Origin of the sequence: Flavobacterium aureirubrum (assembly GCF_038739835.1) — a bacterium.
Taxonomy (GTDB): domain Bacteria; phylum Bacteroidota; class Bacteroidia; order Flavobacteriales; family Flavobacteriaceae; genus Flavobacterium; species Flavobacterium aureirubrum.
Window position 1 is genome coordinate 57672 of sequence record NZ_JBCGDO010000010.1, and the last position, 53231, is coordinate 110902.

At 32.8% G+C, this 53231-nt stretch carries 46 protein-coding genes and 1 pseudogene; 19 read left to right on the top strand and 28 right to left on the bottom strand.

Annotated features, from left to right (window positions below; genetic code table 11):
- Positions 1-83 precede the first annotated feature (83 nt).
- Entirely contained in the window at positions 84-812 is a 729-nt protein-coding gene (locus WFZ85_RS09030; protein WP_342695966.1) for a biotin--[acetyl-CoA-carboxylase] ligase, read from the bottom strand.
- A gap of 93 nt (positions 813-905) precedes the next feature.
- On the opposite strand from WFZ85_RS09030, the gene rsfS reads away from it, so the two are divergent.
- From rsfS to WFZ85_RS09065, 7 genes are all read left to right on the top strand, one after another.
- Positions 906-1277 carry a ribosome silencing factor gene (gene rsfS, locus WFZ85_RS09035; RefSeq protein WP_342695967.1) on the top strand — a complete coding sequence of 124 codons (372 nt, stop codon included), beginning with the start codon at positions 906-908 and terminating at the stop codon, positions 1275-1277.
- Between the two features lie 14 nt (positions 1278-1291).
- Positions 1292-3211 carry an ATP-dependent zinc metalloprotease FtsH gene (ftsH, locus tag WFZ85_RS09040; RefSeq protein ID WP_342695968.1) on the top strand — a complete coding sequence of 640 codons (1920 nt, stop codon included), beginning with the start codon at positions 1292-1294 and terminating at the stop codon, positions 3209-3211.
- A gap of 113 nt (positions 3212-3324) precedes the next feature.
- Positions 3325-3930: a lactate utilization protein B/C gene (locus WFZ85_RS09045; RefSeq protein WP_342695969.1), complete on the top strand. Its 606-nt coding sequence runs from the start codon at positions 3325-3327 to the stop codon at positions 3928-3930.
- A 1-nt stretch (position 3931) separates the two neighbouring features.
- A complete protein-coding gene (locus WFZ85_RS09050; RefSeq protein WP_342695970.1) occupies positions 3932-4735 on the top strand; it encodes a phosphatidate cytidylyltransferase in 804 nt (267 codons plus the stop codon).
- Entirely contained in the window at positions 4725-5378 is a 654-nt protein-coding gene (locus tag WFZ85_RS09055; protein ID WP_342695971.1) for a phosphatidylserine decarboxylase family protein, read from the top strand. Before WFZ85_RS09050 ends, WFZ85_RS09055 begins: the two co-directional genes overlap by 11 nt.
- Before the next feature lie 11 nt (positions 5379-5389).
- Positions 5390-5665: an acyl-CoA-binding protein gene (locus WFZ85_RS09060; RefSeq protein ID WP_342695972.1), complete on the top strand. Its 276-nt coding sequence runs from the start codon at positions 5390-5392 to the stop codon at positions 5663-5665.
- Between the two features lie 2 nt (positions 5666-5667).
- A complete protein-coding gene (locus WFZ85_RS09065; protein ID WP_342695973.1) occupies positions 5668-6447 on the top strand; it encodes a superoxide dismutase in 780 nt (259 codons plus the stop codon).
- Between the two features lie 65 nt (positions 6448-6512).
- On the opposite strand, the gene WFZ85_RS09070 is transcribed toward WFZ85_RS09065, so the two are convergent.
- The 9 genes from WFZ85_RS09070 to WFZ85_RS09110 all read right to left on the bottom strand — a co-directional run bounded on the left by WFZ85_RS09070 (position 6513) and on the right by WFZ85_RS09110 (position 14755).
- Complete coding sequence (locus WFZ85_RS09070) at positions 6513-8552, bottom strand: M13 family metallopeptidase (RefSeq protein WP_342695974.1); 2040 nt, start codon at positions 8550-8552, stop codon at positions 6513-6515.
- 123 nt (positions 8553-8675) lie between these two features.
- Positions 8676-10274 (bottom strand): hypothetical protein, encoded by a 1599-nt coding sequence (locus WFZ85_RS09075; protein WP_342695975.1) that lies wholly within the window; start codon positions 10272-10274, stop codon positions 8676-8678.
- Between the two features lie 108 nt (positions 10275-10382).
- Positions 10383-10583 carry a hypothetical protein gene (locus WFZ85_RS09080; protein ID WP_342695976.1) on the bottom strand — a complete coding sequence of 67 codons (201 nt, stop codon included), beginning with the start codon at positions 10581-10583 and terminating at the stop codon, positions 10383-10385.
- 208 nt (positions 10584-10791) lie between these two features.
- Complete coding sequence (locus WFZ85_RS09085) at positions 10792-10986, bottom strand: DUF6132 family protein (protein ID WP_342695977.1); 195 nt, start codon at positions 10984-10986, stop codon at positions 10792-10794.
- A gap of 1 nt (position 10987) precedes the next feature.
- Positions 10988-11254 (bottom strand): heavy-metal-associated domain-containing protein, encoded by a 267-nt coding sequence (locus WFZ85_RS09090; protein ID WP_342695978.1) that lies wholly within the window; start codon positions 11252-11254, stop codon positions 10988-10990.
- Between the two features lies 1 nt (position 11255).
- Positions 11256-11558, bottom strand: a complete 303-nt coding sequence (trxA, locus tag WFZ85_RS09095; protein WP_342695979.1) for a thioredoxin — start codon at positions 11556-11558, stop codon at positions 11256-11258.
- Between the two features lie 205 nt (positions 11559-11763).
- Complete coding sequence (locus WFZ85_RS09100; RefSeq protein WP_342695980.1) at positions 11764-13173, bottom strand: MBL fold metallo-hydrolase; 1410 nt, start codon at positions 13171-13173, stop codon at positions 11764-11766.
- Between the two features lie 87 nt (positions 13174-13260).
- A complete protein-coding gene (locus WFZ85_RS09105; protein WP_342695981.1) occupies positions 13261-14061 on the bottom strand; it encodes a sulfite exporter TauE/SafE family protein in 801 nt (266 codons plus the stop codon).
- A 58-nt stretch (positions 14062-14119) separates the two neighbouring features.
- Complete coding sequence (locus WFZ85_RS09110) at positions 14120-14755, bottom strand: Crp/Fnr family transcriptional regulator (protein WP_342695982.1); 636 nt, start codon at positions 14753-14755, stop codon at positions 14120-14122.
- A 227-nt stretch (positions 14756-14982) separates the two neighbouring features.
- Between WFZ85_RS09110 and porX the strand changes: the two genes are divergently transcribed.
- The 4 genes from porX (at position 14983) to WFZ85_RS09130 (ending at position 18856) form a co-directional block, all read left to right on the top strand.
- Positions 14983-16566, top strand: a complete 1584-nt coding sequence (gene porX / locus WFZ85_RS09115) for a T9SS response regulator signal transducer PorX (RefSeq protein ID WP_342695983.1) — start codon at positions 14983-14985, stop codon at positions 16564-16566.
- Positions 16567-16638: 72 nt separating this feature from the next.
- The gene (gene tsaE / locus WFZ85_RS09120) at positions 16639-17046 is read left to right on the top strand and encodes a tRNA (adenosine(37)-N6)-threonylcarbamoyltransferase complex ATPase subunit type 1 TsaE (protein WP_342695984.1); all 408 of its coding nucleotides are present in this window, start codon (positions 16639-16641) and stop codon (positions 17044-17046) included.
- Between the two features lie 173 nt (positions 17047-17219).
- The gene (locus tag WFZ85_RS09125; RefSeq protein ID WP_342695985.1) at positions 17220-18413 is read left to right on the top strand and encodes an alanine dehydrogenase; all 1194 of its coding nucleotides are present in this window, start codon (positions 17220-17222) and stop codon (positions 18411-18413) included.
- A 68-nt stretch (positions 18414-18481) separates the two neighbouring features.
- Positions 18482-18856: a DUF4258 domain-containing protein gene (locus WFZ85_RS09130; RefSeq protein WP_342695986.1), complete on the top strand. Its 375-nt coding sequence runs from the start codon at positions 18482-18484 to the stop codon at positions 18854-18856.
- A 75-nt stretch (positions 18857-18931) separates the two neighbouring features.
- On the opposite strand, the gene secDF is transcribed toward WFZ85_RS09130, so the two are convergent.
- The 8 genes from secDF to WFZ85_RS09170 all read right to left on the bottom strand — a co-directional run bounded on the left by secDF (position 18932) and on the right by WFZ85_RS09170 (position 33819).
- Positions 18932-21901, bottom strand: a complete 2970-nt coding sequence (gene secDF / locus WFZ85_RS09135) for a protein translocase subunit SecDF (protein WP_342695987.1) — start codon at positions 21899-21901, stop codon at positions 18932-18934.
- A 221-nt stretch (positions 21902-22122) separates the two neighbouring features.
- A complete protein-coding gene (mdh, locus tag WFZ85_RS09140) occupies positions 22123-23058 on the bottom strand; it encodes a malate dehydrogenase (protein WP_342695988.1) in 936 nt (311 codons plus the stop codon).
- A gap of 33 nt (positions 23059-23091) precedes the next feature.
- Positions 23092-25032 (bottom strand): DNA topoisomerase (ATP-hydrolyzing) subunit B, encoded by a 1941-nt coding sequence (gyrB, locus tag WFZ85_RS09145; RefSeq protein WP_342695989.1) that lies wholly within the window; start codon positions 25030-25032, stop codon positions 23092-23094.
- 257 nt (positions 25033-25289) lie between these two features.
- Positions 25290-26966 (bottom strand): asparagine synthase B, encoded by a 1677-nt coding sequence (gene asnB, locus WFZ85_RS09150; protein WP_342695990.1) that lies wholly within the window; start codon positions 26964-26966, stop codon positions 25290-25292.
- Between the two features lie 326 nt (positions 26967-27292).
- Entirely contained in the window at positions 27293-28144 is an 852-nt protein-coding gene (locus tag WFZ85_RS09155; protein WP_342695991.1) for a hypothetical protein, read from the bottom strand.
- Positions 28145-28476: 332 nt separating this feature from the next.
- Entirely contained in the window at positions 28477-28926 is a 450-nt protein-coding gene (locus WFZ85_RS09160) for a hypothetical protein (protein ID WP_342695992.1), read from the bottom strand.
- Between the two features lie 95 nt (positions 28927-29021).
- Complete coding sequence (locus tag WFZ85_RS09165) at positions 29022-30749, bottom strand: TonB-dependent receptor (RefSeq protein WP_342695993.1); 1728 nt, start codon at positions 30747-30749, stop codon at positions 29022-29024.
- Between the two features lie 55 nt (positions 30750-30804).
- A complete protein-coding gene (locus WFZ85_RS09170) occupies positions 30805-33819 on the bottom strand; it encodes a tetratricopeptide repeat protein (protein WP_342695994.1) in 3015 nt (1004 codons plus the stop codon).
- A 285-nt stretch (positions 33820-34104) separates the two neighbouring features.
- Here WFZ85_RS09170 and WFZ85_RS09175 point away from each other — a divergent pair, with 285 nt between their 5' ends.
- On the top strand, positions 34105-34788 hold the full coding sequence (locus WFZ85_RS09175) for a cell division ATP-binding protein FtsE (protein ID WP_342695995.1): 684 nt from the start codon (positions 34105-34107) through the stop codon (positions 34786-34788).
- On the opposite strand, the gene WFZ85_RS09180 is transcribed toward WFZ85_RS09175, so the two are convergent.
- Both WFZ85_RS09180 and WFZ85_RS09185 read right to left on the bottom strand, forming a co-directional pair.
- Positions 34757-35866, bottom strand: a complete 1110-nt coding sequence (locus tag WFZ85_RS09180; protein ID WP_342695996.1) for a hypothetical protein — start codon at positions 35864-35866, stop codon at positions 34757-34759. The genes WFZ85_RS09175 and WFZ85_RS09180 overlap by 32 nt on opposite strands.
- Before the next feature lie 153 nt (positions 35867-36019).
- Positions 36020-36838: a 2OG-Fe(II) oxygenase gene (locus WFZ85_RS09185; RefSeq protein ID WP_342695997.1), complete on the bottom strand. Its 819-nt coding sequence runs from the start codon at positions 36836-36838 to the stop codon at positions 36020-36022.
- Between the two features lie 65 nt (positions 36839-36903).
- Here WFZ85_RS09185 and WFZ85_RS09190 point away from each other — a divergent pair, with 65 nt between their 5' ends.
- Both WFZ85_RS09190 and WFZ85_RS09195 read left to right on the top strand, forming a co-directional pair.
- Positions 36904-37800, top strand: a complete 897-nt coding sequence (locus WFZ85_RS09190) for a glycosyltransferase family 2 protein (protein ID WP_342695998.1) — start codon at positions 36904-36906, stop codon at positions 37798-37800.
- Positions 37800-38726, top strand: coding sequence for a glycosyltransferase family 2 protein (locus WFZ85_RS09195; protein ID WP_342695999.1), 927 nt, complete (start codon positions 37800-37802; stop codon positions 38724-38726). The genes WFZ85_RS09190 and WFZ85_RS09195 overlap by 1 nt, the downstream gene beginning before the upstream one ends.
- Here the strand turns inward: WFZ85_RS09195 and WFZ85_RS09200 are convergent.
- Complete coding sequence (locus WFZ85_RS09200; protein WP_342696000.1) at positions 38703-39116, bottom strand: sugar 3,4-ketoisomerase; 414 nt, start codon at positions 39114-39116, stop codon at positions 38703-38705. The two genes, WFZ85_RS09195 and WFZ85_RS09200, sit on opposite strands and share 24 nt — an antisense overlap.
- Positions 39113-40198 carry a glycosyltransferase gene (locus WFZ85_RS09205; protein ID WP_342696001.1) on the bottom strand — a complete coding sequence of 362 codons (1086 nt, stop codon included), beginning with the start codon at positions 40196-40198 and terminating at the stop codon, positions 39113-39115. The genes WFZ85_RS09200 and WFZ85_RS09205 overlap by 4 nt, the downstream gene beginning before the upstream one ends.
- A gap of 33 nt (positions 40199-40231) precedes the next feature.
- Here WFZ85_RS09205 and WFZ85_RS09210 point away from each other — a divergent pair, with 33 nt between their 5' ends.
- Together WFZ85_RS09210 and WFZ85_RS09215 are read left to right on the top strand one after the other, a co-directional pair.
- Positions 40232-41374 (top strand): glycosyltransferase, encoded by a 1143-nt coding sequence (locus tag WFZ85_RS09210; RefSeq protein ID WP_342696002.1) that lies wholly within the window; start codon positions 40232-40234, stop codon positions 41372-41374.
- 452 nt (positions 41375-41826) lie between these two features.
- Positions 41827-42513, top strand: coding sequence for a hypothetical protein (locus WFZ85_RS09215; RefSeq protein ID WP_342696003.1), 687 nt, complete (start codon positions 41827-41829; stop codon positions 42511-42513).
- 66 nt (positions 42514-42579) lie between these two features.
- On the opposite strand, the gene WFZ85_RS09220 is transcribed toward WFZ85_RS09215, so the two are convergent.
- The 6 genes from WFZ85_RS09220 to WFZ85_RS09245 form a co-directional block, all read right to left on the bottom strand.
- The gene (locus tag WFZ85_RS09220) at positions 42580-44559 is read right to left on the bottom strand and encodes a S8 family serine peptidase (RefSeq protein ID WP_342696004.1); all 1980 of its coding nucleotides are present in this window, start codon (positions 44557-44559) and stop codon (positions 42580-42582) included.
- Between the two features lie 2 nt (positions 44560-44561).
- Entirely contained in the window at positions 44562-45803 is a 1242-nt protein-coding gene (locus tag WFZ85_RS09225; protein WP_342696005.1) for a hypothetical protein, read from the bottom strand.
- A 117-nt stretch (positions 45804-45920) separates the two neighbouring features.
- Positions 45921-46652, bottom strand: coding sequence for an acyltransferase (locus WFZ85_RS09230; RefSeq protein ID WP_342696006.1), 732 nt, complete (start codon positions 46650-46652; stop codon positions 45921-45923).
- 2 nt (positions 46653-46654) lie between these two features.
- Positions 46655-48121: an oligosaccharide flippase family protein gene (locus tag WFZ85_RS09235; RefSeq protein WP_342696007.1), complete on the bottom strand. Its 1467-nt coding sequence runs from the start codon at positions 48119-48121 to the stop codon at positions 46655-46657.
- Between the two features lie 4 nt (positions 48122-48125).
- A complete protein-coding gene (locus WFZ85_RS09240) occupies positions 48126-49235 on the bottom strand; it encodes a DegT/DnrJ/EryC1/StrS family aminotransferase (protein ID WP_342696008.1) in 1110 nt (369 codons plus the stop codon).
- On the bottom strand, positions 49232-50209 hold the full coding sequence (locus tag WFZ85_RS09245; protein ID WP_342696009.1) for a GNAT family N-acetyltransferase: 978 nt from the start codon (positions 50207-50209) through the stop codon (positions 49232-49234). Before WFZ85_RS09245 ends, WFZ85_RS09240 begins: the two co-directional genes overlap by 4 nt.
- Before the next feature lie 106 nt (positions 50210-50315).
- Between WFZ85_RS09245 and WFZ85_RS09250 the strand changes: the two genes are divergently transcribed.
- The 3 genes and pseudogenes from WFZ85_RS09250 to WFZ85_RS16545 form a co-directional block, all read left to right on the top strand.
- Complete coding sequence (locus tag WFZ85_RS09250) at positions 50316-52133, top strand: gliding motility-associated C-terminal domain-containing protein (RefSeq protein WP_342696010.1); 1818 nt, start codon at positions 50316-50318, stop codon at positions 52131-52133.
- 36 nt (positions 52134-52169) lie between these two features.
- A complete protein-coding gene (locus tag WFZ85_RS09255; protein ID WP_342696012.1) occupies positions 52170-52958 on the top strand; it encodes a TrmH family RNA methyltransferase in 789 nt (262 codons plus the stop codon).
- A 178-nt stretch (positions 52959-53136) separates the two neighbouring features.
- Positions 53137-53231 (top strand): annotated as a pseudogene (locus tag WFZ85_RS16545) (IS982 family transposase); the annotation flags it as partial.

The following is a 53231-nucleotide window of genomic DNA, read 5'->3' on the forward strand; positions in this document are numbered from 1 at the left end:
CAATTCATGTACAGGTATCTTCCAACTATCAATAAGTACTAATAAAAAAGGAATACGAATAAAACAATGTATGATTGTTTTATTTAAAATAACATTTGAATTTCTTTCAAACTATATTTAGCTACGGTGTCGTTCTCTAGAATGAGCTGTAGTTTTCCATCTCTTGTAATAGATTGAATAATACCCATAAATCTGTTTCCTTTTTGATCTTCAAATGTCGTTGGAATTCCTTTTCTGAATAATTTCTGATGGTAGTTTTGCCAAAAAATAGGTAGCATATCGTCCTTTAATAAATAATAAGCCTGAATATTTAAAGCAATTTTTTCAGAAATTTCAGTTACATTGTAAGTCTTATTGGTTTTGTTTTTAAGAGAAGTTGCCTTCGGTAAATCATTAAAATTTTCTTGATTCACATTAATACCAATACCTATAATAGAATCAAAACTTTCATCTTGTTTAAGACTATTTTCGATTAAAATTCCGCCAACTTTTTTAGAGTCTGCCATAATGTCGTTAGGCCATTTGATTGAAATATTTGGAACATTTGCTTCCTCCAATGCTTTTGCAACGGCTAAAGAAACAATAACATTCCAATCAAAAATACTACTTGATGAATACTTCAAATCAGAAACTAAAATGCTCATTATGATATTTTTACCTGCATCGCTTACCCAAGATGAACCCATTTGTCCTCTACCGTTTGTTTGTTCATTAGCAATAACAGTAGTAAAGTTCTCTAGTTTATTTTTTTTAGACAATTGCTTTAAATAGTCATTAGTTGAGTCTATGGCATCGAGTTTGATTATAGTCAAAATAGTAAAATAAATATTAACGAATTTTAAACTTTTGTTGAGCAAAAATAATGACAAAAAAGAATACCTTTGCATAACATACAAAAATAGTACATGACGAAAAAAACAAGTAATACCGATATACTCTTAGTGAATATAATTAAAGGTATTGAAGAAGTTAAAGGAAATGATATTGACATCCTCGATTTAAGAGCAATAGATACTGCAGTATGCGATTACTTTATTATCTGCAATGGAAATTCGAATACCCAAGTTAACGCAATAGTTAACTCCATTCAAAAACTTGTATCCAAAGAATTAAAAGATAAACCTTGGCATGTTGAAGGAACTGACAATGGGGAATGGGTTTTAATGGACTATGTGAATATTGTTGTTCATGTATTCCAAAAACAAATACGAGAATTTTATAACATCGAAGGACTTTGGGGTGATGCTAAAATCACAACTATTCCAAACAATTACTAAAAGTAAACAATAAAATGGCAGACGAAAAAAAACCAAATAATTTCAAATTTAGTCCTTGGTGGATATACGCTGGATTAATTGTAGTGTTTTTTGCACTCAATTTCCTTGGTGGCTCCAGTTTTCAAGATACTACAAAAATTTCATCATCAAAATTCAATGAAATTCTTGAAAAAGGTCAAATTGAAAAAGTAGTTGTTTATAACAAGACAGAGGGCGAAGCATATCTCACTGCGGTTGCGTTAAAAGATAAAGCACATAGTAAGTTAGCCAAAGATATGCTTGGCAATGCCAATAAAGGACCACACTATTCATTTGATCCAGGAAATGATGAAGTCTTCCAAACTAAGCTTGAAAAAGCGAAACAAGAAGGTAAGATAAAAGACTATGATTTTAAAGCAAAAAGTAATTGGTCTGAAATATTCATAAGCCTTTTGCCCATAATAGTTATAATAGGACTTTGGATACTTATCATGCGCAGAATGTCGGGTGGTGCTGGCGGTGGCGGTGGTCAAATTTTTAATATCGGAAAATCGAGAGCAAAGCTTTTTGATGAAAAAACCGATTTAAAAACAACTTTCAAAGATGTTGCTGGTCTTGAAGGTGCCAAAGAAGAAATTCAAGAAATTGTAGAGTTTCTTCGAAATCCTGAAAAATATACAGCGCTTGGAGGTAAAATCCCAAAAGGAGCACTACTTGTTGGTCCACCAGGAACTGGGAAAACATTACTGGCTAAAGCTGTTGCAGGCGAAGCAAAAGTGCCTTTCTTCTCGCTATCTGGTTCTGATTTTGTAGAAATGTTTGTTGGAGTTGGAGCTTCAAGAGTTCGAGATTTATTCAAGCAAGCTAAAGACAAATCACCTGCAATCATCTTTATAGATGAAATAGATGCTGTAGGTCGTGCTCGTGGAAAAAATAATTTCTCAGGCGGAAATGATGAACGTGAAAATACCTTAAACCAATTACTTACCGAAATGGATGGCTTTGGCACGAATACACATGTTATTGTCTTAGCTGCAACCAACAGAGCAGACGTCTTAGACAAAGCCTTGATGCGTGCTGGAAGATTTGACCGTCAAATCTATGTAGACTTACCAGACATTAGAGAACGTAAAGAAATTTTTGAAGTTCATCTTGCACCTTTGAAAAAAGTGGAAGGACTAGATGTTGAATTTTTAGCCAAACAAACACCAGGATTTTCTGGTGCTGATATTGCAAACGTTTGTAACGAAGCGGCATTAATTGCAGCAAGAAACAACAAATCAGCGGTAGATAAACAAGATTTTCTAGATGCTGTTGACCGTATCGTTGGTGGACTAGAAAAGAAAAATAAAATTGTAACAACTGAGGAGAAACGTGCTATTGCAGTTCATGAAGCTGGCCATGCTACCGTAAGTTGGATGTTAGAACATGCTGCACCATTAATTAAAGTCACCATCGTACCTCGAGGTCAAAGTCTTGGAGCGGCTTGGTATCTTCCAGAAGAAAGATTAATCGTTCGTCCTGATCAAATGTTAGACGAGATGTGTGCTACCATGGGTGGTCGTGCAGCAGAGAAAGTGATGTTTGATAAAATTTCGACTGGCGCATTAAGTGATTTAGAAAAAGTAACCAAACAAGCGCGGGCTATGGTAACCATTTATGGTCTAAGCGACAAATTAGGAAATATAACTTACTATGACTCTTCGGGACAAAGCGAATACAATTTCTCAAAACCCTACTCTGAAGAAACAGCACAAGTAATCGATACTGAAATTTCTACAATCATTGAAAAAGAATACCAACGAGCCATCAAAATTCTTGAAGACAATAAGGACAAACTGGAACAATTAGCCAATATTCTTATTGAAAAAGAAGTTATTTTTAAAGACGATTTAGAAACCATTTTCGGTAAAAGACCATTTGGAATAACTGCCGAGGAAACCGATATAGTCTAGTTAAATCTGTTTTTTAACATTTTTTTAAAATCTTAATTCAAAATCCTGTTTTGAATTAAGATTTTTTTATCTTTGAAAGATTTAAAATTCCTAACTAGATTATAAATTTAAGCATGAGTCTTTTCAGAAAAATTTTTGGCTCGGTTAATGATGCCTCTGACGAAGAAAGTCAAAGCGAATTCAGCAATATTCCATCTAGCTTTTCATTACTTCCAGTAGATGAAAAGTTTACTTATAATTTTAAAAAAAACGGTGGAAAATTTTTATACTGTGAAAATTTAAGTGAAGTAAAAGACCATTTCGAACATATTCTTGAAGAAAATGATTGGTTTGAAAGTGAAGCACTATGCTATGAGCCAAAGCTATATAGTATGCTGGACGAAAATAAAATCAAATATGAAAAACCAGCCAATCCAAAATTTCTTTTTGCTAGTTGTGAAAATTTACTGGCCGATGAAGGTTCTGTACTTTTTTCATCAAACCAAATCAAACAAAATAAACCAAACGATCTACCTACAAACATTGTCATATTAGCTACTACTAGTCAAATTCTTGAGACAAAAAGCGATGGACTAAGAGTTATAAAAAAGAAATATGACAAAGATTATCCTACCAACATTACAACCATAAAATATTTCGAAAAAGCAAAAGATGAGAACTTCCTGCAATATGGAAGTACTGCCAAGAACTTGTATCTATTGCTTTTAGAAGATTTATAGAATGAATACTACCATAACAAGAGCTTTGTCTGGAGCAGTATATGTGCTGCTACTAGTATCAGCCACATTGTACTCTTCTTACAGTTTTTTGTCATTATTTGGTTTGTTACTTATTTTATCAGTAATAGAATTCTGTAAATTAATAAATTTAAAACCTTTATTTCCAGTAGTATTAGCGATTCTTTCATACCTATTATTTAACTTAAATAATACTGTAAAAACTAACGAAATATTACTACTTATTGCGGCGCTATTGGTTTCATTACGATCAATTTTATTTCTTTTTGAAAAAAATAAGAAGCCATTAGATAGCACTTCTAAATATGTTTTTCTTGTAGGATATCTCATTTTGCCAATTATTATTTTCACTAAAATACCTTTTATTGCCAATCATTATTTTCCAAAAGTTATAATCAGTTTTTTATGTATTATTTGGACGAATGATACTTTCGCTTACTTAGTTGGGAAAAGTTTTGGAAAAACGAAATTATTTGAGCGAGTGTCACCAAAAAAAACCATTGAAGGATTTATTGGCGGTGGAATATCGGCTATTTTTGTCGCAGTTTTAGTAGCTAAATTTTACTTAAATGAACCAATTTTTCAATGGATGATTATTGCAATTTTAATTGTCATTTTTGGAACATTGGGTGACTTAATCGAATCGAAATTTAAACGAAATGCTGGCGTAAAAGATAGTGGTGATGTTATGCCTGGACATGGTGGTTTTTTAGACCGACTAGATAGTATTATATTTGCTTCACCATTTATCTATTTATTTTATCAAATTTTATATTATGTTTCATAAAGAAGGCCGAAAAATCATATTAATAGCTACATCTTTAACGGTAATTATTTTTCTCTTATCACATAAATTTGTTTCCGACATTATATGGTTAGAGAAAGGAATACAAATAGTAACATTGGTATTTCTAATTTTGGTTTTACAGTTTTTTAGAAATCCACGCCGAATAACTGCCATCAATGCAAACCACATTATTGCACCAGTTGATGGAAAAATAGTTGTAATTGAGGAAGTTTTTGAAGAAGAATACTTTAAAGATAAACGATTACAAGTATCAATTTTTATGTCTCCATTAAATGTGCATGTTACTCGCTATGCAGCCAGTGGTACCATAAAATTTAGCAAATATCATCCAGGTAAATACTTAGTGGCATGGCATCCAAAAGCGAGTACAGAAAATGAAAGAACAACTGTTGTAATTGAAACAACAGTATTTGGCGAAATTTTATACCGTCAAATTGCTGGAGCTGTTGCTCGCAGAATAGTAAATTATGCCGAAGAAGGCATGCAAGTTGTTCAAGGAGAAGATGCTGGCTTTATTAAGTTTGGTTCACGAGTAGATTTATTTTTACCACTTGGAACAAAAATTAATGTAAATTTGAATGATAAAGCTATCGGTGCAAAAACTATCATAGCTTCAAAATAAAAAAGGTCATAATGTCTGAAAAAGAATTAGAAATTCGTTTTCAAAAAGCTGTTGAAAAAGCGCTAGAAATTCCACAATCGTCTTTACCACAAGATGAGCAACTTCGCTTGTATGCCTATTACAAACAAGCTACATCCGGCACAATTGATTATAACAATTCTTCTAATTTTGATCTGAGAAATGCATTTAAAACAAATGCATGGATGCAGATAAGTCACCTCAGTATTGAAGAAGCTAAGGAGTTGTATATTGAAGCAATCAATGCTATCGTTATAGATAATAAATAAGTATGAAAAAAGTTTTATTGTTGTTTTTCAGTATAACATTTATATTGATTACGCCTTCATGTAAAAGAAAAAAACTAACAGAAGTTGTTGAAGTTCCGCTGCCATCGGCAGAGGAAAAAGTTACGATAGGTCATCCCGACGATGTTAGAGCAGATGAAGGACAATTTTCTTTAGTAGCACTTCCCTACGAATACAATGCACTTTCACCAAGTATTGATGTCTTAACAATGAATGTGCATTATTCTAAACACTATTTAACTTATACCAATAATTTGAATAAAATAATAGCTATCGAACCTACTCTCGTAGATTTAAGTATTGAAGAAATTCTCAAAAAATGTGATGGAACAAATGTCGATTTAAAAAATAATGCTGGCGGATACTACAATCATGGGTTATTTTTTGAAGGAATGGCGCCAAAAGCTGGTGGACAACCCAAAGATACCTTAGCCACAATAATCGATAGAGATTTTGGTGGTTTTGAAGTTTTTAAAAATCAATTTATAGATGCAGCTGAGAAGCAATTTGGTTCAGGCTGGGCTTGGTTAGTTTTAGACAAAACAGGAAAATTAGTAGTAACAAGTACTCCAAATCAAGACAACCCTTTGATGCCAAAACAAACTATTTCAGGAACACCTCTTTTGTGTTTAGATGTTTGGGAACACGCTTACTATTTAGATTATCAATACAAACGAAAAAAATACATCGAAGCTTTCTTTAAAATCATTAATTGGAAAAAAGTTTCTGAACGCTATGAAGAAGCAATAACGATTAAAAAATAAAAAAGTAAAATCCCAAATTCCAAAAAAACAATTTAGAATTTGGGATTTCTTTTACTAGGTTATTATCACCAGATAACTACTCTTTCGTTATCTGACCTTCTCATTTTACTTCCAGGTTGTATGTTGAAAGCTTTAAAAAAATCAGGGTTGTTTGCTAAAGGACCGTTAATTCTATACTTTGCTGGTGCATGAACATCAGTTAATAATTGTTGTGCCAAAGACTCAGGTTTAATATTCACCATCCAAGCATAGCCATAGGCCAAAAAGAATCGTTGTTCAGGACTTAAACCACTAATTTTTTCTCTATTTTTATATTGAGCTGATTTTTTGAATGCTTCAAAACCCATAACTAAACCGCCCAAATCGGCTATGTTTTCTCCCTGAGTGGCATCTCCATTTACAAATTTACCAGGCAATGCTTCATATTTAGAATATTGGTCAACAATTCTTTTTGTTTTTTCTTTGAATTTTTTTAAGTCTTCTGCTGTCCACCAATTGTTTAAGTTTCCTTTTTCATCATATTGACTTCCTTGATCATCGAAACCGTGTGTGATTTCGTGGCCAAAAGTTGAACCACCAATAATACCATACAAAACAGCATCATCGGGCATTCTGCCTTCAAAACCTGGTACTAAAATGTTACAAGCAGGAACACATATTTCATTATTACTCGGATTATAGTAAGCATTGTAGGTTTGTGGATACATAGCCCATTCTGTTCTATCAACAGATTTTCCATATTTAGAAATCATATCAGTGATCGCCCATTTATTAGTAGATTTTACATTCTCTAAAAATGTATTTCTGTTAATAGTAATGCTGCTTAAATCTTTCCATTTATCGGGATAACCTACTTTCATTACAATTTTACTTAACTTAAATAGCGCTTTTTTCTTGGTTTCTTCGCTCATCCAGTCTAATTTTTTTATACGCTCTGCATAAACCGTTCTGATATTATTACCTATTTCGAGCAGCTTTTCTTTTGAACCTTTTGGCAAGTACTCTTTCACATAAACTTGTCCAATTAATTCCCCTAGCGAACCATCTGTTTGTTCTACAATTCTTTTCCACCGTGGTTTTTGCTCTTTTACACCACTCATCACCGTAGAATAAAAATAGAAATTTTGTTTTTCAAAAGCGGCATTCAAATAAGAAGCATACGAATTCACTAAATCCCATTCTAAATACGTTTTCCAATCGTCAATAGAATAACTTGTAACCATTTGATGCAATGCTTTGTAAAATTCGGGTTGACCAACAATTACAGTATCTACTTTTTTAATTCCGATAGTTTCGGTCATTAATTTCCAGTCCACATTTGGTGTGGCTTTATTCAAATCACCAATACTCATTTTATTGTAATTCTTTATCGGATCACGCAAAGCTTCTAATTTACGCGAATTCTTTGCCAATTCAGTTTCCAATTTCATTATAGAAACAGCTTTGCTTTTTGCTACTTCTTTTGAATTTCCCATTAACTCAGATATGGCCTGAAGATGCTTCACATATTCATTTCTTATGTTTACTGTTTCTTTATCGGTATTAAAATAATAATCGCGATTGCCCATTCCTAAACCGCCTTGACTAAGAAAAACAGCGTATTTGGCACTATTTTTATCATCTTGACTAACGTACAGTGAAAAAGCAGGATTAGCACCAATGGTATGCAGATAACCAATAGCAGCCAATAACGACGGAACATCTTTTATTGCTTTGATCTTATCTAAATCTTGTTTTAATGGGGATAAACCTAGTTTTTCAATTGTAATTGTGTCCATGCCAGAAGCATAAAAATCTCCAATTTTTTGTTCGTTACTTCCTTTTACTGCATCGGTTTTTGCCGCCGACTTTTCACATATTTGTTTAATTTGAGAATTGATGGTATCTCCTATCGTTCTGAAAATCCCATTACTTCTTTCACTTGCCGGAATAGGATTTCTTTTGAACCAACCACCATTGGCATACATAAAAAAATCGTCACCTGGATTAATTGTTGTATCTCTGTTGCTCACTAGCGGATCTTCAAATTGAATGTCTTTTTTGTTACAACTGCTAAATAGTATAGCAGTAACTGCAACGATTGAAAGTATAGACTTATATGTCATATTGAGTTTGTTTTTATGAGTTTTAAAAAATTAAAAAATGTTTTCAAATGTAGCTAATCTGAAGAGAATAAAAAAAGCTTCCTAATAAATGAAGCTTTTTACAAAATTAAAAACTTTGAACAACTACTTTACTATCACTTTTTGGGAAACATAGAATTTATTATCAAAAATAAAGGTGATAATCACCGTTTGGTTCGAAATACCTTCTAAATCGAAACTCATTTCATTATCTCCTTGATTAGTATCAGATATTTCACCTTCTGAGATAATTTTACCGTCTAATGAAGAAACAAAATAATCGATATTGGTATTATAACCCATTTTAAAATTGATTTTAACCTTATCATTTTGCGTAGGATTTGGTGAAACAATCATTGAAAATGGATTTTTGCCGTTAATTTCATAAATCCCTAAAGGTTGATTTTTAATGAGTTTTACTTCATAAATAGTTGAGTTTGCTGATGTAGTAGCTGTTTGATTATTCGAAAACGGATTAGGTGTTGTGCTTACTATTCCTCCAACAATGTGGCCGATAACAAACTCTGAAGGCGCTATTTCATCCAGTTTAATTACGTCATTAGAAAATCGCGGCAATGACCTATTCAGAATAAACTCTGCACTTGCACCTTTTAGTGAAGGCATCGTTTCTGGCATTTGGTATTCTTGTAAAGAGCCGTCAGCAAAACGTGTTGTCCTGCTGATTGTATTTACAAAAGGTACATTATTATCTTGAACAAATGTAGAACCATTGTAATAGTACTGGCTAATTCCTCCAAAAAACAAATTATGCATTCTATTGTTTGAAGCATCATACAATGAAGCTTTAGCACTGTGATAATTACTCAAATATTGATTAAAATTTGTTTGCGGAATATATCCTGATGCTTTAATGTCCACAGGATATAGGAAGGGTTGATTTACATTAATTTGAAAAACTCCAGAAGCAATAGTATAACCTAATTCACCGTTTGGAAAAACCTGCGGCAATAAATTGTAATCTCTTCTATGCAAATGAACCGCATCGGTAATAGCTTCATAATTTATAATGCTCAATTGATTTCCAGAATTGTCTATTTGAAATTTTCTAATTTGATTAGTATATGCTTGCGTAAACGTTGGATTATTCATTGGATTATACCTTCCATCAAAACGATGTCCACCTACCAAATAAAAAGTAGTGCCAATTTTTCCTAATTGACCACCAGTTACAGCAAAATTTTCGTTAACCATCTGTTTAAAATTATCTGCAATTGAAGTTCCATTGATAACAGCATTTATTAATCCAGGCACATTAACAGCAGTCATTTTATTAAAAGTAATATGATCGCTTGCAGAAGCTGAAAAAGCATAACCTCCAATTAAATATAAAGTAGCATCATCCTGATAAAAATTCACATTTGTGGCTTGCATTTGCTCACTGATAGCAGTTGGTAATGAATTAATTGATGTTGACCAAAACTGGTTTGCTGCAATATCAACTACATAAATAGTAGTATTATTACTTGCCGCTGGAAATGCATTAAAAGGTTGGCGAGCGTGAATTCCATCTACTCTTCCACCTATAATTAGCCATTTTCCATTGTACTGTGCAAAAGTAAAAGAATGAATTCCGGGAAAATTTGGAACTATTACCGGATTCAATTGTAATTGATAATCAAAAGTAGATTGTGAAAAAATAAGCCAAGAAAAGGACAAAAGGCAAAAGGTGAAAAGTGATTTCATTTCTATAATTTTTATCAAAGCTACTCTTTATTAATCAGCATTTTTGTAACCTATGTTACATAAAAAAAGCGTCCCAAATTGGGACGCTTTAAATTGATAAAATAAAAATTACGCTTTTTTATCTTCCATTTTTTTTGCAGAACAACAACCTGCTTTTTTCTCAGTACTACACTCTTTTTTCTCTTCTGATGCAGTAGCTTTTTCAGTTTTAGCCTTTTTCTTTTTTTGCTTCGGTTCAGTTGTATTAGCGTTTGCATTTAAAGCAAACATTAGTGCTACAGCTGCAAAAGTGGAAACTAATTTTTTCATATTTTATAGATTTATTGGTTAATAATATTTATGCTTATCAAATGTACAGAATTATAATTCTAAAAAACAATTGTTTGTCTTAATTATGACTTAAACTTCATGAGCATTAAACGGCACTCAATTTGCCATGCCAACATGGTATTTCACTTTGCTTAATTAGGCTAACAAGCACAATCAAATTTGGAATAACGTTCGTTCCATACTTGTTTCATGATTTTGACTTTGGCAAAAAAATAGTAAACAGCAAACCGCCCATCAAACTTCCATAAAAAGTGCTATTTAATGGCTTTGAAGTTATAGCACACGTTCCGCGGACACAACCTACAAAATGATAATAAGCATAACCTAAAATTGCGCCTATTAAAACTCCAAGTATTGTAATAATAAATGCTTTTTTGGTCATATTATATTGGTTCACTCATTCTGCCAATGGCGCAATTCAAATATGACATAGCTTTTTTTGTCAACGAATTGTTGCCTTTTTCTGGATAACCTAATTCGTTTAATTTGGCAATAATCGTTTCTTTATCAACATTGCCTGTCACAAAAATAGTGTCAATTTCTTTATCAATTGAAACATCAGCTACATCTGCGATTTTTAATAATGCCGATTTTATGCTGTTCATACAACCTCCACATTTTATATTTTCAACTTCAAATTCCAGTTTCATTTTAATTTGTTTTAGCTAAAATTACATTTACTATTTGCTCTTTAGACAATACTCCTGATTGTCGCCATAGCTGTTTACCATTTTGAAATAACATCATTGTAGGCACACCTCTAACTTGATAACTTGAGGCAATTTCTTGATTTTTATCGACATCTATTTTGATAATAGAAACACGCTCGCCTAAACTATCTTTCACCTCTTTCAGAATAGGTGCCAAAGATTGACATGGTCCACACCACGTGGCGAAAAAATCAACTAAAACGGGCTTATCTGAATTGACTATTTTTTGAAAAGTAGCATTCATATCTAGTTCTTTTTATCATATTTAACAGTACAGCAATTCGATCCACAACCCATATCAAAAATGGACTGAAAAAGAAAGAAAATTCCAAAAATCACAAAAAACCATTCGTGCGTTTGATAGGCATTATAAAACAAAAATAGGGCCAAACTCAACCTCAAAAAACGCATAAAATGCCAGTTGTTAAATAGTAACTCTTTCATTATAATTATTTTAGGGTAGATGGACAAACGTAGGCTGTTTTCTTAATTCCGGTATTTTTTATGGCAGCATAGCCACCTTTTACATCTATTAAATTGTGAAATCCACGCGCTTTAAGGATTGACGCAGCAATAACAGAACGATATCCACCAGCACAATGAATGTAAAAATTCTCTTCTTTTGGAAATTCGGCTAAATGGTCATTTAAAAAATCTAATGGCGATGAAATTGCCTTTTCAATATGTTCCGATTGGAATTCGCCTGGTTTTCTTACATCAAAAATTTTAATTGCTGAATCAGCCATTTTTGCTTCTAATTCGGTAGCTGTAATACTGGAAATCGTGTCATATTCTAATCCAGATTTTTTCCAAGCTTCAAAACCGCCATCCAAATATCCCAAAGTTGCGTCATAACCTACTCGAGACAATCGTGTTATCGTCTCCTTTTCGCGACCTTCGGGAGTTACTAATAATATTGGTTGTTGGTAATCTAAAATTAAGGCACCAACCCATGGCGCAAACTGTCCGTCAATCCCAATAAAGATAGATTTTGGAATATGCCCTTTTGAATAATCATCTTGGTGACGAACATCTAAAATCAGAGCATCTGTTTCGTTAGCAATAAATTCGAAAGTCTTGGCATCATAAGCTTTTGCTTCTGAGATTATTGTTTCAACATTCTCGTATCCTTCTTTATTTAACTTTACATTCATAGGGAAATAAGCTGGTGGTGGCAATAAACCATCGGTAACTTCCTTGATAAATTCTTCTCGTGTCATATCAGCACGAAGCGCATAATTGGTTAATTTTTGGTCGCCAATACTTCCAACAGTTTCTTTGCTTAAATTTTTTCCACAAGCACTTCCAGCACCATGAGCAGGATATACAATAACATCGTCTGCTAGTGTCATCACCTTGCTACGCAAACTGTCAAATAAAATTCCAGCTAATTGTTCTTGCGTCATATCAGCAGCTTTTTGAGCTAAATCAGGACGACCAACGTCACCTAAGAACAATGTATCGCCACTAAAAAGAGCATGGTCTTTTCCGTTTTTATCTTTTAATAAATAACAGGAACTTTCCATAGTGTGTCCTGGTGTGTGCAAACAAGTGATAGTAATTTCTCCTAAATGAAACACTTCGCCATCTTTGGCAATATGAGCTTCAAAACTTGGATTTGCATTTGGGCCAAAAATAATTGGTGCACCAGTTTTTTCAGATAATGTTACATGTCCAGAAACAAAATCGGCATGAAAATGGGTTTCAAAAATGTATTTTATTTTGCCACCGTTAGCCGAAGCTTTATCAATATAAGGTTGCACTTCACGGAGCGGATCAATAATGGCAACTTCTCCATTGCTTTCAATATAGTAAGCACCTTGTGCTAAACATCCTGTATATATTTGTTCGATTTTCATATTTATAAAATTTTGTTTTGTAAAATTAATTTGATTGAATGAATTGAAAGGTAACTTTTGTTACAATTTAACATTATTAATAAAATATCAAATCAGTAACTCCTTAATAATAATGTAAATTCCCATGGCAAGTACAAACCAACCGAAGGCTTTTTTGAGTTTTGCGCCCTCGATTTTTTTTGACAAAAAACCGCCAATAAAAACCCCAAGAATAGAAAAAGCGGAAAATGTTAGCATTAAATTCCAATCTAAATTTTGCTCAGGGCGAATGTCTCCCAGAAAACCAATTAAAGATTGAACCGAAACAATAAAAAGCGATGTGCCAACTGCAATTTTCATAGGAGTTTTAGCCATAAATAATAAGGCTGGAATAATTAAAAAACCACCACCAGCACCAACAAATCCAGCAACTAGACCGATAAAAAGTCCTTGAAAAAAAATACTGATGTAGTTTACAACAGTATCACCATCTCCTATTTTTTCACTTACTGGTTTAATCATTCTAACTGATGCTGCAATCATTACTAAGGCAAAAACCACCATAATTAAAACTGACTTACTTAAAGTAAACCACGAGGCAGAAAAAATGATGTCGGGAATAGTAGGTACAATTAATTTCCGGGTCAGAAAAACTGCCAAAATTGTAGGTAGTCCAAATAAAACCACTTTTTTGAAATCAACTAATTTCTGTTTCGCTTTTTGAATTCCACCAATTAATGCCGTCGTTCCTACCACAAATAAGGAATAAGCTGTTGCTAGAACGGGTTCTACAGCCATTACATACACTAAAATAGGAACGGATAAAATAGAACCACCGCTACCAATCAATCCTAATGTAATACCAACAAAAACAGCCAAAATATAACCAATGATGAGTGAGGATTGCATTTTAATAATTTAGTTAAACAAAGGTCGCATAGTTTTAGAATGATTACTGTAACTATTGTTACTTTCCTTTCAACAATTCAATAGAAGCTCGATTTAAACGAATTACTCCATCTTTTTCTAATGCTTTTAATAGTCTAGAAATAACAACTCTTGAGGTGTGTAAATCATAGGCAATTTCTTGATGGGTATTATGGATTTCTTTAGAATTATTAATTTTTGCTTTGTCATGAAGATAATGCAACAAGCGTTCATCCATGTTCATAAATGCCAAACTATCTATTGCAGAAAGCATTTCTTTTAGCCTATTGTTGTAACTATTGAAAACATAATTACGCCACGATTTGTATTTACCTAACCATTCTTCCATATTGGCAACAGGAATCATTACAACCTGACCTTTGGTTTCGGCTACAGCTCTAATTTCGCTTTTTGTATCTCCCAAACAACAGGCCATAGTCATGGCACAAGTGTCGCCTTTTTCAATAAAATATAACAGTAATTCCCCTTCATCAAAATCTTCCCTTAAAATTTTAATGGCGCCAGAAATGAGTAATGGCATTTTTTTGATGTAATCGCCAAAATCGATTAAAACATCACCTTCATTAAAATCCCTTACTAATGAAACCTGAGCAATTTCATCCATAAGCTTTTCTTCAAAAATGAAGCCATACGTATCTTTAAGGAGTTGTTTCATAAAATGCTGTTTATAGAGTAAAATTCGTCTAAAAAAATTAAAAAAAAAGACATTTTCAATATCATTTTCATAAAAATCAAAAATAACCAAATGATGAACCCATTTACATGAAAAAAAAAATCAATCCAGCAGTAGTGCTTTTAATATTCAAAAATGAAATCCATTTTATAATAATTTTAATACTACTACGTTAATTAAATAGTAATTTGCACCAAATAATTAATAATATGGATACAATCAAAATACTTTGGGTTGATGATGAGATTGATTTGCTTAAACCGCACATCTTGTTTTTAGAAAAGAAAAATTATAAAGTTACTACATATAATAATGGTCGCGATGCTATTGAAGCTTATGAAGATGGCAATTTTGACATTGTTTTTCTTGACGAAAATATGCCAGGAATGAGCGGATTAGAAACGCTACAAGAAATGAAAGAAAAAAAATCTTCAACACCTGTAATAATGATTACTAAAAGTGAGGAAGAATATATCATGGAGGAAGCTATTGGTTCCAAAATTGCCGATTATTTAATTAAGCCTGTCAACCCAAATCAGATATTATTAAGTTTGAAAAAAAACTTAGACCATTCAAGATTGATATCTGAAAAGACTACTCTCGATTATCAGAAAGAGTTTCGGAAAATCGCAATGGATATGACCACAGTCAAAACTTATGAAGACTGGGTTGAGTTGTATAAAAAATTACTTTTTTGGGAACTAGAATTAGAAAATATCAATGATCAAAGCATGATTGAAATTCTAGAAAGTCAAAAAGTCGAAGCCAATGTTCAGTTTGGAAAATTTATAGAGCGTAATTATGAAAATTGGTTTCTTCCATCGACTGATACCCGAGGTAAAACCGAACAGAGCGAAGCTAAACCAATACAATCTCATACACTTTTCAGAGAGTTGGTTGTTCCCGAATTAGTAAAAAAAGATAAACCAGTACTATTTGTTGTTATTGATAATTTGCGTTATGATCAATGGAAAGCGATGGAAAATGTTGTCGGCAATTATTACAAGTTAGAAAAAGAAATACCCTATTTTGCTAGTTTACCAACGGCAACACAATATGCTAGAAACTCCATTTTTTCCGGATTAACGCCGCTCGAAATGGAAAAGCAATTTCCTCAATACTGGAAAAATGATATTGAAGAAGGTGGAAAAAATTTATATGAAGCCGAATTTTTAACCGCTCATTTAAAAAGACTTGGCTTGAATATTAAACAAGATTATTTTAAGATTACTAATTTAACCAGTGGTAAAAAACTAGCCGATAATTTTAAAGGATTAAAAGACAATGATTTAGTTACTGTTGTTTATAATTTTGTAGATATGCTTTCTCATGCTAAAACTGAAATGGATGTAGTGAAAGAATTGGCTTCCGATGATAAAGCGTATCGCTCTTTGACATTGAGTTGGTTCAAAAATTCTCCACTTTTAGAAATAATTCAACAAGGTCAGAAACTTGGTTTTAAATTAATTATTACTACCGACCACGGCACTATTAATGTAAAAAATCCTTCAAAAGTGATAGGCGACAAAAACACTAGTTTGAATTTGCGCTATAAAACGGGTAGAAGTTTAACTTATGAAGAAAAAGAAGTTTATGCTGTAAAAGACCCGAAGAAAATTGGTTTGCCTAATATTAACATGAGTAGTTCATATATTTTTGCAAAAAAAGACTACTTTCTGGCTTACGTTAATAATTACAATCACTACGTGAGTTACTATCGAAACACGTATCAACATGGTGGAATTTCTTTAGAAGAAATGATAGTACCTTTTTTAGTTTTTAATCCAAAATAAAAAAGTTTTCAGTTTTTAGTCGCAGTTAGCAGAAAAATTGAAATTGAATAGTGAGAATGAATACTACTTAATATGGAAATTATTTTCTCAATAAACGAAATACAAGACGTTGCAAAAAAAATTATAAGTGAAAATCCACATAAAATAGTCCTTTTCCATGGTACGATGGGCGCTGGAAAAACAACCTTAATCAAAGCCTTATCAAAGGAACTAGGTGTAAAAAATGCAACAAGTAGCCCTACGTTTTCATTAATAAATGAATACAAAATAGAAAACAGTAACTTTGTTTACCATTTTGATGTTTACCGTTTAAAATCAGAAACAGAAGCATTGGATATGGGCATTGATGACTATTTGTATTCAGGGAATTGGTGTTTTATAGAATGGGCTGAAAAAATTCCAAATCTCATACCCGATAAATATTCTTCAATTTATTTGTCAATAACAGCAGATGGAAAAAGACATTTAAGAATGACATAGCAATTACAATGGCAATCAAAATGGTAATAACAATTACAATGATAAATGAAATCAAAAATGTAAGTGATTATTGAAATTGAACTTGATTTTTCACATTGCAATTGAGCTTGATTTTTGAAGTTGACATTGTAATTAATTTTTTAGTAATTTAGAGCAAAATTCAGCAACCTATTATGTCATTAACTCCTTTCACTAAGCAACAACTTTTACCTCAAGAGGAAAAACTAGAAATTTATCGTCATAAAAGTGAACTTTTTATAGGAATTCCCAAAGAAACCTCTTACCAAGAAAGACGTATATGTTTAACTCCAGATGCAGTGAATTCGCTAACTTCTCATGGACATAAAGTAATGATTGAAGCTGGCGCTGGATTAAGTTCTAGTTATACTGACAAAGAGTTTAGTGATGCTGGAGCCAGTATAACAAATGACACCAAGAAAGTTTTAAGTTGTCCCATAATTCTGAAAGTAGAACCGCTGACAATGGAAGAAATTGCTTTAATCAATCAGAATACTATTGTTATTTCCGCAATACAATTAAAAACAAGAAAAAAAGAGTACTTCGAAGCCTTAACAAAAAAGAAAGTAACTGCACTTGCTTTTGAATATATTAAAGATGAAGACGGTTCTTATCCAGCAGTAAAGTCGTTAAGCGAAATTGCCGGAACAGCATCTGTATTGATTGCAGCCGAATTAATGATTAACAATCAATTTGGAAAAGGATTACTACTTGGAAACATTACTGGTGTTCCACCGACAGATGTTGTAATTCTTGGCGCAGGAACTGTAGGCGAATTTGCAGCAAAAACCGCTTTAGGTTTGGGCGCAAGTGTTAAGGTTTTTGATAATTCGATAACTAAATTACGTCGCTTACAAAATAATTTAAATCAAAGAATATTTACTTCTACTATTCAACCAAAGTCTTTACTAAAGGCATTACGACGATGTGATGTTGCCATTGGTGCCATGCGAGGTAAAGACCGCTGTCCTGTAGTAGTCACTGAAACTATGGTGGAACACATGAAAAAAGGTGCTGTCATTGTAGATGTAAGCATTGATACCGGTGGTTGTTTTGAAACTTCGGAAGTAACTACTCATGAATGTCCTACCTTTATTAAAAATAATGTTGTTCATTATTGCGTTCCAAATATTCCATCTCGTTACTCAAAAACGGCATCGCTTTCTATTAGTAATATTATTACTCCTTACTTGTTGCAAATCGCTGAAGATGGTGGCATTGAAAGTGCCATTCGCTGCAATAAAGGATTGAAAAATGGGGTTTATTTGTATCACGGAATTTTAACAAATAAAGCAATTGGTGATTGGTTCAACTTGCCCAATAACGACATCAACCTGATCGTATTTTAAATAAATTGCTGTTAACCATTTATTGATCATACAACATTGACTACTTTTGCAAAAAAAAGTTTTCAATTATGAAATTATACCAACGTTTTGCTTATTATTTCGTCGGATTAGCGATGGGCATTTTCTTTGTTTCGTTAGTTTTAAGTGGAAAAGATACACGATGCAATTATTTCCCAAATGCAAGAGTTTTAAATGACTTACGAAACAAACCTTTTTACTACGACACTATTGCATCAGTTCAAATTAGCAAAAGAATTGCCGATACTTTAGACATCAAAAATATTTTAACTCATGGTGATGTTGACTTTGATAAAAGCAACAAACCCTATGAAAGTGGAAAATTATATATAATTAACGGTAAAAACAAAAAGAATGAAGCAATCATTTTAGAAGTTATTAATTATTCTGATCGAGCTGTTTTAAAAAATATCATTAAAAAATAATTGAACTCTATTATAGTAAACAAAAAGGGTTGTCTGTTACTAGACAACCCTTTTATTTTATGTAACTAACAACAATTAGCTATTATGTCTTTTTTCAATTTCGTCAATATCACTCTTTTTAATTGTATCAACTAAAATAGGAGTAGCGATAAATAATGATGAGTAAGTACCGATGAATATACCAACAAGCATTGCAAAAATAAATCCTCTGATTGACTCACCACCAAAGATGAACATGATTAACAATACAATAATCATAGTTAACGACGTATTGATTGTTCTTGAAAGCGTTGTATTTACTGATGAATTTACTACATCTTTAAATGTGCCTTTAACATTTCCTGCTAAGAATTCACGAACCCTGTCAAATACAATTACAGTATCATTCATCGAGTAACCAATAACTGTAAGTATCGCAGCAATGAAATGTTGGTCCATTTCCATATGGAAAGGCATGTACTTGTATAGCAACGAATAAATTCCTAGTACAAAAATAACGTCATGGAAAACAGCGGCGATCGCACCAAGGGAATATTGCCATTTACGGAACGATATTACTAGATACAAACCAACCACGAGCATAGCACCTAAAACAGCCCAGAACGAATTGGTTTTGATATCAGCAGAAATTGCAGCACCCACTTTTGAAGCTTGTAAGACACCTACTGTTTTTCCGTCATAAGTATTAATGAATTTTTCACGAGTGACATCGGCACCGTAATATTTCTTTAAACTATTATATAATTTATCGTTAACTTCTTTATCGACTTCTGCGCCATCTTCCTTAATTTTATATTTAGTGGTAATCTTTAATTGATCTTCATCACCAAATACTTTTGCTTCAACAGTCGTACCGAACTCAGCTGACAACTCACTAGAAACTTGTGATGGTTCCACTGGTTTCTCAAATTTAATTTGGAACGTTCTTCCACCGACAAAATCAACACCTTCATCTAATCCGTTGAAGTAAAAAGAAACACAACTTACCACAACTACAGCAGTGGAGAACAAATAAGACCACTTTTTAACTCCAATGAAATCGAAATGGAAACCTGTGAACCAATTTTTTGTTAATGGTGTCGTAAAACTTAAACTTCTGTTTTTTGCAATATCTTGGTCAATAAAAATTCTAGCGATAAAAATTGAAGTGAACAAAGAAGTGAAGATACCTATTAATAAAGTTGTTGCAAAACCTTGAATTGGTCCGGTTCCAAAAATAAATAAAATAGCACCTGTTAAAACGTGAGTAACATTGGCATCAATGATAGAACGCATGGCACCTTTCCACCCATAAGATGCTTCAACAGCCTCGGACAGGGTTTTACCGTCACGCAATTCTTCTTTGGCTCTTTCGTAAATAATGATGTTTGCATCAACTGCCGTACCTAATGTTAAAACAATACCTGCAATACCTGGTAACGTTAAAACAGCACCTAAACTGGCTAATATTCCAAATAGGAAAAGTAAATTTACAAGTAAAGCTACGTTTGCATACCAACCTGCTCTTCCATAGTAGAAAACCATCCACAAACATACTAATAGAAAACCAACAATTGCTGAAGTAGTTCCAGCATCGATTGCTTTTTGACCCAAAGATGGTCCAACAACTTCGGATTGAACGATTTCCGCAGCAGCAGGTAATTTCCCGGCTCTTAAAACATTCGCTAAATCTTTGGTTTCGGTAACATCAAAATTTCCAGAAATTTCAGATCTTCCGCCAGCGATAGGTCCAGAAGTAACTCCTGGTGCAGAATATACTACATCGTCAAGCGCAATAGCAATAAAACTTTTTTGTGAAAAAGCTCTTCCTGTTAACTCTTCCCAAACTCTTGCACCAGCGCCATTCATTTGCATTGAAACCGCTGGTTTTCCCATTTGATCAAAAGTATCTCTAGCGTCAACGATAACTCCTCCACTTAGTGGTGCAACATCGTCTCTGTTTCCTTTTAATGCATATAAATCAACAGTTTCTGTTTCTTTCTTGGTCTTTTCATCAACAGTAACAGTTCCTTTACCCCAAACAAATTTTGCATAACGCTTATCTGCTGGTAACAAGGCACGAATCTCTTGTCTTTTTAAATAGCTGTTAATCGTAGCAGTATCCTTTGATAATGCGATTAGTAAAACTGGTCCACCACCTTGAGAAACAAATTTGTCAAACAACGGATTGTTTCCTTTTTTCGCCGCAGTAGAATCTTTATCTTTATCAGTTAATAATTTACTGATTGAATCTGCTGGTTTAGTTTCAACAATTTTTTCTTCGGTTTTAACCGTTGCTTTTAAAGCTTCGTTGGCAGAACCTAAAAAGCCCATAAACTCTTCTGCTTTGTAGGTTTCCCAAAATTCTAATTCTGCTTTGCTTGACACTAATCTTTTGATACGGTCAACGTCTTTTGCTCCAGGTAATTCTATTAAAATTCTACCTGTTTGCCCTAATTTAGCAATATTTGGCTGTGTAACACCAAATTTATCTATACGACTTCTCAATACGCCAAAAGCTGATTCAACAGACTCGTCAACTTTTTTAGCCAAGACTTTTTTCACTTGGTCGTCTGTCATATTGAAGTCTATTTCTCCTTGAAGATTTCTGTTCGCAAAAATATCAGGTGAAGCTAATTTAGTAGTTCCTTTGATGGCATCAAATGCTTCGAAAAAAGCGTCAAGGTAAGACTGATTTCCTCTTTGTATTGTTTTAGCATCTTCAAGCGCTTTGTTAAAAACAGGGTTTTTAGAATTGTTAGACAATCCTTTTAAAACATCTTTTACAGAAATTTGAAGAATTACGTTAATTCCGCCTTCAAGGTCAAGACCTTTATTGATTTGTTTGTCTTTTACTTCATTAAAAGTAAAATCGGTAAAACCCAAACTAAACACTTTTTCTTTACCTATTGAGTCAAGATATTTGATTTCTTTCTCAGGATTATTTCCCGCAAAAGTTTTAGCATCAGTTTTTACTTTGTTAGCCACAAATGTGAAAGAAAGTTGGTAGATACTTACCAAAGCAAATAAAATTGCGAAAAATTTAACTAGTCCTTTATTCTGCATTATCAGTAAAATTTAATTAATTCCGAGTTTTTGGTTACAATATTTTAATTGAAAATAATTGAAATTCAATTTGTTATCTAATGATGAAACGAAATGGCAGTAGCCCATTTTTTTTCAAACGTGCAAATATATAATTATAGATATGATTAACCAATATTTTCTTGATTTATATCAAAAAAAAGACTGCTAAAAGCAGTCTCTTTACTAATAATATCCAATAATTATCCTAAATGAGATTTTAAATCGGCATTCATGGCTCTAACAGCATCGGCACTTTTATCGAACAAGGCTTTTTCGGCATCGTTTAATTGAATGGAAACAATTTCTTCCAAACCGTTTTTGCCAATGATACATGGAACACCAATACAAATATCGTTTTGTCCATATTCGCCTTCTAAAAATACAGAACACGCAATCATTTTCTTTTGATCGTTCAAAATACTGTCTACCAAATATGCCACAGAAGCACCTGGAGCATACCATGCAGAAGTTCCTAGTAATCCTGTTAAAGTTGCACCACCAACCATAGTATCAGCTGCTACTTTTTCTAGTTGTTCTTGAGATAAAAACTCAGCAACTGGAATTCCATTGTAGGAAGCCAAACGTGTTAAAGGTATCATTGTAGTATCACCGTGTCCACCAATAACCATGGCAGAAACATCATTAGCAGGTTTACCCAATGCTTTTGATAAATAATATCTAAAACGAGAACTATCTAAAGCACCACCCATTCCGATGACTCTGTTTTTTGGTAAACCCAACGATTTAAAAGTAAGGTAAGTCATGGTATCCATAGGATTGGATACAATTACAAAAATGGCATTTGGAGAATGTTGTAACAAATTTTCCGCTACTGATTTTACAATTCCGGCGTTGATACCTATCAATTCCTCACGTGTCATTCCTGGTTTTCTTGGAATACCTGAAGTGATTACTACCACATTACTATTGGCTGTTTTAGAATAATCATTTGTAACTCCGGTGATTTGCGTATTAAAACCAGTATTGGTGGCACACTGCATCAAATCCATTGCTTTTCCTTCAGCAAAGCCTTCTTTGATATCTAATATTACTACTTCACTGGCAATTCCTCTATAAGAGATAACATCTGCGCAAGAAGCTCCAACGTTTCCTGCTCCAACTATTGTAACTTTCATTTTTAAATATGTTTTGTTGTTTGTTTTTATTTTTTACGCATCAATATTAGCATATACTGCATTTTTTTCAATGAATTCTCTTCGTGGTGGCACTTCATCACCCATCAGCATTGAAAAAACTCGGTCGGCTTCGGCTAAACTATCAATAGTAACTTTTCGCAAAGTTCTGTAGTTTGGGTCCATGGTTGTTTCCCATAATTGCTCCGCGTTCATTTCTCCTAAACCTTTATAACGTTGTATGGCCGCACTTCCGCCCATTCTCTCGTTGGCTGCATCGCGCTGGTCATCATTCCAAGCGTATTCTTTTTTATTACCTTTTTTAACTAAATATAATGGTGGTGCCGCGATGTAAACATGGCCACCTTCAATTAGTTCGCGCATAAAACGGAAGAAAAAAGTCAAAATTAAAGTTGAAATATGACTACCATCAACATCGGCATCACACATTATAATTACTTTATGGTAACGTAATTTTTCGATGTTCAAGGCTTTGGAGTCTTCTTCTGTTCCGATGGTCACTCCGAGCGCTGTGAATATATTTCGAATTTCTTCGTTTTCGAACACTTTATGATGCATTGCTTTCTCCACGTTCAAAATCTTACCTCTCAAAGGCATAATAGCTTGAAAGTTTCTATCACGACCTTGTTTTGCAGTTCCTCCAGCCGAATCTCCCTCTACAAGATATACTTCACATTTTGCTGGATCTTGTTCTGAACAATCGGATAATTTTCCAGGTAATCCACCGCCACCAAGAACGGTTTTGCGCTGTACCATTTCACGTGCTTTCTTTGCAGCATGACGTGCTTGTGCAGCCAAAATTACTTTTTGCACAATGATTCGAGCATCATTTGGATTTTCTTCCAAATAATTTTCGAGCATTTCTGCCACCGCTTGCGAAACTGGAGAAACTACCTCTCTATTTCCTAATTTAGTTTTAGTTTGGCCTTCAAATTGTGGTTCTTGAACTTTTACCGAAATAATAGCAGTTAATCCTTCACGAAAATCATCCCCAGAAATTTCAAATTTCAGTTTTTCTAATAAACCAGAAGCATCGGCATATTTTTTCAACGTGCGGGTTAATCCCATTCGAAAACCTTGCAAATGCGTTCCACCTTCGTGCGTATTGATATTATTTACATAAGAAAAAATATTCTCGGCATAACTTTCATTATAAATTAATGCAACCTCAACTGGAATTTCTCCTTTTTCATGTTCCATGCTGATGACATGGCTAATGATTGGAATACGGTTTCCATCAAGAAAACGAACGAATTCTTTCAGACCTTCTTTTGAATGAAAAATTTCGCCTTCAAAATCACCGTTTTCTTTAGTATGTCTTCTATCAGTAAGCGTTATAGTAATACCTTTATTCAAAAATGAAAGCTCACGCATACGCCCAGCTAAAGTATCATAAGAATACTCTAAAGTCTGTGTGAAAATAGTAGCGTCAGGTTTGAACGTTACGGTTGTACCTCTTTTGTCTGTTTCGCCTATTTGCTTGACAGGATACATCGACTTTCCTCTTTCGTATTCTTGCTCATATATTTTACCATCGCGGTAAACCGTAGCACGCAAATGATCAGAAAGCGCATTTACACAGGAAACTCCAACGCCATGCAAACCTCCAGAAACTTTATAGGAGTCTTTATCAAATTTTCCTCCAGCTCCAATTTTAGTCATAACTACCTCCAAAGCCGACACACCTTCTTTTTTGTGCATATCAACAGGAATTCCACGACCATTATCTTCAACGGTTACTGAATTGTCTTCATTAATAATTACGCTAATCGTATCACAATGTCCAGCCAATGCCTCATCGATGGAGTTATCTACAACTTCATAAACTAAATGATGCAAACCTCTAACTCCAGTATCTCCAATATACATGGAAGGACGCATTCTAACATGCTCCATTCCCTCTAATGCCTGAATACTATCGGCTGAATAACTATTCTTTTTAATCTCGTCGCTCATATTATTTTAGGGTAAAAAATCTATTTTTGTCTAACACGCAAATATATAAAAACGCATATCATTTCCTATTTAAAAAGGATGTTAAAACCTTTAAGTTATTAACATTTTACGATGGATTTAAACAAAAAAACGCTCGTCAAAAATGACAAGCGTTTCAAATCTGAAACCTCCAAAGTTTCGGAACAGATTAAACAAACAAATAAAACTATATTGCAAACACAAATCGTAATACTTGGTTCTATTATTTACACTTTTTTTTATGCTTTAACATAGGCATCATCATGCACATTGGCCACTGCCCTACCCGATGGGTCATTCATGTTTTTAAACGCCTCATCCCATTCTAATGCAATTTTGGTACTACAAGCCACACTCGCTTCTTGTGGCACACACAACGCTGCAGCATCGCTAGGAAAATGTTCGTTAAAAATCGAACGGTAATAATATTCTTCTTTGGATGTTGGCGTTTGTAGCGGGAATTTATATTTGGCATTGGCCAATTGTTCATCCGAAATTTCAACCGCAACGGTAGCTTTCAAGGTGTCAATCCAACTGTAACCTACACCATCACTGAATTGCTCTTTTTGTCTCCAAGCCACACTTTCGGGAAGCATGTCTTCAAACGCTTTGCGCAAAACCCATTTTTCCATTGGGTGCTCTTTGGTAATCATTTTATCTTTTGGATTAATGCGCATGGCAACATCCATAAATTCTTTGTCTAAGAACGGTACACGACCTTCAATTCCCCAAGCTGCCAAACTTTTATTGGCACGCAAACAATCGTACATGTGTAACTTGCTCAATTTCCGAACGGTTTCTTCATGGAACTCTTTAGCGTTTGGTGCTTTATGAAAATACAAATAACCGCCAAACAATTCATCTGAACCTTCTCCCGAAAGCACCATTTTTATTCCCATTGATTTAATGACTCTTGCCATTAACCACATTGGAGTAGATGCTCTTATCGTGGTAACATCATAGGTTTCTAGATTGTAAATTACGTCACGAATAGCATCTAATCCTTCTTGGATAGTAAATTTAATTTCGTGATGAATGGTTCCAATATAATCCGCTACAACTTGAGCTGCAGCTAAATCGGGCGAACCTTCTAAGCCAACAGCAAACGAGTGCAATTGTGGATACCAAGCTTCTTGTGTGTCATCTGATTCAATTCTTTTTTGAGCATATTTTTTGGCAATAGCCGAAGTTATAGAAGAATCTAATCCTCCCGAAAGCAACACGCCATAAGGTACATCACTCATCAACTGACGGTGAACTGCCGCTTCTAAAGCAACTTTTATATCATTGATATTCGTTTCATTGTCTTTTACCGCTTCGTAGTCTGTCCATTCTCTTTTATACCATTGCACAAATTCGCCATCTTTACTCGACATATAATGTCCTGGAGGAAATAATTGAATTTTGGTACAATAGCCTTCCAATGCTTTCAATTCGGAAGCTACATAAAACGTTCCGTGTTGATCCCAACCAATGTATAACGGAATAATTCCCATGTGGTCTCGAGCCACAAAATACTCGTCTTTATCCACATCATAAATGGCAAATCCGAAAATACCATTCATTTCGTCAATAAAATCAACTCCTTTTTCTTTGTATAATGCTAGGATAACTTCACAATCACTTTCGGTTTGGAATTTATATTTCCCGTCAAATTGTTTGCGCAAGTCTCTGTGATTGTATATTTCGCCATTGGCAGCCAAGACTAATTTTCCGTCCTGACTAAACAAAGGTTGTTTCCCAGAAGCTGGATCGACAATCGCTAATCTTTCGTGAGCCATGATGGCTTTATCGTTACTGAAAATTCCACTCCAATCTGGTCCGCGATGACGGATGATTTTGGACATTTCCAATACTTTTGGTCTTAGTGTTTCTGTTTTTTGCTTTAAATCAAAGGCGCATACAATTCCGCACATATTTTTTATATTTTAATTCGTTTGTGGAAGCAAAAATGATATAATACTATCAATACTTAAACGTAAAAATTATAATTAGTTATAATTTATAACTTAATTAAACAATTAGATATAAATATGAAAGTATAATAATTAAAATTGGTTGTTTTCGGTTTAATATTTTTATTGAAAGGATTTTGTAAATAGAGAGATGGAGTTTCGAAGTTACTTATAGTGGTCACGACCACAAAAATAAGCTGCCCACTTTATTGAAAAGCCATATTGTGAAAAGCAAACGTGAACTTACCACAAAATTTGCCATTTCTTGAAGTACTGTTGGCGGTAGTTCACTTTCTGTATTTATATACTATTTTAGAAGTTTCAAGAATTCTATTTTCATAATAATGATCTCGCTGAATTATATTCCCTACCGAGTCATATATATTTACATAGTAACTTTCACTTTTAACCGTACCATCTTTGCCATATGACTTTCGCCACACTCGATTACCAGCTTTGTCATATTTATAAGTTGAATAACCAGTTAAATTTTTAAATTCTTCATCAGCATAAGTTTCTGATTTAATTAAATAACCTCTTTTGTCGAAATATGTTTTATTACCTGTTTTATATTTTGCCACATAATTACTGTCAAGCGTTTTATAAGTGAAAAATCGCTTTTTGTAATTATACTCAAATAATGTTATCCAGTCAGATGAGTTAGGTTTTGACGAATTTAATCTTTGCATAACTCTATTGCCTTTTGAATCATATTCGGTCAATTTTTGTATCCATGATTTATTTTTGCTAAAATTTTTCCATTCAATTACTCTATTTTTTTTATCGTAGAAATATTCACTTCGCGTGTCTTCAATTGAATCTTGATTTTTTGATGTTTCATTGACTAAAAGATTTGCCGCATTATAATTGAAATATGTTGTATGAGTTTTATTTTTCGGGTAATAATCAATTTGCTTTATTAGATTATTTTTTTTGTTAAAATGTTGAATTATTACAGTTTCGAATTTGGTTGTATCCTTACCATTTATTGTATATTTGATATTAGTCTCAGTCAATGATTCGATATTATGCGTTAGTGGTTGAGTTTCGTCCAATTCTATTTCTCGAACCGTTATAGTTCTACAAGAAGTAAAGAAAAGGATTAAAATAATTATAACAAATCGATTAGTTTGTTTCATAGATAAAAATTCAATTGAATTACCAGTAACTATTTTACAGGCAGAATAAAAACAAGTAAATATAACCCTCTTTGGGTATAGATGCAAATTTTTGTTTCGCTTTATTTTAAAATATAGCAAATAATTTTCCTTTTCAAAAAAGCAAATAGCTACTTCGTTTTAGTTCAGAAATTCATCTAGCAAGCAGAAAGTCTCTTATTTGTAGCAAATAAACTCATCGAAGGAGCAAATAACCTCGTTTTCTTATTTTGATGGGGTGACTCGTTCGTTTTGGAAGCAATTCATTCGTTTTTAAGCTGTGAAGTTCGTTTTGGAAGTGGGAAAACACCAACTTACAAAACGCTTTCAATAATATAAAGCTTCCCATTAATATCAAATGAAACGCAAACTTCTTTACCCATCAACTGACTGCCCAAAGGCGATTGTGGCGAAAGCGCAAAAATGGTTTTGTTGTCTATCGTGATTTTGGGCAACGCTGTTGAAATGAAAAGTGTCATGCCATTGGCTTGCACTACACTTCCCAAAGCTACTCGTTTGTGTATAGCTGTGGCATCAATTTTATCGAGGATATTTTTTTGCTCTAAAACTTCTTTGAGTTTGTGATTGAGTTTTTCTTGTTCAATATGCATCATCGACAGCGCGGTTTCGTGCTTATCACCTGCGGAACCTTTGGCATCGTTTTGGGCATCGATGGTCAACCCAGAAATCATGTCTTGAAAAACATCAATTCGGTCTTGGACAAGTTCTTTATAGCGTTGAAGGATTTGTTGTTTTGTAGCCATATTGAGTTTTACCACTAAGAGCACTAAGATGGCACAAAGTTCACAAAGGAATAGTGTGCTTGGTGCAAAACTTCGCGTGCTTCGTGGTTAGAAAATTAAAAATCAAATTTATAACTCGCACCAGCCATTACTTGAATTCCTTGCACCGGATAATTTAACCAACGTTGGTATTGTTGATTGGCTAAATTATTTCCTTTCAAGAAAAACGTCATGCGCTCGCTGTATTTATATCCAACATGAGCATTGATGTCAAAATAGCTTTTTAACGTTATGTTTTCATCTGGTGGAAATGGTAAATTTATTGTTGATTGTCTGAAAATATCTTTTCTTTCGCCCACAAAAAACAAATTCAATCCCGAATACCATTTCGGTGTAATCGCTACATCAAGCGTAGCACCAAATTGCAACGACGGTAAATTCCAAGCTTCTGCTTCCGTATCCATGTTGAAACTGTTAAAAGTGCCATTCACTCCAAAAGAAACATTTTTAGAAAAATCGGCTTTTAACTCTCCAAAAAAACTAATCGTTTTTACATTGTCATAAACTACATCGAACGAATTTCCAAAAGTATATCCGTCATTATTGGCTGAACTGTCGTCATAACCGTTGCTTTTAAAAAAAGCTTTGTTTTCTTCGTTTAAATAAGAACCTCGAACGGTGTAACTAACGCTATTGGCCAATTTTCCTTTTAAACCTAGATAAATATCATATTGCTGATTGGTTGGTGCGACAGCCAATGTTGGCGAAACAAAGAAGTTTTCCTGGACAAATTCGTTATAGGAATTTTGTCGTAATGTGCCTTCCAATCCGGCATATAAAATCATCAAATCGCCGACAATTTTATAGGAACCGGTTACTTGTGGATAGATAAAAAACTTACTTTCACCCGCTTCTTGCGCAGCACTGTAGAAAAACCCAACGCCTGCATTCACAGACAAATCGTCTTTTTGAATTTTAATACTTGGTTGAAAACCAATGTTAGTAAATCCATATTTGAAAGAATTACCGCCAAAGAATGTTTGATCAAACGATCCACTCAAATAATCTATTATAATATCTGTTCTTATTTTTTGATCAACAACATCAAATTCCAACGCTGGTTTGGCCACAAAACGATTTTCTGCCGAGCCAAAAGCATCCCAAAAACGAGTAAATTTTAGAGTGCTTTCTTTTAAAATACCTTCGCCTAAATCCAATCGTCCACCAAGATATACTGTGTGATAAGTTTGTTGTTCATCAATGGTTGCAATCGTTGCATTATCTATAGTTCCCGGAAAAATACCATACCAGTTAAATCTTTGATTTTTATAGCCAATATCGGCGTTCCAAGACAATGCCTTTGTTCTGCTACCATAGGTTGCGTCGAGTGAAGTAGTCGAAAATTTATCATCGAGCGTAATATTGTCTATTCCACCTTGAGAAGACAGATGACGCAACATAGCACCAAAATAATCGGTATTGCTTACATTTTCAGTTACAAAAAGTTCCGCATTGGCTGTTCCATAATTTCCTGCGGCTAACGTCATATAATTATTTAATAGTTTTTCAGTTGCTGATTTATCTACATTGGCTGCTCTTCCTTTAGATGGTGTAAAAGTGGATGCTACAGGAAAAGAAAAAATATTATATTGTATATTTTCTTTCTTTGCGGTTTCTTCATCATCCAGAGTTGGAATTTCTTTCACTTTAAACGCATCTGAAATTGATGGAGTGTATGGTTTCACCACATTTACGACTTCTGTTCCGATGTTTTCATCTCTTTTTTGGGCGAAAGAAAATTGGGTTAAACAAACGATGACAAGTATATAATGTATTTTTTTCATATCTTTTTTAAATTACACAAAGATTCACTAAGAAACTCGGAGATTCACAGAGATTTTAATTAGTAATTGACGAATTCGTTTTAGAAATTTCAGCTTTGATAGAATCTAATTCGGTTTGTGCGTTAGTTACCACATCTTCATAAGTAGCAAAGTTTTTGATAACGCTCTCCAAAATAGAAGTGGCACTAAAATTATCTTTTAACTGATAATAATTTTTTGCCATTACAATCAATCCTTTGGCACCAAAATATTTATAACCCGAATATTCTTTGGCTAATTTTTGTACTGCTTTGTTTGACTCTTCATACTTTCCGTCTTTGTTCTTAAAATAGGCATCATAATAAAGAGCTTCAGCAGCCAATTCTCCTTTGGCAATGGTTAATAATTTGGCGTAAGCAGCTCGTGCTTTAACTTCATCATTCACTTGAATAGCAGCACGAGCAACAATGATTTGCGCGTCACTTTTTATTTTGTTATCTGTTTTGGGATTAGCCAATACTTTCTCCGCATAAACTACAGAATTCCCATAGTCTTTTTGCTCATAAAAAGCACGCATCAAATTGGCTTGTGCAAAAGTGACATTTTGCGGAAAATCGGCTTCTGTTTCTAATCGTTGTAAAACAGGAACCGCTTTACTATAGTCATTTTTCTTTAAGTGAATTTCGCACAAACGGGCTAAAGCTTGCTCGGTAAATTCATTTCGCGGTTTACTTATTACGTATTCATAATTTGGAATGGCATTAGTTTCTAAACCATCGGTAAAATAGGATTGTGCCAAATAAAAATTGGCCTTTAAAGCGTGAATTCCATTAGGAAATTTAGCAACATAACCACTCAAACTTGAAATGGCTTGCTTGGTATTGTTTTGCAAAAATTGTTTTTCTGCTGCTTCATAGGTATCGTTATCCAACTCGGCATCCGAAATTTCTACAAAGTCCAACGTTCTTACCCACGCTGCGTAATCATCGACTTTTCCGTTGTCCATATAGATTAAACGTGCGGTAGAAACTGCTTCTAAAGCTTCGGGTGTTCTAGGATATTCAGCAGCTACTTTTTTAAATTTGGCAATAGCCAAATCATCATTTTGTGCATTGTAATACACTAATCCTTGACGTAAAATAGCTTTTGAAGCGAATGAACCGTTTTTAAATTCGGTTAGTAATTGATCATAGGTTTTAATGGCTAAATCGGTCTTGTTTTCTGTAACATAAGTATTTCCTAATTCAAACAAAGCATCATCACGATATTGAGAGGTTTTGAAATTTTGAAGAAACTTAGTAAAATCTTCAATTTTCTTATCTCGTCTTGAAACGAAACCATAGCTCAACGCTTTTTGAAAGGCAGCATAATCGGCATCAATTCCTTTCATTTCAATAGCTTTATTGTAGGCATCCATCGCCGGCCAATATTTTGACGTTACAAATCGGCTGTCGCCCAAACGCAAGTAGGCATCATTCAAACGGACTTTATCGTCTTTGGAACTATCAATAAATTTTTGAAAATAATTCCCCGCTTGCTCGAATTCTTTCAGTTTGAAGTGAGCATAAGCAATATTGTAATTGATATTCTTAAATTCGGGAGTTGAAGCGGCTTGTGAATAACCTTCAAATTGTTTAAAACTTAACAATGCCTCATTAAAGTTGTCTAAAACATACTCGGTTTCGGCTTTCCAAAAAGTGGCTCTAGCTGTGAACTTTTCATTTCTTGGCGTGGCAATCGATTTTTTGAACATTGCCAATGCTTCTTGATACTTCCCATCGGTATATAATTCTACTCCGCGATAAAAGGTTACTTTTTGGTAAGCCACTTTGTTTTCGGCCGTATTATTTTTTTCTAATAAGGTCAAAGCTGCTGCATAATTCTTAGAAGTGATGTACGAATTAATCAACAAAGTTTCAATCTCATTTTTGCTTGGTGAACTAGGATATTTATTCAAAAACGAAGTCAACACATCGGGTACAGCTTGATATGAATTCCCCATTTCATAACTTAATTTAGCATAATTCAAATTAGCATCTTCTTGAATTTTTTTATCAAAATCCATTTCAGAAGCACTTTTAAAAGCGTTCAGTGCTTGTTGTTTTTTATTGGTTTTAAAATAGCATTCTCCTAAATGATAATAACCATTTTGCGCCACAAAATCTTTTCCTTCAATAATTTTATTGAATTGTAAAATGGCGTTTTCGTAATCTTTTTGCTGATAATAGGTATATCCTAATTGATAAAAATCAGTATTATTCCATTTCCCTTTTTTGCCTTTATAGGCAGACAAATAGGGCAAAGCTTTATCGTATTGTTGTAAATTAAAGTAACTTTCGCCAATGATTTTGTTCAGCTCTGACTTTTCTGAAGCATTTGATTTGGGCATCGCTGCTATTCCTGCATCAATTGCTTTTTGGAATTCGCCTAGTTTAAAGTGCATATCAGCTTTAAAGTAGGATAATTTATCAGCATATTTTTCTTCTCCTTCAACTTGTTTAAAATATTTATCGGCTTCTTTATAGTTATCACCTTCATAAGCCATAAAACCCAAATAGTATTTGGCCTGCGAGCCAAACTCTTTAGAATTTAAGACTTTATTGAAATAATTTCCTGCTTCCTTTTTATTGCCCGCAGTGAAATAAGCATATCCCTTTTGGAACGTAAATTTCTCTGTTTGCTCATAGGTTAACGCGCTTTCGTCTACTTTATCAAAATAGGCCAAAGCTTGTGGAAACTTTCCCTGTTCGAAATAATATTGAGCTACTTCAATATAGGCTTGGTTTTGTTTGGAACTTGTTGGATAATCGGTAACAAATCGCTCTATCAATTCATCGGCATTATTTTGATTTAAGCGAATCGCACAGATTCCGATAAAATAGGCACAATCGGCTTGTGTATCTTGATTTTTTGTCTCGTGTTTAATGCGCTCAAAAAGAATTTGAGCCGATTGATATTGTTTGTTTTTAAACAACACCACCGCATTATCAAAATCAGATAAATTATGAGTATAAATCTCAGATTGTTGCCCTGAAACTAATGAAATTCCTGAGACAAAAAACAGAAAAATCAGTATGGAAACGTTGCGCATAATTTTAATTTTTATGTGTTCAAAAATAACATCCTACGTGCTATAACGCAGAAATCACTTTATTTATTATAAACATTGTTGTAAACATTTTGCTAACAAGATAATAGAGGAAAGAAAACAGTTTATAAGTATATACTGCTAATTAAAAATCAATAATCTATATTCTATATTCTATATTCTATATTCTATATTCTATATTCTATAATTCCGCAATCCATATTCTTGTTAAAATAATTTTGAATACAAACCTTATCTTACTACTTTTACCAAATAAACAAGCAAGTCATGTCAAATACCGTTTTATCGCTTAAAAATGTTACCATTTATCAAGAAAATCGTGTGATTTTATCCCAAGTAAATCTTGAGGTTAAAGAAGGTGAATTTTTATATATCATAGGTAAAACAGGAACGGGGAAAAGTAGTTTCATGAAAACCTTGTATGGCGATTTACCTTTAACAGAAGGTTCTGGAACTGTTGTTGGTTATGATTTAGTAGATTTAAAAGAAAATGATATTCCTTTTTTAAGAAGAAAAATAGGTATCGTTTTTCAAGATTTTCAGTTACTGCCTGATAGAAGTGTAAATCAAAACATGCTATTTGTACTCAAAGCTACTGGATGGACTGACTCAGCTTCAATGCAAAATAAAATAGATGAAGTGCTGGAAAAAGTGGGTTTAAAAGGAATATCGAATAAACTGCCACATCAACTTTCAGGCGGAGAACAACAGCGTGTGGCTATTGCCAGAGCGTTATTAAACGACCCCGAATTGATACTTGCTGATGAACCCACAGGAAACCTTGATCCACAAACTAGTGCAGAAGTTTTAAGCGTTTTAAAGAAAATTAACGAAAACGGTAAAACAGTAATTATGGCTACGCATGATTATGCAGTCATCATGAAATTCCCTTCTAAAACATTAAAATGCGAGGACAATACTATTTTTGAAGTGGTTCAAAAAACGGTATAAACTTTTTACTTTTCGATAAAAAAAGTGCCAAAAGCAGTATCACAAAAGGAAAAGTTACCAAATGAAATCTATCGCCTTGTCCACAAGAAATTCCGGATAAAACTATAATATAAGTGATAAAAAAGGCAACTAAAAAGTATGCCTTTTCATTTTTAAATCCTTTAAATAAAAAGAAACCTGAAAGCACTATTCCAAGTAAAGTAAATAGTCTGTTTTGCCATTTTGTAATATCGAAAACAAATGCTTTCCAAAACGAAAAATCGACTTTATTGTTATAATTTTTTAAATCTTCAATGCACGAGTTACCCGATTTTGAGTTTTCTGCGACATCAGAAAAATAAGCTTTAACTAGATTTGGAAAGTTGGTTTTGATTTGATTTTTAAAGTCTTCAAGAGCAACTTTTTTCTGGTCAGTAAAATCTAAACTAAACAAAAATTCTGCTCTTGGATTATTCATCTGGCTATATTCTTTGCCATTTTTAAAACAGTCTGCTTTGCTACATAAATAATTGTGATAGGTAACACCATCAATGTAACTAATGGTAAAATCGCCATACTGAACTCGCATTCCCACAACTTGAATTAAAATCATCAAGACACTTCCATATAGAAAAAACATGCTTTTGGATTTATAATTTCTGAAAATTTCTTTTATAAAAAACATCGTAATAATAATGGCCAAGAACTTGGCACCAGGTTTTATCAACATACTGGATAAAAACAAAGAAACTGACAATGATAGATACCAAAACTCCGCCGTTTTATAATATTGAAACATTAAATAAAAAGACAACATGATAAAAAAGACAAAAATGTTTTCGGTCAATAAATGGAAGTTCAAAATGATATTTCCTAAAATAAAAAAAGGAAGGATTGAAAAAACAAAAGCTATTTTCTTAGCAACAAATTGCTTCAAAATTTCGAATAAAAGTATTGAAGTACCAAGCCAACAAAAAATATTTACCAATAAACTCCATTGAAAAATTCCAGCATCAGAACTTCCAAACAAATAGGGAATTCCAGTAATGAAAGCCATTAACATTGGTCGGTAATAATGACCCGTAAATTTATGAAACATTTTTTGAGCCGACTCTAGATAGTTGTCACAATCAGGATAAATGAGAGTTTGTTTGTCTAATTGCAACAGAAAATTTAAAGTTTCTAAACAAAGTAAACCCACAACGATAATGAGTAAATGATAGCTGTATTTTTTAAAAAAAGCACTCACAAATTATTTGTCTTTCTTATATACATGAGGATTTTCTTTGATGCCTTTTTTGAACACTTTTCGCAAATTCATTCGTAAAAAAGTATCTAATCGCAATACTAAATCGGCGAATTTATTTTCTGGTCGACCACGAAATGACGTCACGTGAAATTGGTCGGTTTCCAATAGTGGATTTTTTGAAAAATAATAATTAGAAACACAACAACGATACCCTTCAAAAACTACAGGCGAAACCGAATGCAAGGAATTATTATGAGTAGTCATAACAGCTAATCGGTTAAACTTGCTGTGAATAGTGATTTGCTTTTCTTTTAGCCCGTTGGGCCAAAGTTCTAAATTGCCTCCATATTCTTCGTTCCAATTTGGAGTTACATAATAAAGCAAATTTAAAACACGCCACAAATTGCGGTCTTTATCATGTGAATTATCTAAATGTGGGTTTAAGAATTGCTTGTTGCCCATCATCGAAATTCCGCCAGCATAAAGATTTTCGTCGGGAATTGGATTTTTAATTTGGCAAATTTCTCCTATCAATTGTACAATTCTTTTATCTTGAAAAGCATAAATGATTTCCTCTAGCAACGGATGATATAAATTCATTTGAGCGGCAATATACTTATCTTCACGAAGGCTTTTCTTTAAAATCATTTGTTCCGCTTTTGGAAAAACTGCACTAATTTGTTGTACAATATAATCCGGAAGTAAATCGTCAATAAAAAAATAACCAATTGTAGCATCCGAATTTTTAAATTGAGTGGTTAGTGCTTCTTTCTCGCTATCCATCTTTTGAAAAATAAGATTTGCTAAATCAATTCGGGTCATAATGATATTATTGTAAAAAATATATTTTCTTTGTAAAGGTATTATTTAATTCGATTGTATTCTACATGATTTCTATTCTTATTCCAACCTATAATTACAACACCTTGCCCTTGGTAAAAGCATTGCATGAACAAATTATATTGGAAAATGTTCCTTTTGAAATCATTGTAAATGATGATGCCTCGCCTATAAATGAAAATACAAAAAGCAACAACAAAATAAATGAATTAGAAAACTGCCAATTTTCGCGCAATGAAAAAAATGTGGGTCGTGCTGAAAACCGAAATATATTAGTTCAAAAAGCCAGTTATGATTGGATTTTATTGATGGATTGTGATATGTTTCCAAAAAGCAAAAATTTCATCAAACTATACTTAGAAAGTATCAGGACTAACAAAGAAAATATATTTTACGGAGGCATCATTTACTATGATAAAAAACCCGCTGCAGACGAAGTTTTGAGATGGAAGTTTGGGAAACATCGCGAGGAAATTCCGATTTTTAAACGAATAAAGAAACCACATCATTACGCTTTAATCTCCAATATTTTACTAAAAAAAGAAATGCTTACCTCCTATCCTTTCGACAAACAACTTGTGAATTATGGATATGAGGATATTGTATTTATTCTAAATTTAAAAAAACATAATGTCCCTATTCATCACATCGAAAATCCGGCGTATCATTTAAACTTAGAAAAATCTGCTGTTTTTTTAGAGAAATTTCATAGCTCGTTACAAAACTTAAAACAGCTTTTAAACAGAAAAATTATTGTGGAAGAAGATACCGCTTTAACTACCATGTATGGCAAAATTGAAAGCATGAAATTAGTCAAATTTGCAGCGCTCATTTTTAGATTATGCAAAAAAATGTGGACTAAAAACTTACTCTCAGAAAATCCTTCTATATTTATTTTCGACTTGTATCGATTGGGTTATTTTTGTCAAATCAATTCACGCTAATGCCAACATTTTCAATAGTCATACCCGTTTTTAACAAAGAAAAATTTGTTGCTAAAACAGTGGAAAGTGTTTTGAACCAAACATTTTCTGACTATGAAATTATTGTTATAAACGATGGTTCTACTGATGCTAGCGAAAACATCATTCAGCAATTTAACGATAATAGAATTCGGTATTTTTCAAAAAAAAATGAAGGCGTTGCTGTGGCAAGAAACTTTGGGATTGAAAAATCAAGTGCTGATTTTATTTGCTTTCTTGATGCTGATGATTACTGGTTTCCCAGGTTTTTAGAAACGATGAATCAATACATTCAAAAACTTCCTGAACAAAAAGTTTTTGCTTGCGCTATTGAAATTGAAACTAAGAAAAAATCGTTTGCCGCAACCTATTCCATTGACAAAAAATCAGATTATGAAATAGTAAATTTTTTTGAAGCAAGCCAAAAGGAATGCGTGTTGTGGACATCGAGTGTTGCTATTCACAAAAGTGTTTTTGAAAAAGTGGGGTATTTTGATACTAAAATAAAGCACGGCGAAGACACCGAATTGTGGATTAGAATAGGCTTAGAATATCCAATTGTTTTTATTAACAAAGTCCTAGCGCGCTATGTATTTGATGTTGATAGCATTTCCCGAAAGTGGAATTATTTTTTTGAAGCCTATACTTTTGACAAATACGCATTGCAAGAAAAAAATAATCCAAAATTGAAACAATACCTCGATTTAAACCGATTTTCAGCAGTGATAAAATGTCATCTTAATGGCGATTGGAAAACAGCAAACGCAATTTATACCCAAATCGACTTGAAAAATCTATCTAAAAAGAAGCGGATTTTTCTCCAATTACCGCCAATAGTATTGAAATTGTTACTGAAATTGCAATTGTATTTGACCAATATTGGCTTAGGAAATTCGGTTTTTAGATAGTCGAAATTCCTCAAAATTCCGAATATAATCTTCTTCGATGAACACTTCAGAAGCTAAAACCAAACATACCGAACCCGAAGAAAAGTTCTCTAACTCGCGCCAAATGCCGTTTGGGATGAGCAAGCCTTGATTTGGTTTATTTAAAGTAACTGTTTTTTGCTCACTACCATCATTTAAGATAACATCAAAACTACCACTCAAGGCCACTAAAAGCTCTTGACAATTGATGTGTGAATGTCCGCCACGTCTTCCACCACTGGGAATATCGTATAAATAATACACACGCTTCATTTCAAACGGTATAGCATTTCCTTCCACTACCGAAAGGTTGCCGCGCGTGTCGTGTACTTTAGTAATGTCGAGTATTTTAGCGTCGTGAATTGTTGTCATTGTTCTTCTAATAAATTTTTCCACTGTTGTGAGATGGTTGTCAAAGATAAATGTTCTACGCTTTTTTGCGCATTTTTTCTACAGATTTGATATAAGTTTTCATCTTCAATCATGGTTTTTATAGCTTCTGCCAATGCCTTTTTGTCATCATTAGGAACTAATAATCCGTTTACTTTATCTTGAATAATTTCTTTTGGACCGGTTTCACAATCTACTGAAATAACTGGAATTCCCGCTGCTAATGACTCTATTATGGACATGGGAAATCCTTCGAAATGACTGGTCAGAATAGTGCATTTGGCACTTTGAATATAAGGCAAAACTGAGGATTGAAAAGGCAAAACCTGCACCTGATTTTCTGTTTGCAACGCTTTGATTTTTTCTACTATAAAATCTTTGCTTGAACCATCGCCAATGATGAGCAATTTAGTTTCTTTTTCATAAACTTTTGATTTAGAAAATGCCTGTAACAGTAAAGTGAAATTTTTAACTTCTTCTTCAAGTCTGCCAAAAAACAAGATATACTTTTCAGGAATAGCGATTGGCTTGTTATGAATTATTTCAGGAAATACAATCGGATTATAGATAGTTTTTGTATTGGTGAACTGGTAGTTATGCTGTAATTTTTGTTCAATTGCTTTCGACACACAAACCAATTTATTGGCATTCCCAAAAATATATTTTGCCCAAAAAACAGAATTTGTCAAATACATTTCCAAATTAGAACTGTGAAAAAAATAATATACTTTACGATTGCCATAAATCCATTTTGTGACTAATTCTCTTGTAACTGTTGGTCTTGAGCGGTTATCAATTATAGTTTGAATATCATTTTCTGATAGATAATTGGCGATATATTTTCCTTTTTTTACAGCTCTGATGATGCCTTTTTCGTCGGCAAATAATTTGCCCAGATTGACTAAAGCACCTTTATACTCATAATCGACATAATCTAAAATAATGATGTGATGCACTTCATAACCCAAATCGTGTAGCATCATACTCAACAAACCCGCAAAACGCTCTGCACCACCAACACCTAGTGATGTGGAAACTATAGCAATTTTGTTGTTGTTTTTCATTTCTTACTTATATTGCATCAAATATAGTAAGAAATGAAGATTTTACTCCTTGGAGAATACAGCCGCTTGCATAATTCTTTGAAAGAAGGATTGCAAAAACTAGGACATGATGTCACTATCTTAGGTTTTAAAGATGGTTTCAAAGCGTATCCCGTTGATTTTCCTATAGAAAAAAAATGGGATAATGGTCTTCTGAAAAAAATTAAAGTAGGCGTTTTGCGTGTTACTGGTTTTGATATTTCTTCCTATTTGACCTATAAACAATTTGAAAAGTACCAGCATCATTGTAACGATTTTGATGTGGTACAACTTATTAATGAAAACACTTTTTTTTGTGATTATACCTACGAAAAAAAGATTTTAGATTACTTGTTTCAACACAACAAAAAAGTGTTTTTACTCGCTACAGGTGATGATTATCTTTATGTAAATTATTATTTTAATCATCCTGATAATCCATCGGTTGTTCAACCCTATTTGGCTGAAAAAATTGAAGATAAGCACTTTTCTAATGTGTTAAAATTTAGAACCACACCTTTTAAAAAACTGCATCACTATTTATATCAAAATATTCAAGGTGTAATTGCTACTGATATTGATTATCATATTCCGCTACAAAACCATCCAAAATATTTAGGTTTACTTCCAAGTCCTATAAACCTGGACAAATTTCCAAAAAACGAAATGGAAATAAAAGACACTATTGTTATTTTCCATGGTATCAACAGAGAAAGTTATTTTAAAAAAGGCAATGATTTTTTTAAGAAAGCACTGGATAGTATCAAGGCAAAACATGCTTCCCAAATAGAAATTCTTGTAGCAGAAAACGTTCCTTACAAAAAATATATCAACTTGTATGACCAAGCCCATATCGTGTTAGACCAACTATACGGACATGATCAAGGAAGCAATGCGTTAGAAGCTATGGCAAAAGGTAAAGTGGTTTTTACCAATGCCAGCAACATATTTGAACAACACTATCAACTGAAGGAAAAAGTGGCAATCAACGCGTTGCCCGATGTAGATTATTTAGTAAACCAATTGTCGTTTTTAATAGAAAATCCAAGTGAAATTATAGCCATTGGAAAGCGTGCAAGAATTTTTATAGAAAAAGAGCACGATTATTTGAGGATTGCAGAGAAGTATACCAATGTGTGGACTAAAATTGAAAAATGAGTAAATACTTTAAGTACTACTAATCAACACAACATGTATATTACTACACGTATAAAGTACTACTAATTACCAATATTTATATACTACTACAAGTATAAAGTAATACTAATCACTACTATTTATATACTATTACAAGCATTAATTACTATTACTTTTCTACCTTTTTATAGTACTTTAATTTTGACCTACTAATAAAAATCAAAATTTATCTATTACTACAAGTTTAAAGTAGTTATACAAAACACGATTTATATAGCACTACAAAGTTTACTTACTATTACTAAGTAATAGATATATATAATTAACAGATTTAACTGATACTAATTTTTATAACTTGCTGTTTTACAAGAGAAAAAAAACATATTTAATGTATTAAAATTCTGTTAAACTACTTTTCACACATGCTGATTATTTTTAATTTTATGTATGTTAAATCATAAAAATATATAGTTATGGAAACAACACCTCCAAAAAATGAAAGCACAACAAAACCTGTTAAGACATCCAATGTTCCATTAGCCGATATTGACTTTGGCAACGTTGTTGAAAAAGCTAGTGACAAATGGATTTTAACACCATGGCTCACGCTACTGTGGATGACTGCAGAAGAATTTAAAGTAAAAAGCGATAATTATAAAACAACCCTCGCGGTTCGCATACAAACAGGAAGTAATAGACCACAAATTACCAAGTCATTAGTTAATATTAATAAGGAAATTGATGAAAAGTTGTCGTATGTAAAAGGATATATTGCCGAAAAATATGGCAAGGACAATGCAGTAAGCTATTATGCTTCTTTTGGAATAGAATATAGTAATAAAACCTATCGATTTCCGTTTGATCAAAACAACCGCTCCAAAGCCTTAGCATTAATGGTTGATGCTATCAGTGCCAATGGGTTAAATGATAAAATGTATGGAAAAGATTATTGGTTAGAAATACAAACCAAGTATGATGACCTTTTGGCAGCTGCTTCGAGCAACGACGGCACAGTATCAAACAAAGTGGGCAACAAAAATGCATTGAAAAAAGAACTGAAAGTAGTTTTAAACTCTTTAATTTTTTCAATAAAAGCAAACTATCCTGAAACTTATAAACAAGAGCTTCGTGCTTGGGGTTTCCAAAAGGAGAAGTATTAGTTTTCAATTATAAAATAGAAAACCACGCTATGAAGCGTGGTTTTTTTTAATTAAAATGTAACAAATCTACTCTTTAACAAATTTAAGTGTTTCATTAATTGTATTTGAAGTTAACTTTACTAGAAATATTCCTGAAGGAAGATTAGGAACATTTAACTCAAATTCACTTTGATCTACTTTAGTCTGATATACCGTTTTTCCAAGTATATCAAAAACAATTACTTGAAGATCTTTAATTTCTTTTTGGCTTAACTTAATTGAAAATGTTCCCTTATTTGGATTAGGAAATAGTACCGCTTTATTAATAACTAAAGCATCATTTTCTTGGCTATTAGTATTACCTACAGCTTTTGAAGAAGCACTACAAACTGTTAAACCACCATCAATTTTTAAATCAACAAAACCATTAGAATTAGGTCTAAAATCAGAATTTTGAAGCACTTCAATAGAATTTTTCGCTATAAAATTAGAAGTATTACTATCTCTAAAAGTTTGATTGGAAATAGTTAATTTATTATTAATGTGTTGCAAATCAAAATTAAACCTCCAAAAGTCCTGTCCATCAATTATGGCATTACCAGTAGAGTTCATCATTTCATGAGTAAATTCTACAGCATCACCTGTTTCTAACTTACCTGAACCACTTCTTCCAATAAAATTTACATTTTCTGGCTTAATTTCAAGATTTTTTGATGTTAATTGTAAAACATCTTCTACTTCGCTAGGCAAAATACAGGAGTTTAAAGATTGTATTAAGGCAACGGTACCGGTAACAAAAGGAGTTGCGATTGATGTGGTATTTCCATATAAACCTTGACAACCTAAAATGTAATTTGGATAAAGTGGCCCGTAAGCGGGTCCGCAAATATCAACTCTTGAATTTGTGGTAGTTGATTGATTGTAAAAAGGTGCAAAAACAGGATTTGCTAAATCAAAACCCAACCCACCATTAACACAAAGAACATCCTCATTATAATTTGATACATAGCCCCATGTAGGAATAGGCCCTGTTACTTCATCAAGAAGATTAGAATTTTTTGCATGAACAACAGTAACTGAAATGACATTATCATAGCTTGCTGGGTAAGAATATACTACGTGATATGGAGCAGTAAAAGTATCCCAAGAGCTTTGGTTACCAGCACCCGCCACTAAAACAACTCCCATATTATGTAACTGATTAATTGCATCTTGTTGTGTTTGATAATATCCTTGCATATATGTCGGATCATTATTATTAAATCCTTGAATCCAACTCATATTAATAACTCTAACACCTTGTTGAGCCAACTGCATCAAACCACTAAAATTAGGATTATACCCATCAACTGTATAAGGAATATTTAATATCTTACAATCATAACACACACCAGCTATTCCATGAGCATTATTTCCTTTAGCAGCAGCAATGGCAGCTATGGATGTACCATGGCGTGCAGCAAAACCAGGATCATTAAATTGATTTATAGGACATACATAATTTGAGTTAAACAAATTTTGTTGAAGATAACTTACATTATTAGCAAAATCTAGATCAGTATTATTTACCATTCCGTCAGAAATACCGATTGTAACATTTCCTTTAAAATTTGGAAAAAAGTCCCATGCTTTGGGAGCATTAATATAATCAAAACTCTTTAAACTCATACTAGATCCCAAATTAGTAACTGGACTTGTTGTACCATAATCATTGGGGTAAGATACTAATTGAAGGTTCAATCCAGTTAAATCTTCGGTTTTTAAATATTTACTAGGAAATTGCGTTTTCAAATCATTCATTAAAGTTGAACTCGTTGTTATGAATGTAAACACATTTACCAAATAACCAGAATAGTTTGGATATGTAGGATAAAAATTGGTTATTGTATAGTTTGAGAAAAATGTGCTTTCAGGTTGGTTTGTACCATTATATACAAAAACACCATTATTGTTAGTAAATGTTGGTGCATTGTTTTTGTCATTTAACTCAACATTAAAAACATAAGTGGTCTGAGAAAAAAGTTGCGAAAAGAGAATGCAACAAAAAAATAAAAATAATTTTTTCATAATTAATTATTTTTAATTTGACTTTTCAGCTTAATTATTTCCTTATTCATTTCTATCATGTAGAGAGTTAACTCTTCAATCTTTTGAAGCAATAATTTGTTCATTTCTCCTAGTTCAATTCCGTTTGCTTCTACCTCTTTTGCAGATGGGATATCTTTTAAATGCCCATTATCCTTTATATGCTGTTCAACATCTTCCAAACTTGGTAAATGGTAATTCTTATTAAAAACATAATCTGCCCAGGTTGTATACACTCTAACTCTATCTGCTCTGACAGCTCCTTTAACAGATAATCTATAAGTGTCTGTTCCATCTGTAAAATTATTACTTCCAATTCCAACATTAGAGTTTGTGAGTATGTTTCCATCTATTAGAGCACTACCGTCTTTAACAACAAATTTGTGCCCGACACCATAATCTCCATATCCACCTACAACAAATTTTGAATCTGATTTACCCATTTGTAAGTAAATGCTATTACTTCCATTATCTCCTAATTTAAAAATCTCAGCTCCGCTTTTATCATTTATAATAAAGTTTGACTGACCATTCGATATACCGCCTGCCTTATGTCCATAAAAAGTGAGACGCTCAGTATTGCTTCTGTCAATAACATTCATTATGAACAAATCATCATTTGCTGATATTTCTGAACTCCAGGCATGTAAATCATAAAAATTAAACATTCTTCTTGTAGCACCAGACACACCTGCATCGGCCATTTCATATCCTGCACTAAAAACATTTGAATTTTTTAGAAAATCCAATGAACTTGCAAATGAAGTTGCTGAAGTCGCAGTATTGGTAGCCCAAAGTGTTTTAGACTTGATAGATCCAGTAACATCCAATTTTGCAGTTGGCAATATGTTTCCAATTCCAATATCTCCACTCACTCCATTAATAAAAAATTGTGAATTAGCCGCAGTTGGACTAAACGTTAAGTTTTTACTATTCATAGTTACATTTCTATTTGCAGATAATGTTCCATCTACACTATAAATATTTGTAACAGCTGATGAACTATTAACAACAGGAGTTAAAATAATGTTTCCAGATGCATCTACACTCAATGCTTTACCATTTACAGCAGTTACAGCAGTAGCACTTGTCATATTAGTTAATCTAACACCTGATGTACCTGCTGTAGCACTTGTAACTTGCAATCTAGTTGATGGGGATGTTGTTCCAATACCAACATTAGTACCAACACCTGTTGGAAAAGTGTTTTGAGTGTTTCCGATCATACTTGACAAAAACAAACCAAAGAATAAAATACTTTTTTTCATAATATTAAAGTTTTTGAGATTAAACTGCTTAAAATTATGTTAAAAATATTAAAATAAAAAATAATTAACTTACGTTCAAATAATTAACCATTTATTTAAACATTCCATCTCTCCATCCCAATCTCTAGTAATATTGTTTCTAATAAGTTTTGCTGGTATTCCACCAATAAGTGTATTTTCGCCTAATGAAGTATAATCTTTATTACAAAGAGTATTTGAAGCAATTGTACAAAAGTCAGGAGTGATAGTATTAGACAAAATGGTAACTCTATTACTTATATAGTTATAATTACCCAATTTTATTTGTGCTGTCAGTGGATACTTATTACCCGTAACGGTATCTATCATTTGATGAACAGTTGTATCTGAAAGTTGTGATTCAAATCCTATTCTTGCAAAATTGCCCAAGATTATATTATAATAACAAATAATTTTACCGCTATTTCCTAAAGAAGACATATTACCCATTTCTAATTTGGCTTTTGGTGCAACATAAACAAAGAAATCCTTCCCAAACTGAACATGACCGTTAATTACCATTTTACCCTCTAAATTAAGTTCTGCAGTACCTTTCGACCTTGAAATAATTTCATACGACTGACCGAATCCAATCATTCCAGATTTTATTGGCGCACTTATTTCTATAATCCCAGAAATGCTTTTGAGTTTTACCTTACCATAAAAATAAACTGGAAGTTTTATAGCAATTGAAAAAGGAAACTTTTTAAAATTAAAATACAATGTTTTGGTCCAGTTGATAGAATAATAAAATTGGATTTTTCTAAATAAGTATCTTAATAAGTGCATAATTATATTTTTTTGGAAAAGAACTCTTTAAAATTGAGTCTTTTATTTAATTGCAAAAAAGAAAAACAAAGTGAAATTATTATCAAAACTGAAAACGAAAAAAACTTAATAATATCACTATAAATATATAAACAAGTAAAAGATACACTACAAATAAGAATACAATATAAAAATAATTTATAGAATTCATAGTCAAAATTAAAATCATACCTTTTAGTAGTTATGATTTTCAATCCTAAAAAATGAACCAAATAATTAATCAAAAAAGTTATACCTAATCCGTCGAGCCCATAAAAATAATATCCTACTATATTGATGATTAAAAATAAGGAATTAAAACCAATAGAGGTTTTAATAAACAGTTTGGAATCGCCTTTAGCAATTAAAATATAACCCATAGACCAAGAAACTGCTTTAATAATCATACCCAAAATTCCCCAACTAACCAATGGGACTATGGGCAAAAATTCTTTAGAATAAAGTAATCTAATTACAGTCGGCGCAAAAACCAAAAAAATAACTATAATTGGTGTTATCAACAAAATAGCTATAATGGATTGCTCGCCAACTAATTTTTTTACGGAATCATTATCATGACAAACTTTTGATAATCTGGGATAATAATCAGTTGCCATAGCAGTGAAAATAACGCCAACATAAGTATTCAAAATTGTAAACCCTGCACTGTAAAAACCAACTTCGGAAACATTTTTATAATTACTAATAAAAACCTGAAGCAAATAGGATGACAAAGTTGACAACAATCCTATTAAACTGAGCGAAAAACCAAGCATGATAAGTTGCTTCCCTTCACTAAAAACCTCTTTATTTGTTAACCTAACATGCTCAATTTGAATTTTTGCCCTAAAATAAAAAGCAACCATCATCGCTATCAAAGAAGAGAAAACAATTGAAGGAACGATTCCATCTGTTTTAAAGAAATAATACAACGGCATAGAAATCAATAAGCCCAATAAATTGCCATATAAATTAGCTTTAGCCAAATATTTAATCTTGCTTAATCCTTGAAGTATAACCAAACTTCCATTGGTCAATTGTTTAAACAATAAGGAGAAAGAAATTAAAAGGAAAGCTAAAGTATATTCATTATTTCCAAAAGTGACTCTACTTAATAAAGGAGATAAAACTGCTACAGCTGTCATACCTATAATGCCAGTAATCCAAATCAATCTTTTAAGAATTGAAACTTCTTTATTCAATAATTCTGGACTGTTTTCTGCGGAGGAAATGGCTTTAACTCCACTCGTTTCAATTCCAGCATTGGTAAAACTGCCAACTAAATTAAGAGTTGAATTGAACAAACCAATAACCCCAATTCCTGTTGGTCCGATTAAAAGAGCTATAATTTTTGATCTTATTAGTGAAATTAAAATATTAAAAATTTGTACACTCCCAAAAACAGAAGTTGCTTTAATGATTTGGCGATATGAAGATTGAGAATCTGCCATCAAATCAATACTGATTTAAAATTTGAATAACAAAATCTACCTCATCATTGGTCATTACAGGACTAATAGGCAAACTCAATACTTCTTGATGTATTTTTTCTGTGATAGGAAATACGAGTGAATTCCATCCCGAAGTCTCGGGATTAAAAGCATTTTGTTTGAGTGGCGCAATAGGATAATGTATCAGTGTTTCTATATTATTTTGCTTCAAATAAGATTGTAAATGTTCTCTATTTTGGGTTCGAATTACAAATAAATGAAACACATGATTATGAGTTTGGTTCCAAAAAGGCAAAGTAATTTTATCATTATTGATTTCATCCAAATAACGCTTTGCAATATTTCGTCGCAATTCATTTTCGTTGTCCAAATGCGGTAATTTCACATTCAAAAAAGCAGCATGAAGTTCATCTAAGCGAGAGTTTACACCAATATATTCGTTATAATATTTTTGTTCCGAACCATAATTACGAATGGCAAAAAGTACTTTTACAAGTTCATCATCATTAGTAGTAATTGCACCTGCATCGCCAAGCGTACCAAGATTTTTTCCCGGATAAAAACTAAAAGCTGCTGCATTAGAAAGGTTTCCTGATTTTCTATCATCTAAAATTGCACCATGCGCTTGAGCTGCATCTTCGATAACTAACAAATTGTACTGTCTAGCAATCGAATTTACAGCATCCATTTCAGCCATTTGCCCGTACAAATGAACGGCTAAAATAGCTTTAGTTTTAGAAGTGATTTTCTCCGAAATTAAATCAGGATTAATGTTGTAGGTTACCAACTTTGGTTCAACGAAAATCGGCACTAAATCGGCTTGAAGAATAGCCAAAATACTAGCAATATAAGTATTGGCTGGAACAATAACTTCATCGCCATTTTGCAGTTTTCCGAGTTGAATATATGCTTTAAAGATTAAAACCAATGCATCCAAACCGTTACCAACACCAATACAATGTTTGGTTCCACAAAAGTTAGCAAAATTAGTTTCAAATGCTTTAACTTCATCTCCCAAAATAAACCAACCTTTATCAAGCACTTGTTGCATTTTTTCATGAAACGCAGCTTGATAAGGTAAATTGATTTTATGTAAATCGAGGAACTTTATCATAGCATAACATTTTCTAAAAGTGAATAATTTTTTGTCTCCACTTCATAAAAATCTTGAACTACGGTTTTTGCTCCAAAACTTTCTTTCCAAAAATTGATAGAAGCCACAATATTTAGTCCCTGATTTTCATGTGAAGGTCCAAAATCAAAATACTCTTTTCCTTTTGAAAATGTATTTATCAAATAACCATACAAAAAATCCAAACTTCCTAATTCATTATTTTTTTCATTTCCAGCAATATATTGTGGCTTTACCACTTTGTCGGTTATAAAAACTGTGCTACCACAAACTAGTTCCTTCTCGTGATATACATTAAAATGACGAATATTATCTGGAAATCTTTTTTGCAAAAGCGATATTTCATGCGCGCTATGAACAGGAACTGCGTTATATTTTTCTTTTAAATTTGGGATTAGCAATTGATTCCAAAAAATCTCAAAATTTGTTTCTTCTTTTATTACTAAATTATTCCTGTTGCCTCTAGTAATGCATTCTCGTCGCGACTTAGAAATTAAAATATCGTGCGTTAATGCTATAACTGAAACGGCATGTTTCATCAACAATTGCGACTTACAAATGTGTGACAGATAATTTATTTCATTTGAAAAAACACTACAATAAATGCTTGGTATTTCTTTCAATGATAATTTTGCAATATTGTTGTCAAACAAAAATTTCAAGACTGCTTTATACACTTCAATAGTTAATGACAATTTTGCTTTTTTCGTCAAAACCAATCCGCCATAAGTTAATCCTTGATGCGAAAAAACAGTATCCTCCACTCTATTTGCAGGAAGTAAAGCAATTAAACTTTCACCTTCAAAAACCAACAACGAAAAATCGTGAAATCTAGTTGCGTGATACTCCATAAAATCACGATGAAAAAGAAAAGTAGCGTTTTTGGAAGTGCTAATAAAAGCATTCCAAAGTTCAAAATGTTCCGAAGAATAACGACTAACAGTATAGTTTTTCACTTCTTATTTTTAATATCGGAAAAGTAAACATTTATTTAGTAAGTAGCAATTCTTAAAAATTACAATTTTAAAAATAATTACTTACTTTAGCTATTTAGCATTTGTTGTGAAATTAAAACGAATTTATATCCTTTTTGTTGTTTTGTTTGGCTCAATCGTTGGCACAAACGGACAAAATGTATCCCTATACAACCAGTTTAATGGTCGCTATGATTTTACTTTTATTGGCAATACTTTAAATATACAGCCTAACGGAGCTAATGATGCTTGTATTTTATTATCCAGTTCGGATGCCGTTTTAAATTTAAATCCAAACGATGTAATTATAAGTGCCTATTTGTATTGGGCTGGTTCTGGAACGGGTGATTTTGAGGTAAAGTTAAATGGCGTTGCTATTACATCTGAACGCAATTTTGCAGCTATTCAAAGTTCAAATGGTAACCCGTTTTTCAGCGCTTTTGCTGATGTTACTGCGCTACTGCAAACTTCAGGAAATGGACAATATACTTTTTCTGATTTAGATGTAACACCTTTTCTAAATCCTTTTACTTATTGCAACAATGGGACAAATTTTGCAGGTTGGGCTATTGTGATTGTATTCGAAAATGCCACTTTACCTTTAAATCAATTGAATATTTATGATGGTTTGGAACCGTTATCAACAGCGCAAGTTGGTATTCAAGACCAATTGATAATTAATCTTGGCAATTTGAACGTATTGGATAATTCAGGAGCTAAACTAGGTTTTGTAGCTTGGGAAGGCGATGCTAATATTGCCAATCAGGAGTCGTTATTAATTAATGGAAATATTATTGACAATCCACCGCTAAATCCTGGTAATAATGCATTTAATGGCACCAATAGTATTACGGGAAGCAATAGTTTATTCAATATGGATTTAGATGTATATGAGATTCAAAATTATGTTTCCATTGGAAATAACTCCGTAGAAGTAAAAATGACAACCGCTCAAGATTTTGTTTTGATAAATACTATTGTCAGTAAACTAAACAGTCAATTGCCCGATGCTACAGTGGTCATTAATTCCATCGAACAAGAATGTGACTCACGGTTACTTATTGTAAATTATAGTGTTTCAAATATTAATGCTACTAATCCGCTACCGCCAGGAACACCTATTTCTATTTATATCAACGATGTTTTTGTTGCCTATGATGAAACGACTTTGCCTATCGAAATCGGTGAAACTGTAAATTTGCAAACTTCCTTTATTGTTCCAAATGAATTTCCTATAGAATTTAACATCCAAATTGTAGTGGATGATACAGGCAATGGAACAGGAATTGTCCCCGAATTAGTGGAAAATAATAACACCTTTTCAACCGTTGTAACTTTGTGGGTTTCTCCTACTTTTACAAGTTTAGAAAATTTAATAGCTTGTAACGAAGGGTTTACTAGCGGCACTTTCGATTTTTCTACCTATGAAGATGCAGTAAAAACCAATCCAAACGACAACGTACGTTTTTATGAAACTATAGAAAATGCCCAAAACGAAGTCAATCCTATTTTAAATACAGCAAATTTTGTGGCAACGTCTACTCCAAAAGAAATTTTTGTTAGAATTGGTAATGAAAATTGTTTTGCGACAACTTCTTTTTTATTAACAACTAGAAACTGTCCTCCAACGGTTTATAATTTTATTTCCGCGAATAATGATGCTGTTAATGACACTTTTACCATTGATGGATTATATGATATTTTTCTAAATTTTAAGATAGAAATATACAATCGTTGGGGAAGATTAATTTGGACAGGAAATCAAACCACACCAAAATGGGATGGATTGGTTAAAAACAGTATTGGAAATGAAAAAGCTCCTGATGGCACCTATTTTTACTTATTATTTTTAAACGATGTCGACTATCCTGAACCGTTGCAAGGATATATTTATTTAAATCATTAAAAAAACACCTTACTTTTACCACTTTGTATTTTTATGATGAAACTAATTACCTCTGCTCAAAATTCTTATATAAAATCCCTAATTCAACTTCAGGAGAAAGGCAAAGCTCGTAAAGAAACTGGGACTTTTTTAATCGAAGGAACTCGTGAAATTGAACTTGCCATCAAAGGAAACTATGTTATTCAAACTATTCTAATTTGCACAGAAATAGCAGCTTTCCCAGAAAATTTGAAAATCCAAAAATTTGAAAATGTAATAGAAATTTCTAAAGAAGTTTATCAAAAATTGGCTTACCGCGATAGTACCGAAGGAATTTTGGCGGTTGCACAAACCAAATCGCACCAGCTATCCGAACTACAACTTCCTAAAAATCCATTAGTTTTAGTTATGGAAAGTATAGAAAAACCAGGAAATATTGGTGCTATACTAAGAACTTGTGATGCAGCAAAAGTAGATGCGGTGATTATTGCCAATCCAAAAACCGATTTATACAATCCAAATATGGTTCGTTCTAGTGTAGGTTGTTTGTTTACTAATCAAATTGCGGTAGCCACTACTGAAGAAACAATTGCTTTTATTCAAAAAAAAAACATCAATTTTTATAGTGCTACATTACAAAATTCCACTTCTTATCACACCCAAGATTATACAAAACCTACTGCACTAGTTGTAGGAACAGAAGCCACGGGTTTATCTCAACTTTGGAGAGAAAAAGCCACACAAAACATCATCATCCCAATGCAAGGCGAAATTGATAGTATGAATGTGTCTGTTGCCGCAGCAATATTAATTTTTGAAGCCAAGAGACAACGCGATTTTAATTAATTATTCCATTTTCATCATTCCGATGAAAAAGGAATCTAATCAACCAATACTTATGAAATTGAAACTAATTTATCTTTTTAACCCGTTGGGTGTAATTATTTGAAGTAAAATAAATTGATTAGATATTGGTCAAGATACTGAAATGCAGTATCTTGAAGTCGTAAAACAAACAATATCTATGTCAAATATAGTAAAAAAATATTTAAGAGTTTTAGAAGTTATAAGTTCTTTGAATTGTGAATTAGAATTTAAATCAGGTGTTGGTAGAAAAGA

Excerpts from the sequence above, each read along its gene's own strand:
- WFZ85_RS09215 (WP_342696003.1), top strand. The coding sequence starts at position 41,827 with ATGGAAACAACACCTCCAAAAAATGAAAGCACAACAAAACCTGTTAAG.
- WFZ85_RS09155 (WP_342695991.1), bottom strand. The coding sequence starts at position 28,144 with ATGAAACAAACTAATCGATTTGTTATAATTATTTTAATCCTTTTCTTT.
- WFZ85_RS09175 (WP_342695995.1), top strand. The coding sequence starts at position 34,105 with ATGTCAAATACCGTTTTATCGCTTAAAAATGTTACCATTTATCAAGAA.
- tsaE (WP_342695984.1), top strand. The coding sequence starts at position 16,639 with ATGGAAATTATTTTCTCAATAAACGAAATACAAGACGTTGCAAAAAAA.
- rsfS (WP_342695967.1), top strand. The coding sequence starts at position 906 with ATGACGAAAAAAACAAGTAATACCGATATACTCTTAGTGAATATAATT.
- WFZ85_RS09255 (WP_342696012.1), top strand. The coding sequence starts at position 52,170 with ATGAAACTAATTACCTCTGCTCAAAATTCTTATATAAAATCCCTAATT.
- ftsH (WP_342695968.1), top strand. The coding sequence starts at position 1,292 with ATGGCAGACGAAAAAAAACCAAATAATTTCAAATTTAGTCCTTGGTGG.
- WFZ85_RS09060 (WP_342695972.1), top strand. The coding sequence starts at position 5,390 with ATGTCTGAAAAAGAATTAGAAATTCGTTTTCAAAAAGCTGTTGAAAAA.
- WFZ85_RS09090 (WP_342695978.1), bottom strand. The coding sequence starts at position 11,254 with ATGAAACTGGAATTTGAAGTTGAAAATATAAAATGTGGAGGTTGTATG.
- WFZ85_RS09100 (WP_342695980.1), bottom strand. The coding sequence starts at position 13,173 with ATGAAAATCGAACAAATATATACAGGATGTTTAGCACAAGGTGCTTAC.
- WFZ85_RS09070 (WP_342695974.1), bottom strand. The coding sequence starts at position 8,552 with ATGACATATAAGTCTATACTTTCAATCGTTGCAGTTACTGCTATACTA.
- WFZ85_RS09180 (WP_342695996.1), bottom strand. The coding sequence starts at position 35,866 with ATGTTTCATAAATTTACGGGTCATTATTACCGACCAATGTTAATGGCT.
- WFZ85_RS09200 (WP_342696000.1), bottom strand. The coding sequence starts at position 39,116 with ATGACAACAATTCACGACGCTAAAATACTCGACATTACTAAAGTACAC.
- WFZ85_RS09125 (WP_342695985.1), top strand. The coding sequence starts at position 17,220 with ATGTCATTAACTCCTTTCACTAAGCAACAACTTTTACCTCAAGAGGAA.
- WFZ85_RS09220 (WP_342696004.1), bottom strand. The coding sequence starts at position 44,559 with ATGAAAAAATTATTTTTATTTTTTTGTTGCATTCTCTTTTCGCAACTT.
- WFZ85_RS09110 (WP_342695982.1), bottom strand. The coding sequence starts at position 14,755 with ATGAAACAACTCCTTAAAGATACGTATGGCTTCATTTTTGAAGAAAAG.
- WFZ85_RS09170 (WP_342695994.1), bottom strand. The coding sequence starts at position 33,819 with ATGCGCAACGTTTCCATACTGATTTTTCTGTTTTTTGTCTCAGGAATT.
- WFZ85_RS09130 (WP_342695986.1), top strand. The coding sequence starts at position 18,482 with ATGAAATTATACCAACGTTTTGCTTATTATTTCGTCGGATTAGCGATG.
- trxA (WP_342695979.1), bottom strand. The coding sequence starts at position 11,558 with ATGAATGCTACTTTTCAAAAAATAGTCAATTCAGATAAGCCCGTTTTA.
- porX (WP_342695983.1), top strand. The coding sequence starts at position 14,983 with ATGGATACAATCAAAATACTTTGGGTTGATGATGAGATTGATTTGCTT.
- WFZ85_RS09160 (WP_342695992.1), bottom strand. The coding sequence starts at position 28,926 with ATGGCTACAAAACAACAAATCCTTCAACGCTATAAAGAACTTGTCCAA.
- WFZ85_RS09225 (WP_342696005.1), bottom strand. The coding sequence starts at position 45,803 with ATGATCGGAAACACTCAAAACACTTTTCCAACAGGTGTTGGTACTAAT.
- WFZ85_RS09235 (WP_342696007.1), bottom strand. The coding sequence starts at position 48,121 with ATGGCAGATTCTCAATCTTCATATCGCCAAATCATTAAAGCAACTTCT.
- WFZ85_RS09085 (WP_342695977.1), bottom strand. The coding sequence starts at position 10,986 with ATGACCAAAAAAGCATTTATTATTACAATACTTGGAGTTTTAATAGGC.
- WFZ85_RS09230 (WP_342696006.1), bottom strand. The coding sequence starts at position 46,652 with ATGCACTTATTAAGATACTTATTTAGAAAAATCCAATTTTATTATTCT.
- WFZ85_RS09195 (WP_342695999.1), top strand. The coding sequence starts at position 37,800 with ATGCCAACATTTTCAATAGTCATACCCGTTTTTAACAAAGAAAAATTT.
- WFZ85_RS09190 (WP_342695998.1), top strand. The coding sequence starts at position 36,904 with ATGATTTCTATTCTTATTCCAACCTATAATTACAACACCTTGCCCTTG.
- WFZ85_RS09075 (WP_342695975.1), bottom strand. The coding sequence starts at position 10,274 with ATGAAATCACTTTTCACCTTTTGCCTTTTGTCCTTTTCTTGGCTTATT.
- gyrB (WP_342695989.1), bottom strand. The coding sequence starts at position 25,032 with ATGAGCGACGAGATTAAAAAGAATAGTTATTCAGCCGATAGTATTCAG.
- secDF (WP_342695987.1), bottom strand. The coding sequence starts at position 21,901 with ATGCAGAATAAAGGACTAGTTAAATTTTTCGCAATTTTATTTGCTTTG.
- WFZ85_RS09165 (WP_342695993.1), bottom strand. The coding sequence starts at position 30,749 with ATGAAAAAAATACATTATATACTTGTCATCGTTTGTTTAACCCAATTT.
- WFZ85_RS09045 (WP_342695969.1), top strand. The coding sequence starts at position 3,325 with ATGAGTCTTTTCAGAAAAATTTTTGGCTCGGTTAATGATGCCTCTGAC.
- WFZ85_RS09105 (WP_342695981.1), bottom strand. The coding sequence starts at position 14,061 with ATGCAATCCTCACTCATCATTGGTTATATTTTGGCTGTTTTTGTTGGT.
- WFZ85_RS09240 (WP_342696008.1), bottom strand. The coding sequence starts at position 49,235 with ATGATAAAGTTCCTCGATTTACATAAAATCAATTTACCTTATCAAGCT.
- mdh (WP_342695988.1), bottom strand. The coding sequence starts at position 23,058 with ATGAAAGTTACAATAGTTGGAGCAGGAAACGTTGGAGCTTCTTGCGCA.
- WFZ85_RS09055 (WP_342695971.1), top strand. The coding sequence starts at position 4,725 with ATGTTTCATAAAGAAGGCCGAAAAATCATATTAATAGCTACATCTTTA.
- WFZ85_RS09205 (WP_342696001.1), bottom strand. The coding sequence starts at position 40,198 with ATGAAAAACAACAACAAAATTGCTATAGTTTCCACATCACTAGGTGTT.
- asnB (WP_342695990.1), bottom strand. The coding sequence starts at position 26,966 with ATGTGCGGAATTGTATGCGCCTTTGATTTAAAGCAAAAAACAGAAACA.
- WFZ85_RS09185 (WP_342695997.1), bottom strand. The coding sequence starts at position 36,838 with ATGACCCGAATTGATTTAGCAAATCTTATTTTTCAAAAGATGGATAGC.
- WFZ85_RS09065 (WP_342695973.1), top strand. The coding sequence starts at position 5,668 with ATGAAAAAAGTTTTATTGTTGTTTTTCAGTATAACATTTATATTGATT.
- WFZ85_RS09080 (WP_342695976.1), bottom strand. The coding sequence starts at position 10,583 with ATGAAAAAATTAGTTTCCACTTTTGCAGCTGTAGCACTAATGTTTGCT.
- WFZ85_RS09050 (WP_342695970.1), top strand. The coding sequence starts at position 3,932 with ATGAATACTACCATAACAAGAGCTTTGTCTGGAGCAGTATATGTGCTG.
- WFZ85_RS09210 (WP_342696002.1), top strand. The coding sequence starts at position 40,232 with ATGAAGATTTTACTCCTTGGAGAATACAGCCGCTTGCATAATTCTTTG.